This is a genomic window from Stenotrophomonas sp. GD03680 (assembly GCF_029844625.1).
GTDB lineage: Bacteria > Pseudomonadota > Gammaproteobacteria > Xanthomonadales > Xanthomonadaceae > Stenotrophomonas > Stenotrophomonas maltophilia_P.
Genome location: NZ_JAOCKC010000002.1, coordinates 56,991 through 114,661, shown reverse-complemented (window position 1 = coordinate 114,661; position 57,671 = coordinate 56,991). Strand labels below are relative to the sequence as shown.

The 57,671-nt window shown below is 60.2% G+C and carries 49 protein-coding genes and 2 pseudogenes (2 of these 51 cut by a window edge); 35 read left to right on the top strand and 16 right to left on the bottom strand.

Annotated features, from left to right (window positions below; genetic code table 11):
* The 7 genes from N5J29_RS02930 to N5J29_RS02900 form a co-directional block, all read left to right on the top strand.
* On the top strand, window positions 1-377 hold the 3' portion of the coding sequence (locus N5J29_RS02930; protein WP_164151911.1) for a DinB family protein. It extends 100 nt beyond the left edge of the window; only the last 377 of its 477 coding nucleotides appear in the window; the start codon falls outside the window, past its left edge; it ends in the stop codon at window positions 375-377.
* 40 nt (window positions 378-417) lie between these two features.
* Complete coding sequence (locus N5J29_RS02925; RefSeq protein WP_164151909.1) at window positions 418-1,311, top strand: dihydrodipicolinate synthase family protein; 894 nt, start codon at window positions 418-420, stop codon at window positions 1,309-1,311.
* Window positions 1,312-1,315: 4 nt separating this feature from the next.
* Window positions 1,316-2,512: an MFS transporter gene (locus tag N5J29_RS02920; RefSeq protein WP_164151907.1), complete on the top strand. Its 1,197-nt coding sequence runs from the start codon at window positions 1,316-1,318 to the stop codon at window positions 2,510-2,512.
* Between the two features lie 1,325 nt (window positions 2,513-3,837).
* A complete protein-coding gene (locus tag N5J29_RS02915; RefSeq protein ID WP_164151904.1) occupies window positions 3,838-4,020 on the top strand; it encodes a hypothetical protein in 183 nt (60 codons plus the stop codon).
* Window positions 4,021-4,254: 234 nt separating this feature from the next.
* The gene (locus N5J29_RS02910) at window positions 4,255-5,013 is read left to right on the top strand and encodes a DUF3944 domain-containing protein (protein WP_049460427.1); all 759 of its coding nucleotides are present in this window, start codon (window positions 4,255-4,257) and stop codon (window positions 5,011-5,013) included.
* Between the two features lie 761 nt (window positions 5,014-5,774).
* Window positions 5,775-6,311 (top strand): ImmA/IrrE family metallo-endopeptidase, encoded by a 537-nt coding sequence (locus N5J29_RS02905; protein ID WP_049459172.1) that lies wholly within the window; start codon window positions 5,775-5,777, stop codon window positions 6,309-6,311.
* A 65-nt stretch (window positions 6,312-6,376) separates the two neighbouring features.
* A complete protein-coding gene (locus N5J29_RS02900; protein WP_164150557.1) occupies window positions 6,377-7,627 on the top strand; it encodes a hypothetical protein in 1,251 nt (416 codons plus the stop codon).
* 23 nt (window positions 7,628-7,650) lie between these two features.
* Here the strand turns inward: N5J29_RS02900 and N5J29_RS02895 are convergent, their stop codons facing one another.
* Window positions 7,651-8,850 carry a hypothetical protein gene (locus tag N5J29_RS02895; protein ID WP_070490419.1) on the bottom strand — a complete coding sequence of 400 codons (1,200 nt, stop codon included), beginning with the start codon at window positions 8,848-8,850 and terminating at the stop codon, window positions 7,651-7,653.
* Between the two features lie 274 nt (window positions 8,851-9,124).
* Window positions 9,125-9,304 carry a hypothetical protein gene (locus N5J29_RS02890; protein WP_049459169.1) on the bottom strand — a complete coding sequence of 60 codons (180 nt, stop codon included), beginning with the start codon at window positions 9,302-9,304 and terminating at the stop codon, window positions 9,125-9,127.
* A gap of 264 nt (window positions 9,305-9,568) precedes the next feature.
* On the opposite strand from N5J29_RS02890, the gene N5J29_RS02885 reads away from it, so the two are divergent.
* A complete protein-coding gene (locus tag N5J29_RS02885; RefSeq protein ID WP_070490417.1) occupies window positions 9,569-9,976 on the top strand; it encodes a hypothetical protein in 408 nt (135 codons plus the stop codon).
* Between the two features lie 281 nt (window positions 9,977-10,257).
* On the opposite strand, the gene N5J29_RS02880 is transcribed toward N5J29_RS02885, so the two are convergent.
* Window positions 10,258-10,734 carry an NIF family HAD-type phosphatase gene (locus N5J29_RS02880; protein WP_070490415.1) on the bottom strand — a complete coding sequence of 159 codons (477 nt, stop codon included), beginning with the start codon at window positions 10,732-10,734 and terminating at the stop codon, window positions 10,258-10,260.
* An 881-nt stretch (window positions 10,735-11,615) separates the two neighbouring features.
* Between N5J29_RS02880 and N5J29_RS02875 the strand changes: the two genes are divergently transcribed.
* The 5 genes from N5J29_RS02875 (at window position 11,616) to N5J29_RS02855 (ending at window position 17,307) form a co-directional block, all read left to right on the top strand.
* Entirely contained in the window at window positions 11,616-13,574 is a 1,959-nt protein-coding gene (locus N5J29_RS02875; protein WP_164150553.1) for a hypothetical protein, read from the top strand.
* Window positions 13,575-14,102: 528 nt separating this feature from the next.
* On the top strand, window positions 14,103-15,029 hold the full coding sequence (locus tag N5J29_RS02870) for a hypothetical protein (RefSeq protein ID WP_070489743.1): 927 nt from the start codon (window positions 14,103-14,105) through the stop codon (window positions 15,027-15,029).
* A 14-nt stretch (window positions 15,030-15,043) separates the two neighbouring features.
* Window positions 15,044-15,895: a hypothetical protein gene (locus N5J29_RS02865; RefSeq protein WP_070489744.1), complete on the top strand. Its 852-nt coding sequence runs from the start codon at window positions 15,044-15,046 to the stop codon at window positions 15,893-15,895.
* Between the two features lie 57 nt (window positions 15,896-15,952).
* Window positions 15,953-16,294 (top strand): hypothetical protein, encoded by a 342-nt coding sequence (locus N5J29_RS02860; protein WP_070489746.1) that lies wholly within the window; start codon window positions 15,953-15,955, stop codon window positions 16,292-16,294.
* A 53-nt stretch (window positions 16,295-16,347) separates the two neighbouring features.
* Window positions 16,348-17,307, top strand: a complete 960-nt coding sequence (locus N5J29_RS02855) for an ATP-binding protein (RefSeq protein WP_070489748.1) — start codon at window positions 16,348-16,350, stop codon at window positions 17,305-17,307.
* 105 nt (window positions 17,308-17,412) lie between these two features.
* Here N5J29_RS02855 and N5J29_RS02850 read toward each other — a convergent pair whose 3' ends face one another.
* A complete protein-coding gene (locus N5J29_RS02850) occupies window positions 17,413-17,931 on the bottom strand; it encodes a hypothetical protein (RefSeq protein WP_164150552.1) in 519 nt (172 codons plus the stop codon).
* Window positions 17,932-18,177: 246 nt separating this feature from the next.
* On the opposite strand from N5J29_RS02850, the gene N5J29_RS02845 reads away from it, so the two are divergent.
* A complete protein-coding gene (locus tag N5J29_RS02845; protein WP_070489753.1) occupies window positions 18,178-19,458 on the top strand; it encodes a hypothetical protein in 1,281 nt (426 codons plus the stop codon).
* A 128-nt stretch (window positions 19,459-19,586) separates the two neighbouring features.
* The gene (locus tag N5J29_RS02840; protein WP_070489755.1) at window positions 19,587-20,390 is read left to right on the top strand and encodes a hypothetical protein; all 804 of its coding nucleotides are present in this window, start codon (window positions 19,587-19,589) and stop codon (window positions 20,388-20,390) included.
* Between the two features lie 2,553 nt (window positions 20,391-22,943).
* Here N5J29_RS02840 and N5J29_RS02835 read toward each other — a convergent pair.
* The 3 genes from N5J29_RS02835 to N5J29_RS02825 are packed head-to-tail and all read right to left on the bottom strand — an operon-like array spanning window position 22,944 to window position 26,296.
* Window positions 22,944-23,825: a TniB family NTP-binding protein gene (locus N5J29_RS02835; protein ID WP_070489760.1), complete on the bottom strand. Its 882-nt coding sequence runs from the start codon at window positions 23,823-23,825 to the stop codon at window positions 22,944-22,946.
* Entirely contained in the window at window positions 23,825-25,723 is a 1,899-nt protein-coding gene (locus N5J29_RS02830) for a Mu transposase C-terminal domain-containing protein (RefSeq protein WP_070489762.1), read from the bottom strand. Before N5J29_RS02830 ends, N5J29_RS02835 begins: the two co-directional genes overlap by 1 nt.
* A gap of 3 nt (window positions 25,724-25,726) precedes the next feature.
* Window positions 25,727-26,296: a heteromeric transposase endonuclease subunit TnsA gene (locus tag N5J29_RS02825; RefSeq protein ID WP_070489764.1), complete on the bottom strand. Its 570-nt coding sequence runs from the start codon at window positions 26,294-26,296 to the stop codon at window positions 25,727-25,729.
* Between the two features lie 236 nt (window positions 26,297-26,532).
* Between N5J29_RS02825 and N5J29_RS02820 the strand changes: the two are divergent.
* From N5J29_RS02820 to N5J29_RS02795, 6 genes and pseudogenes are all read left to right on the top strand, one after another.
* Window positions 26,533-26,721, top strand: a pseudogene (locus N5J29_RS02820) (ATP-binding protein); the annotation flags it as partial.
* A 480-nt stretch (window positions 26,722-27,201) separates the two neighbouring features.
* Window positions 27,202-28,293 (top strand): tyrosine-type recombinase/integrase, encoded by a 1,092-nt coding sequence (locus tag N5J29_RS02815; RefSeq protein ID WP_197599548.1) that lies wholly within the window; start codon window positions 27,202-27,204, stop codon window positions 28,291-28,293.
* Window positions 28,290-29,993, top strand: coding sequence for a hypothetical protein (locus N5J29_RS02810; RefSeq protein ID WP_164150546.1), 1,704 nt, complete (start codon window positions 28,290-28,292; stop codon window positions 29,991-29,993). The genes N5J29_RS02815 and N5J29_RS02810 overlap by 4 nt, the downstream gene beginning before the upstream one ends.
* Window positions 29,990-31,867, top strand: coding sequence for a hypothetical protein (locus tag N5J29_RS02805; RefSeq protein ID WP_021201946.1), 1,878 nt, complete (start codon window positions 29,990-29,992; stop codon window positions 31,865-31,867). The genes N5J29_RS02810 and N5J29_RS02805 overlap by 4 nt, the downstream gene beginning before the upstream one ends.
* Before the next feature lie 110 nt (window positions 31,868-31,977).
* Window positions 31,978-32,274, top strand: coding sequence for a hypothetical protein (locus N5J29_RS02800; protein ID WP_197622619.1), 297 nt, complete (start codon window positions 31,978-31,980; stop codon window positions 32,272-32,274).
* A 93-nt stretch (window positions 32,275-32,367) separates the two neighbouring features.
* Window positions 32,368-32,847, top strand: a pseudogene (locus N5J29_RS02795) (ATP-binding protein); the annotation flags it as partial.
* Between the two features lie 7 nt (window positions 32,848-32,854).
* Here N5J29_RS02795 and N5J29_RS02790 read toward each other — a convergent pair.
* Window positions 32,855-33,292 carry an NUDIX domain-containing protein gene (locus N5J29_RS02790; RefSeq protein ID WP_164150545.1) on the bottom strand — a complete coding sequence of 146 codons (438 nt, stop codon included), beginning with the start codon at window positions 33,290-33,292 and terminating at the stop codon, window positions 32,855-32,857.
* Between the two features lie 194 nt (window positions 33,293-33,486).
* On the opposite strand from N5J29_RS02790, the gene N5J29_RS02785 reads away from it, so the two are divergent.
* From N5J29_RS02785 to N5J29_RS02770, 4 genes are all read left to right on the top strand, one after another.
* Window positions 33,487-34,182 (top strand): response regulator transcription factor, encoded by a 696-nt coding sequence (locus N5J29_RS02785; RefSeq protein ID WP_053518144.1) that lies wholly within the window; start codon window positions 33,487-33,489, stop codon window positions 34,180-34,182.
* A gap of 87 nt (window positions 34,183-34,269) precedes the next feature.
* Entirely contained in the window at window positions 34,270-35,448 is a 1,179-nt protein-coding gene (locus tag N5J29_RS02780) for a HAMP domain-containing sensor histidine kinase (RefSeq protein WP_279924098.1), read from the top strand.
* Between the two features lie 60 nt (window positions 35,449-35,508).
* Window positions 35,509-35,928, top strand: coding sequence for a diacylglycerol kinase (locus N5J29_RS02775; protein ID WP_164150542.1), 420 nt, complete (start codon window positions 35,509-35,511; stop codon window positions 35,926-35,928).
* Between the two features lie 49 nt (window positions 35,929-35,977).
* Window positions 35,978-37,870, top strand: a complete 1,893-nt coding sequence (locus N5J29_RS02770; protein ID WP_164150540.1) for a phosphoethanolamine--lipid A transferase — start codon at window positions 35,978-35,980, stop codon at window positions 37,868-37,870.
* Between the two features lie 213 nt (window positions 37,871-38,083).
* Here the strand turns inward: N5J29_RS02770 and yidA are convergent, their stop codons facing one another.
* Window positions 38,084-38,917: a sugar-phosphatase gene (yidA, locus tag N5J29_RS02765; RefSeq protein WP_164150538.1), complete on the bottom strand. Its 834-nt coding sequence runs from the start codon at window positions 38,915-38,917 to the stop codon at window positions 38,084-38,086.
* A gap of 149 nt (window positions 38,918-39,066) precedes the next feature.
* Between yidA and N5J29_RS02760 the strand changes: the two genes are divergently transcribed.
* Complete coding sequence (locus tag N5J29_RS02760) at window positions 39,067-39,729, top strand: exopolysaccharide biosynthesis protein (protein ID WP_164150536.1); 663 nt, start codon at window positions 39,067-39,069, stop codon at window positions 39,727-39,729.
* A 130-nt stretch (window positions 39,730-39,859) separates the two neighbouring features.
* On the opposite strand, the gene N5J29_RS02755 is transcribed toward N5J29_RS02760, so the two are convergent.
* Together N5J29_RS02755 and N5J29_RS02750 are read right to left on the bottom strand one after the other, a co-directional pair.
* Window positions 39,860-41,170 carry a sorbosone dehydrogenase family protein gene (locus N5J29_RS02755; protein WP_164150534.1) on the bottom strand — a complete coding sequence of 437 codons (1,311 nt, stop codon included), beginning with the start codon at window positions 41,168-41,170 and terminating at the stop codon, window positions 39,860-39,862.
* Entirely contained in the window at window positions 41,163-41,603 is a 441-nt protein-coding gene (locus N5J29_RS02750) for a DUF2231 domain-containing protein (protein ID WP_053518153.1), read from the bottom strand. Before N5J29_RS02750 ends, N5J29_RS02755 begins: the two co-directional genes overlap by 8 nt.
* A 286-nt stretch (window positions 41,604-41,889) precedes the next feature.
* Here N5J29_RS02750 and N5J29_RS02745 point away from each other — a divergent pair, with 286 nt between their 5' ends.
* From N5J29_RS02745 to N5J29_RS02720, 6 genes are all read left to right on the top strand, one after another.
* Window positions 41,890-43,665 carry a S8 family serine peptidase gene (locus N5J29_RS02745; protein ID WP_065181491.1) on the top strand — a complete coding sequence of 592 codons (1,776 nt, stop codon included), beginning with the start codon at window positions 41,890-41,892 and terminating at the stop codon, window positions 43,663-43,665.
* Window positions 43,665-44,261, top strand: coding sequence for a DNA breaking-rejoining protein (locus N5J29_RS02740; protein WP_111187234.1), 597 nt, complete (start codon window positions 43,665-43,667; stop codon window positions 44,259-44,261). The genes N5J29_RS02745 and N5J29_RS02740 overlap by 1 nt, the downstream gene beginning before the upstream one ends.
* Window positions 44,262-44,441: 180 nt before the next feature.
* A complete protein-coding gene (locus N5J29_RS02735; protein ID WP_111187233.1) occupies window positions 44,442-45,266 on the top strand; it encodes an AraC family transcriptional regulator in 825 nt (274 codons plus the stop codon).
* Window positions 45,267-45,296: 30 nt separating this feature from the next.
* Complete coding sequence (locus N5J29_RS02730) at window positions 45,297-46,385, top strand: alpha/beta fold hydrolase (RefSeq protein ID WP_111187232.1); 1,089 nt, start codon at window positions 45,297-45,299, stop codon at window positions 46,383-46,385.
* A 90-nt stretch (window positions 46,386-46,475) separates the two neighbouring features.
* A complete protein-coding gene (locus N5J29_RS02725; RefSeq protein ID WP_111187231.1) occupies window positions 46,476-47,159 on the top strand; it encodes a VOC family protein in 684 nt (227 codons plus the stop codon).
* Window positions 47,160-47,218: 59 nt separating this feature from the next.
* On the top strand, window positions 47,219-47,836 hold the full coding sequence (locus tag N5J29_RS02720) for a YiiX/YebB-like N1pC/P60 family cysteine hydrolase (protein ID WP_111187230.1): 618 nt from the start codon (window positions 47,219-47,221) through the stop codon (window positions 47,834-47,836).
* Between the two features lie 52 nt (window positions 47,837-47,888).
* Here N5J29_RS02720 and N5J29_RS02715 read toward each other — a convergent pair whose 3' ends face one another.
* From N5J29_RS02715 to N5J29_RS02695, 5 genes are all read right to left on the bottom strand, one after another.
* Complete coding sequence (locus tag N5J29_RS02715) at window positions 47,889-48,062, bottom strand: hypothetical protein (RefSeq protein WP_279924092.1); 174 nt, start codon at window positions 48,060-48,062, stop codon at window positions 47,889-47,891.
* Between the two features lie 250 nt (window positions 48,063-48,312).
* Window positions 48,313-49,737, bottom strand: a complete 1,425-nt coding sequence (locus N5J29_RS02710; protein WP_180875604.1) for a TIGR00366 family protein — start codon at window positions 49,735-49,737, stop codon at window positions 48,313-48,315.
* Window positions 49,738-49,909: 172 nt separating this feature from the next.
* The gene (locus N5J29_RS02705) at window positions 49,910-51,142 is read right to left on the bottom strand and encodes an alginate lyase family protein (RefSeq protein WP_164150533.1); all 1,233 of its coding nucleotides are present in this window, start codon (window positions 51,140-51,142) and stop codon (window positions 49,910-49,912) included.
* Window positions 51,143-51,210: 68 nt separating this feature from the next.
* Window positions 51,211-52,104: a 4-hydroxybenzoate octaprenyltransferase gene (gene ubiA, locus N5J29_RS02700; RefSeq protein WP_053518165.1), complete on the bottom strand. Its 894-nt coding sequence runs from the start codon at window positions 52,102-52,104 to the stop codon at window positions 51,211-51,213.
* 107 nt (window positions 52,105-52,211) lie between these two features.
* Window positions 52,212-54,434, bottom strand: a complete 2,223-nt coding sequence (locus N5J29_RS02695) for a polysaccharide biosynthesis tyrosine autokinase (RefSeq protein WP_164150563.1) — start codon at window positions 54,432-54,434, stop codon at window positions 52,212-52,214.
* A 680-nt stretch (window positions 54,435-55,114) separates the two neighbouring features.
* Between N5J29_RS02695 and N5J29_RS02690 the strand changes: the two genes are divergently transcribed.
* The 3 genes in view from N5J29_RS02690 to N5J29_RS02680 are tightly spaced (at most 33 nt apart) and all read left to right on the top strand, a layout consistent with a single transcriptional unit that may run on beyond the window.
* Window positions 55,115-56,281 (top strand): nucleotide sugar dehydrogenase, encoded by a 1,167-nt coding sequence (locus N5J29_RS02690; RefSeq protein WP_111187228.1) that lies wholly within the window; start codon window positions 55,115-55,117, stop codon window positions 56,279-56,281.
* 32 nt (window positions 56,282-56,313) lie between these two features.
* Window positions 56,314-57,297: an NAD-dependent epimerase gene (locus tag N5J29_RS02685; protein ID WP_164150532.1), complete on the top strand. Its 984-nt coding sequence runs from the start codon at window positions 56,314-56,316 to the stop codon at window positions 57,295-57,297.
* A gap of 33 nt (window positions 57,298-57,330) precedes the next feature.
* Window positions 57,331-57,671 carry the beginning of a lipopolysaccharide biosynthesis protein gene (locus N5J29_RS02680; RefSeq protein ID WP_164150531.1) on the top strand. It continues 979 nt past the right edge of the window, so the window shows 341 of its 1,320 coding nt (coding positions 1-341); its start codon is at window positions 57,331-57,333; the stop codon falls past the right edge of the window.

The window sequence follows — 57,671 nt, the reverse complement described above, 5'->3', positions numbered from 1 at the left end:
AACGAGAGCTTCTGTACTGGCTTAACCACATCCACATCGTGGATCAGATCTTCTATTGCCATCTCATAGGTAAGGCACATGGATTCTCTTCCACGGTCAGTGATGAGGTTCCCGAAGCCAATGATCTGCGCGAATGCATGCTGGATCTGGATGAATCACTCATCGCCCTGAGCGAGCAGCTCAATTCACATGCAGCGGCAGCCTCCATCAGCTTCCGGTTCACCGATGGCGCAGACGGGAGGATGACGAGGAGCCAGATGCTGCTGCATCTAAGCACCCACGGGCTGTACCACCTCGCGGTTTCCGGCGCGCATCTGACCAAAAAGGGCATCGCCATCCCGCCGATGCTGCTGACCACAATGCTCCAGGCGTCATAAACGCCTTTGCTGCAAGCCCATACAACCTAAGGAGTAACTCATGTTCAGTGGCCTCAGTGCGTTCCCGCTTACACCATTTAAAGACGAGCGCGTCGACGTCGCGGCGTTCCGAGTGCTGGTCGATCGGCTTGTCACGGCCGGGGTGGATTCCCTAGGGGTGCTTGGCTCCACGGGAAGCTACGCCTATCTGGAAAAGGCGGAACGCAAAGCCATTCTGCGGGAAGCCATTGATCGTGCGGGCAGCGTGCCCGTGATCGCCGGTGTCGGCGCGCTGCGCACCGCCGATGTTTTGGAGCTGGCTTTGGACGCCGAGCAGGCTGGGGCTGCAGGACTTCTGCTCGCTCCTGTGTCCTACCAGCCGCTGCACGATGACGAAGTGTTCAGCATGTATGAAGCCGTCTGCAGCGCAGTGAACACCCCCATCTGCGTGTACGACAATCCCGGCACCACCCATTTCACGTTCTCAGATGCGTTGCATGGCCGGATCGCAGCGCTCCCCAACATCGCGTCCATCAAAATCCCGGGTGTTCCTGGCGTTCAGGCCGAAGCCGATGCACGCGTGGCCAGCCTGCGAGCCAAGGTCCCGCCCCACGTCACAATCGGTATCAGTGGTGACTCGGCGGCGGCCCGCGGACTGAATGCCGGTTGCGAAGTCTGGTACTCCGTCATCGGCGGCCTGTTCCCGGAAGTCGCCCTGCGAATCACCCGCCTATCCATAGCCGGTCGAGCCCAGGATGCGCAGGACTGCTCTGACCGGCTGCAACCGCTGTGGACACTGTTTGAAAAGCATGGCGGCAGCATCCGCGTGGTGGCAACCGCTGCGGCGCTTTTGGGGCTCTGCAGCGACGCAAATCTGCCTCGCCCGCTGCGAACACTGACTGGCGAAGATCGGGCTGAGCTGGCGGAAGTGCTCGCTGCAACGGGTCTGGCCTGAGTCCATGAACGGCAGCAGCACCTCTGACACACCCCGGTCGAACTGGGGGCTGGCCACCTACGTCGCAGCGGCGATCCTTGCCCGCTCGGCCGACGGTGGCGTGGTCGTGGCCGTCGTCCTGCTGGTCACGCTCTCCGGTGGCAGCGGTACCCTGGCCGGCGCCATGGCAGCATGCGTGACAGCACCGCATCTATTGGGCCCCTTCGTCGCCCGCCGTATCGACACTTCCGATGATCCGCGCCACTTCATCGCGGCGGCATGCGGCCTTTTCGCGCTGGTTTTCACCGTTGCGATTCTGGGATTCGGTCACCTTCCGCACGTGGTCGTAGGTGCGCTCCTGATGGTGGCCGGCGCCTGTGGTCCCTTGCTGACAGGTGGACTGAGCAGCCGTCTTCCGTACCTGACCCGTCCAGACCGCACCAGCCAGCGCCGTGCCCATGGCTGGGACGTTGCGACCTATGGCCTAGGAGGGACGATCGGCCCATCGGTCGTCGCCGGGCTGGCCGGCACCTTCGGTGCCGTATGGGGGGCCGCGGCCATTGCGGTTGCCGCTGCAGCGTCAACCGTGTTCACACTGATGTTGCCCAAGTCGCCACCCTCCCATGGAGGGGATCCACGACAGGTGCCAAGTGCGCTTCGCGTCTTCACGCTCATGGCGACCGACAGCCGCTTGCGGCGGACGGCCTACATGACCATGCTGGTGGCCTTCGGCGTGGCCGCCTTGCCGGTGGTCGCGGTCTATCTGGCGCCGGTGCTGGGCGTCTCTGCAGCCAGCGCGGCACTGCTGACCGCCGTGTATGGAATCGGAAACCTGGCCGGATCGGCTGGCGTCATGGTGCGGCCGATCCGGCTGACTCCCGACCAGGCCATGGCGTGGTACGCCGGATTCCTTGCCTTGGCGCTTGTGCTTGTTGTCGCCAGCGGAAACTTCCCCTTCGCCCTGGCAGCCTACTTCGTTGCAGGGTGCATCAACGCCTACTTCTTTGCCGCCACGCTGGCAGCGCGTACCGAATATGCACCCGCACAGGGCAAGGGCCAGGTGTACCTATGGGTTGGCGCGCTTAAGATCGCGGCGGGATCTGCCGGCACAGCGGTGGCGGGCATGGTGGTGACCGGCTCGACGTCGTTAGCGTTATGGATCGCGACCGCTGCGGTTGTGATCGCGCCTGTGGTGTCGCAGATTGATCGGCGGGCACCGTAGGCGAACAATTTGGAGTTGAGCAGCGATGCGTGTCCGCTTTCGACCACGAGCAAACACCGCCTTTTCAAGAATCAGTTCTGCTTCATCCGGCGTAGCTGACCCTCTGCAGCCATCGCCCCGAAATTGCTCGGAGCCTGCGCCATGCGACCCGGCGGCGGCACGATCTGGCAGTTGGCTGCCAGGCACAGTGAAATCCACACGAGACTCGATTAGCCTGGAGCGGATGTCGGGCGACACCCGCTAGAGCACGAGAACGCCCGTCGAGTCGCACTTCTCAACCAGTCGATGCACCTGTCCGATCAGCCGAGAAGGTGGCATCGGCTCCGCATCCGTCGGGACGTTGGCCAGCAGCACTCGGTGGCCGAGCAGATCAACCTCGGCCAGGTCAAACAGGCAGGCTATGAAGTGGGGCGGGGTGCGTGTCGAGAAACTGGGCCAATGATCGAACTCACCGACCCCGTCGGGCAGTAGTTTCTGGAGGTAGTGAGCAGTGCATCGAGGTCATTCATACGGGCAACCGTAACATCGAAATTTAACCGTACCACGTGCCGGTTACGGTCAAGTCTATCTGTTACAGTCCCGCGCATGAGCGCATTAAGGGCTCGCCTGGAGCTACTACAGCAGCCAACGATTGCCATTGAGGGGCTCTAAGCCATTTGTGGAAGTCCGGATCATGATGATTCCCCCCGAGACGTAATGCACTACTGGCAATCGGCGTCCGCTTTCGGCCAGAAGCGGACACGATGGCGTTTGCCATTCACCAGTAATTGATCGGACGAAGTTGAAATCAGCGGTACGCGTGAGTTGCGACGCTTCTGGCAAGTCTTCTCTCGCAAAGCACTACTGCGCCTGCCAAATACAGTCATATGCATGGTGGCTGCCCAAAAAGGAGCCTAGGCTCGGTTAGGTAATCGCTATAAGTCCCACTCCAACGGAAAAGCATGCTTCTCTCCTCCCAAAGAAAATCCTATGCAGAACAGGGGTTCTGCATAGGCATCGTGACCTGTGTTACTTACGGGCAAATCCTTGTACTTCTTCGATCCGGATGGAAATCAGATCGAACTCAAGGGGCCTTCGTGCTCCTCGATGCAGCCCCCCCTGCCCGGTGAGGGCTGCCACCACGCAGTCGCTGGACTGCAAGCAGTGAGGGGGCGAAACACACACCCCGAGGTCGGCGGGACGGCTAGAACCATCAAACATGGGTGCCGCTGAAAGGCTGCGAAGCGCCCCCTAAAGAAGCGCACGCAGCGGCCGATAGGTGACATGCGTGCGGGTGACTTGTGCCCGCAATGCTTCCATCAAGGATGAGACATAGGAGCAGGTCTATGGCAGTCAACGTCAAGGTCAAGTACCAGATCAAGATCAAGGGCCAATCGGTTCGCAACGTGGGGCCAACTGGCATCTTTGCACAGGCAAAAACGGAAAGCGCCGTCATGGAGGCCATCCGGAAGCGAGAGTACGCCGCGACCAAGCAGGTCGAGAGCATCGTTATTCTCAGTATTCAGTAGCCGGCTCACTGCGGCACTACCTGTCCACTTCGCAGATCAATTGCACCGCACATCTCTCTTCTGACCATGCACCACCGCTTGCATGGCTAGAGCAGATAACTGTCGCATGCATCCGCTACGGAACTATCGGATGAGTTCGCTCATCCGTTTGAATTCGCGATCGAGAGAGAAGCAAGCCCAGGTACGTCCAGCAGACATCGGCAGTCAGATTTCATAGCAAAGAAAGGGATTTACATGGCTTACCGCAGTGATCCTGACCTGGAGTTCCTGGGTCAGTTGGAGTCCGCAGATCTGAATGATCTCGTCTATTGCCTCACGCATGACAAGGATGGATCCCCCCGATTCACGGAGGAGCTGACCATGCATGCGCGATACAAGACGTACAACCCAGATCATCATCAGTACTGGGAGCAGATTGCAGCCGAAATTCAGTGCTTCGGGGCAAACACCTTCGCTACGATGTTCCGGGGTGGCAAGGGCGTTCAGTACAAGGAAGTGCTGATGGATGTATGCGATAAGATGAAGGTGAACTACACGAAAAACTCCAGCGTAGAGAAGATCGAGAGCAATCTTTTGATGAAGATCCTTACGGACGCACTGGAGAAGATGAGCCCCGAAGAACTGAGAGAACTGGCAGAGTCCACCGGCGTCAAGAACACCAATGGTGTCACGGCTGAAACCATGGTCGGCGTGTTCCAGGCGGTGTTCCGGCTGGGTGGCTTCAGGTCATACCAACTGACCGCGATCATAGTGAACGCCATCCTTAAAGCGCTCATTGGCCGCGGGCTTTCCTTCGCTGGCAACATCGCCCTCACCAGAACGATGGCATTGCTGACTGGACCGATTGGCTGGGTGATCACTGGGATCTGGACTGCAGTCGATGTTGCAGGCGCTGCGTACCGAGTCACTATCCCTTCGGTCATTCAAGTTGCCGCACTTCGCCAGAAGCATCTGTACGAACACCTCGCAGAAGAAGTTAGCTTCAGCAATTGATCTCGAACTTGGGGAGGCTTAGTCACTGGCCTCCCCATTTGGTCGCAAGTGTGGCGAGATGTCCGCAGGATTCGCCCCCCCCCCTCACCGCCAACGAACTGCGTGATCCACTGTATGCTCGCATGTAGCAAGTTGAAGCACCAACGGGAATGGGTATCAATCGCGCCAGCTTGTCGATTGCTGCAGTCATGGATCATTTGAGACGAATCCGGCTATTTCGATAGTCAACCTGAACTGTCATCCATTGCATTCTGTTGCCGTGGACTGATGCCGCCTCACCTAGCCCAATTGGGGCCGGCCCAGGATCGTTCGTGAAGATGAGTTGGGCAGGTACGACGGAGGGCAACCTCACTCGCTCCTTAGCCCAACTTGCCGGCCAGGGGATGGGCCAATTTGCGCATTTGACCCCTTTTTCACTCTTTGGCTACCCAGACGTTGAGGGGGAGGCAACTCCCTGAACGGAGCAACTCAAGGCGCACCCGTCCCAGACAGGGATCAGCCCTGACAAGAGTACGGCTCCACTCCGCACCCCCTCCGCTAGTGACACCAAATGCCCTTCACACAGCGTTTTTAGCACTGCTAGCAAAGTGGTTCCTGGGAAAGCACCCCCAAGGCGTTGCCATGCCAAGCCCACCCCACCTGCCCCTTCCCGCCCCCCCCTTCCCAGCAACTCTGGCCAATCGCAGGCGTTGCGACGCAGGGGTGTTGTACTTGTAAGGCAATACGTGGTGCTACAATTTTCTTTACAGACGGGGACGATCATGACGGTCACTTGGGACAAGCCGAAAGAACTGGGATGGGCACGTGTCGACGTTTCAGCCCTAGCTGCGGATGTTGCTACGAAGCTGGGCTTCGTCTTGGGCGGCCCCATTGAGCCGATCGTCGAGAGGATGGGTGGCCAGATCGTGTACGGCGAATTGGCCGAAGGCGATTTGGAGTCGGGTTCGATCTCCATCGAGCCTGGCAAGTTCACCATCAACATCCCGTTGAACACCAGTCCTCAGCGCGACAGGTTCACCATTGCCCACGAGCTTGGTCACTTTGTCCTGCACTACCTGCTGCAGAACAACAAGCGCGAAGCGGACAACAAGATCACGCACATGCGTGCGAGGCGCTTCGGCAGTGACAGAACTGAGCACGAAGCCAATTGGTTTGCTGCGTCCTTCCTGATGCCTAGCCAAGCATTCATAGATATCTACAAAGAACTGGATCAGGACATCGCGAAGGTGGCCGAGCGCTTCGGTGTGTCCGAGAGCGCAGCTGGCGTCAGAGCGCGATCGCTTAATCTGATCCCCTGATGGCAACCGAACGACTGGCTCCTGACTCAGTCCGCGAGTCACTTAGGCCGCGCCTGCGACTTTTCATGAGTGCAGACATTGTTGGGTCAACTGCTTTCAAGCAGCGATCCAGCCGTGATTCGGACTCCTGGTTTGGCGTTGTTCGGTCGTTCTACAGCAAGTCTCAAGGGTTCTTCGAGAAGAAGTGGGACGAGGCGTACAAGGCCCACCAGGCCTCACCCAGCATGTTGCCACTGAGCGCTGATCCGCCAGAGCTCTGGAAGACCATTGGCGACGAGGTCCTCTTCACTAAGGAGATCGAGCATCCCCATGAGGCGCTGATTTGCATGAGCGCCTGGATGGGCGTTCTCACTGAACTTCGTAGCATGCTCACCAAGTCGAAGTCACTCGACTTGAAGGCGTCTGCGTGGCTTGCGGATTTTCCCATTCGCAATAGGGAGATCTTCCTGCTCGCCCACGGGCACCGCGTTGTTACAGGCGCCCCCGGCCAACTGGCAGAAGCCAGAAAAGCTGAACTGGCCAAGCAAGGGGCCCAAGCTGTCGCTCCGTTCGACCCGGAACCACAGCCAGATGATGCACATCCACAGTTGACCTCAGCAGATGATCGTACTGCCGATCCGGCCGAGACGGACTCGGATTGGGAGAACGCAGAACTGTTCAAACTTTTCCGAGAAGGCCATTCCACGGTCAGTCGTGACTTCATTGGCCAGTCAATTGACACCGGGTTTCGCGTAAGCGCGGAGGCAACTTCTCGCAAGTTGACCCTCTCAGTTGAACTTGCGCACATGCTTAGCAAGGTATGTGTCGACTTGATCGCCGAACCCAGTCATATCCCGACTCTGGACTACAGGAACTTCAACTTCTACTTTGATGGTAGACAGCCTTTCAAGGGAGTCTTGGGCGGCATTCCGTATCCTGTGATCTGGCTCGACACGGAACCACGCCGAGCCATCTATCGTGCTGAAGACGCACTGATGTGTCGGCCGAAGGCCGAGCCGGTGCTTGTACATGGTTTTACCACGGCGCTGATCCGGGAATTTCCGACGCGCTTCTGCACGATGCTGGAGTTCTCAGGGAACAAACCTACAAAGTACGACCAATTCGAACTCACGATCCATCAGACGATCAGACGGATGGAGAGCGAGTTCTTGGAACGGGACAAGTTCATGGCAGCGCTTGCAGAGTCCAACGATACGATGGATTCAGGCACACGGACCAAGAACACTAACGTGGACCTGCTGCTCGACGAGACGCTTGCTGGCTCCCCGCCACCGCCACCGCCACTGCCGCCAGCGCCTCCCAGTACCCCAGTGTAGTGGGAGGGCCAGTAGGCTTTCGCTCACAAGCCCCTGGGGGGGCACCACGGCAGGCTGGAAGAGACGGGAGCAACTCCCCTCCATTTGTCGCGCAAGTCCAACATCTCTGGACAGGTCATCGGAGCTTCCTGGCGCTGACTGACATCGATGATAAGCCTCTGCGCTGTCGCGCTATCTCCTTGCTTCTTTGGGATGAACACGAACAAAAGCAGGAACGCCAAGCCACCCAACGCCAGCCGCTTCAGTTGCTTGAGCACGTTGTTGAACTTTGGCTCTCCATCCTTGATCCGATTCCACTCTGGCTTGAGAACCAAGTTGCCAAGCAAAGTCGCATCGGAGATGGCCTTCTTGATTTCATCGTATCTCTTCTCTTCACCAACTTCGTCGTACTCACCGAGAAGCTTTTCCACCAGCAATTCCAACTGGTCGACGAGAAGCACAGCGGCATCAGACATGCCGCGGTTCTGACTCGGCTTGTAGCTATCGAAGCTCCTACCTGCGCCGCCAATGCGCGTCTGATCAACCAAATGTTTCCAGACGCCAGCGGGCCTACTGCCCTCCAGCTCCACCTCCTTGAACTCACGCAAGCCTGAGGCCGTCTCGCCGAAGTTCAGGTGAAGGAGAATGGCGCGATGTGCCTTCCGAAGGCTGTGCCAGTGATCTGTCAGGTCCTTCTCGAGCTCAACGACCTGCTCCTCCGTTAGCAGCGGTTGCTTTGGCTTGGATGAGTCCTTGGTGGAACCTGCAGTGGGTGCCTCTGAGCCTCCAGCAGCATCAGTTCCAGCACCCTTCTCATCCTGCGCAGGAGCAGCGTCGACAGAGTCAGAACTCTGAATGCTCGCGGCCGCATCCGAGGTCGCACCCACAGCCCGCTGTGCGGCTGCATCTTCTACAGCGGCAATGTGTGAGCCACCAGGCTCGGCTGCAGTATTGGCGCCCTCGTCCGTAGTCGCCGCGGCAGAAGCTGCTTTAGCTGCTTTAGCTGCTTTAGCTGCTTCGGCCGCCGCCGCCCTCACGGTTTCGGCATGCTTGACCCGAATCCTGATACGGCCAGAGATCGTGTAGGCCTCCCCCAGCATTTCCGAGAGCGCCTCGCGAAGGCTATTGATCCAGTCCTTCCGAAAGTCAGAGATCTTGGACTCTTTGTCGGCGATCAGCTTGGTATAGGCGAGCACAGCTGCAATGAGCGCGGCTGCAAAAGCCACGATTTCACGTCCTTCCATGGATCTTCCTCAGAGGTCGTCGGCCTGGCCAGGCACAGGGGGGTAAGCTGACGATATCGGCCGGGCAGCGGGCGAACTTTACAACGTCGCCTTAAATCATTCATCAACTTCCGACTGTTTGCCTTCGGCATACCGCAACGCTGGCTTTGGGTGGCAAGCCACCTGAGGCGGATCCAGTCGGCCTTGATTGGCTCTTCCAGGCTTCAGCTTGGTTGGTATCCACAAAGTCTCAGTTGCCCGTGTTGCACAATGCCGGGCAGGAACTTTGCTGCCCCTACATCAGCGCGCAGATGACCAACGCGCCGGCACCAAGCGTCAACGCCAGGGCGATGGAGACCACAATAGTGACACCGAGCACAATGGTGACTGACAGCTGCTTGCTGAGGATGAAGTTGTTGCCGTTGAAGCAATTCTTGAAGATAGGCTGGAATCGACTTGATTTTTTGTTTGACATGACAGTTTCCTTATTTGATTGTCATGTCTATTTATTCAAGAGAAAAACTGGTGAGCCGATCGGGGCCAAGCGGTCCAGAATTCACTTAGAAGGGGGATCAGCCCCGTCATGAGACCCGCTTCCGATGGCTAAAGAGCACTAGCTACCGCAGCCAACCACCCCTATCGACGGGATCGAAGGAAGTCACGAGCAAAAGTTGCACATGTTTTGCGGTCACACTGTATGTATGCAACGCTATAGAGCTTCACACAAAGGAAGTGGGTCGTGACCGAGACGATGGTTGGGAAGAGGGAATTTCTGATTGAGTACTCCATGCTGACAGGCGCGTCGGCCCAGGACCTAGTGCAGGTCGCGATCATGTATGACCAGAGCCTTCCCGTTGCCCAGACCGCCTTGCGCTCTATGCCCAGTATCGGCTTCATGTCGAACTCAAAGAGGCTTGCTGCGTTCTTCTCAGTATGTCGTCACCTTGAGAACCTAGTCCTCAGAGGGCATTGCGATGCTACACAGGCGATCTTCAGCCTCGCTCTCCTGCGAAAGAGCTCGTCAGATTTCAGGAAGTGTATTGATCTGTTCGACTCCATGGCACCAAGGATCGGTCTCGTAGAGAGATCGTCCATGTCTCGAATTGCTCGAGGCTACTTGGCTAGTTTGGAGCGGGACCTGACCTGATGCTCAGGCGCGACGCGCTGGGGATCAATGCTTCAGATGGGTACTGGTACCTTCTGGTGAACTAATGAATTGCGCGGCCTGACCAAGCTGCCAAGACGATTGCGGCTGATGCGATCTCAGACCTCAACAACGAAGCTGGGATCGAGGTGCGGATTCTCCTAGCGACGACAACGCCTGCTCGACTACGCTTAAGGTTGGGAAGAACCGCGCCTAACGGATTGCGAACAACCGCAGGCGCGTCCGGCCACACTCGGGATGCAGATCGGAGATGACCAGTAGCCTCAGGACTGCGCATCCTCATGCCGGCCGGTCGGAAAAGACTCTAATGCCAGGCTCACCATTCTCTCCTCTAGGCGTCGCTTCGCAACCAGAAGACCTTCGTCCTCAGCCAGATAGGGAGAGTCAAACAATGGCACTTCGACCCACAGTGGCTCCTGGCCTGGATGGACATAGGCCGCGTGGTCGTCAAACAGCAGGGCCTCTCCCAGAGTTGGCGACACGTAGGTCAGATCCTTAGTTCGACCGCTCCAGGTCGTGTAAGCAAGTTGGGCGAACCAATCCGGCACTTTGCCTTCCGAGACCAATAACGCGGCAATCCGACGGAAACGCACTTCGTCCACTGTCGTAAACATGACAAGCTCATCGAACTGTCCCTGCGCGTACTCGAGGAACTCGTACAGTCCCGACCGCGGGATCTGACTGACAGCATTGGAGATCAGGGTGCCCTCCAGGTCGAGAGCCAGAATAGTTGGGCGCATGTGGTATTCCTCGATTTGGGCGTATCCACCCTACCCGTGGCCAGTCGCCCAGACTGAGACTAATTGTCTGGTCGGTCTCCCGAATGATGTTCCACCCGCCGCCCTCTGTCCACGTCGTGAGCCTACTGGTACGCCCCCTCCCAAAGCGTCCAGATACACTCAGTGAGTGCATTGCCGACTCAGCGGCTCCGCGTGAAGAGGTGACTTCGATCTCAGCGGCTTTTATGGCAAGCGCCTTACCCATCTGCTCTCAGAGCATTTCAATCTGATCCGGCCCTTCGCCTGCAGGAGCTAGGCGTCTAGCCGTCCTCCAGCTTCCAGATACTCACGGACCGCGGCCAGGTCCTCGACACTTCCACTGCACATGAGTGTCAGAGCTGGGGCACCGTTGAACAAACTTGCCTTATTGGGTCGACGGATCCAGCCATCAGCCTGTGTCCGGTTTGGAAAGATTGTGTGTAGCGCTCGATAGATGCCCAGAACGTAGCTAATCCTTTCGAGAGTCTCCTGCTGGAGTCCCTCGACAACCCCTGTCTGTGCCAATACAAGAACAACATCTTCGGGCTGGCCAAGAACTGCACACTGCTCAACTGTGCTCAGGGACCATGCGTTGGCGATCTGGCTGAATGATCGCAAGGCCGGCCCAGCAAGGGCAGGATCGATGCCTACAAGTCGCATGCTTATTCGCTCAGCCTGTGAAGTCACTGCGCACATGCTACCGCCGATTGGTTCGATCAGTTGCCCACACTGAAGGGACGACGCCCCCCCCCCCGATCGCTCGCTCTCATGAACGAGCGGCCATCCTGGCCATGAAGAACGAAAACTCAATTAACGAGACTGCGTGCCGCTAATGATGGAGATGCACCCCGTGTACTGGCCGCATGACTGATCTAACCGACTTCCCCGATGACCCCCGCGTGTACTTCATCCGTCACATCGACGGGTACACCCAGCCACACAAGGGAACGGAGTCCACGTCTGTCAGGTGCTATTTGGCGCCCATTCCACATGGGTGGGGGTCAGATCCATCCAAACTCGATGATCGTCAGATCGCGCGTCTGTTCTCCGACAAGAATCCTGAGGGTTTCATCAGCACCATCTTCGCGGGGTCACTAGCAACCTACGTTGCAGGGCAATGCTTCATCCGCGGAGAGGATGGAAGGGGCGTCTATGCCGGAATGCTGATTCCGAAGCAGCGAAGGCTGGGCAATGCCTTGGCCTTCGGCGAGGAGTCCAGGCTGTACAAGGAGTACGAGGAAGACCACGAGAGCGGGCTATTCCCGTCCACCAAAGTTGGAGAGCGCACCACGGGCGAGGCAGTTGTCGCACTTCCCCAATCCCAGTTGCACCTTCAGGACGCCCTGAGTTACGGCTCCAGAATCCTGGTGGCTAGGGACACGAGGAGCCATGACGAGCGAAATCAGGTTGAGTACATCATCCCCAGGACGGTGATCTTCCGGGCGTTCTACGCGTTCAATTCCACCATTGCAGACATCTTCACCGCAGGCCCTTGGAGTACCGTCAGGTCCAAGGCGATTTCCGAGCAGGAGTTCGCCGGACACGTTACCGGCATCGACGAGCAGAGCGGCTACTGGAAGATCGTGCTTGCGTTGGGTATGACGTTGGATGATGGCCCAATGATGGCCCTCTTCCGGTTTGATCACTATGCCGAGGCCCGGGCCAAGCGCATTCACGAGCCCATTCTGAGAGCCCAGTTGGACGCTGCCCTTTGGGGCGCCGAGGATTCGCATTGGTGCTCCAATGCCGAGATCCCGTTGAATCCATTCTTGGGACCTTACCAAGGCACCGTATCTGGCTACTTCTTGAACCGCCGCAAAGACGGCGGTTTCGCCGGCAGGACCTTCTTGGTGACAGCGATTCACCAGATGTCCTTCTCAAAGCGACTACCGGCAATCGCTACAATCTTGGTTAATGATGCCACCGAGGGTGAGAAGGTCATTCATACGGGAGGACCTAGGCCACACAACAATGGCAATAGGCCTCGATCGCCTCGTCCTAATGGCAAGCCGACCGTAGACACGCATGAAGCAACCGAGCGGAAGCCAGGGTTTGATATGCCCTCGATCTCCTTCGCTTTTCATCCGAAGCCAAAGATCATCCGCCTCAAAAAGGATCAGAGCTTCAAGTACAGTTCCAAGCGAAAGAAGGACAGTCAGGAGCCCACCACAGAGATTTCTGGCGGCCGAAAAGCCGGCAAGCAAGAGGATCTCAGCCACGCCCACAGTGCTCATGAAAAACGCGACGCATCGGAGTTGCTGACTGAACTGATGGCGATTCTGAAGATACTCAAGACGAAGGGGACCATTGCCGAGTACCAGGTCGTCGCCCCCGTTGACTCCGAGCAACGCGTCCAAGTTGGCGCCTACCCTTGTTGGAACTTCCTGGGCGAGGACGAACGCAAGGCAGTCCGCATTGGAAAAGCTGATTGGGGGACGCGATCTTGGATGTACCTTCAGAAGGCAGAGTCACACTACAGAGCCCTCGCTCGCACAGCATTTGTAATCAGACTGTTGCTGCCCAATGGCCTTGCAGGCCTATGGATTGAGGTCGAGAGAAGAAGCAAGAGAGACAAGAGCAATGAGTCCATTGCGTCAGCGTTTGTCGTTTCAGACGATCTCGCTATCCGAGCAGAGACGCAGGCTGCACTCAGCATCATCCGATCGGTTCAGGGTGTCTCGCTAGGCAAGGCATTTGAGAGGAAAGGACGCGTCTGCTACACCCACCCTCACTACATGGAGAAGCCAGGTAGCGAAAAGTGGAGCTTGGCGCCATTGGAGGCCTTCCTGAAATCCATAGGCAACGGTCAGCCCCAACCATAGCTTGGTCGCACCATGCACCAAAGCCGCCCCTTCCGCTAAGGCGCCTGCCCATCGATCACGACCATTGCCACCGGATGCATCAGGTAGATAAGAGCTTGCGTGGCCGATAGGGCCATGGCCCCAACGAGTCTGTCAGGCTTGATCGACTCAAAGGTCAGTTCACGGTCAGATCCGCCCGTCGATTAGCGCTAGGCCGCTCCGGATGAAGGCTCAAGAAGGCGCCCGAGATCATCCCAAATTATTGAATTTTCAATATTTTTCTCAAATCAGCCAAATTTTTTGGGCAGGCAAATGGCCCCTAACTGGGCCCAGGTCACAAATTGACACCCCGTTCCCGATGTCCGATACTGCCACCACTCGGCTCGAGTGATGCATCGCTCGCCGAGACTGACTGTCAGTGCACCGAATCGATCGATGCTGCACTGATGGAACTTTTATGGCGCCCAAGGGCCGGAAGAGTGCTGCTAGGTTCTCTCGTCCGGACGACGTCATCGAAGGTTGGAACTTAGCTTACAAAAATGAACGTTGATGTTGGAAAGGCCGTTACTTACTATGGGTAACGGCCTTTTCGTTTTGGCATCCAACAAGGAATTTGGTGTGGAAAGCGCAGCCATTTGGAAACCCCTCCTCCAGCAGATGCTGAGAGGTCAGCCTCCCGAACCTGCAGCTCGGCTCCTTCAGCGGTTGGCCAAGAGCCCCGAGGCCAAAGCACTTGGAGGCTTTGACTACAAGCAGATGGGCTTTCCGCGGTTCAAGAATTTCTTGGATGCCTGCTCCGACGTTCTGGATCAGCACATCAGCGCTCATGGCGACATGCTGGTCTCGCTCCGCGGAACCACAGTTGATGCCCGCTCGGAGGCAGTGCGTCCGGCTCCTTCTTCAATTCGAAGTGACGTCTGGATAGCATTCTCCAACCCCGATCCCAATCGCATCAGGTTCATCAATCGCACTACCGGCGAGGTCATGCACCACGTCTTGGCTGCCGGCGAAACGGTAGATGGCATCCGCCCGGGCCAGGACTGGGTTCAGATTGAACCGGTGGCTGCAGACGTCCAAGCCTCCTGGATGCGCGAGTTTGCAGCACAGACTGAGGGCGTCAATCCGGAGGACCATGCAGTACTCGGACAGTCGTACAGGACTTACGCCAGCGCCGTCTTCGCAAAGGAACTCGGCCCTCTAGGCAAGCAGTGGACCAAGTTCCGCACTGCAAAGATGGTCGAAGCGATTCAGAAGTGGTCAGCAAGGGTCAACATCGCCCTGGCAACACTCACCCCTGCGGCTACCAATCGTTCAGAGGCAACTGCGGTTGAAACACCCAAGCAGGAAGCAGTCACCTCTGGCCTGTCTGCCAGAGCGCGGGCGCTCAAGCTCATGGATGCCCTCACCGACGAAGAGATATCTAGCACTCTGGTACCGCTCATGGCTTCGATCATCATGGTGAAGGCACAGCGCTAGCAGGAGATCCAAGGATGGCAATCTTCGTAATCGGACTTCCAAGCAATCTCAGAGCACGCTTCATCGCGGAAGCCGCTCGTCAGGGGCAGAGGCCAGAACTCAGCTTGGTTGTGAAACAGCAGTACCGTTATGAATTCAGTCCTCCCAACGGTCAGTGCGTTGCGGACCTGAACAACTTTGCCATGCAGGAAGCCTGGCCTGACCTCACGGTCGTAGTTCTGCCATACGTAGCCCTCCCCGCGGAGATGAAGCCCGAACTTCAGGTGCTGGCCGATGAAGGCGTCAGGATCATTCGACCTGTTCGTGGCGAGAATGGCTGGCCTCTTCGACTTGTGGGCCAGGAGGCGGACGACGATTTCACTGGCGAGGTCTACAAGGCGCTGGTGGAGCAACTCGGCTGGGCGACTACCACAGCATCCCCCGCCGAGAAATTCCGCAGGTCAGCTCAGAAGTATGGCGACTATCAGATCCTGGGGGATGCCCTGGACAAGTGTGATGACATCCACCACACAAGACACCGATTTCTCAAGACCTCGGCGGAACTCTTGGAGAAGTTTTGCAAGAAGCGCGGTGCCGTCCAGATGGGACTGGCCAGTTACTTCGGTGATCGCGGCGTGGACCTTGCGACGACCGGTGGCGTCAAGACAACCATCTACCTAATGAAGTCGGATCGCATCATCGAGAAGAGGTCATCGAACATGCACCTCAAGGAAGGGGATGCGACAGCGCCAATTGCGTGCCCTCGCATCTACTTCCAGCATCTCGACCGCGATCAGCAGTTCCGTCTGTTCCTCCTCTACGTCGGGCCTCATCCGCCCAAGGATCTCATCCAGATCACGCGAAACGTCCAATGGGAGCATGGCTAACCTGTGCATTCAGGCTAGCCACCAACAGCCGACCGACCGGCAGCCAGGAGAAGGTACTTGCAAGGGAAAGATCTGAGAGATTTGCTTGAAGCACACCCTGATGCCAAACATCACCTGAGCGACGCAAATGACTACCTAGTCAGCTATCGCTTCGACACGGGAACTGAGGTCGCCTTCGACCCACGCACAGTCAAAAAGTGCTCCGTTTTCTTGGCTAAGAAGCCGCCTGCTGGGCTCTATCACCCCGATGACCTGGTCATCTACGAGGACGACGATGAGCCATCAAGCGCGCTGCGTCGAGTCTCCACCAAACTTGCATCCACTCGTCCCTTGTATCGTGTCAGATTGAAGGACCCCGACCTGGCCAAGGAACTCTTGGACTGGGCAAGGCTGGCCTAGCGGGCCCGCGATTGGACATAGCGCCACGTACAAGTGATCGGCCAGGAGAGAACATGGAACTGAGCTGGGTACAGTCATTGGTCGACAACCAAGTACAGGAATCACTGTATCTGGAGCTCAAGAGAGGCGATGCCCTCTCGCCTCAGAACAACAGTAAGACAGAGATGATCAAGGACGTCACTGCGCTCGCGCATGCCAGTGGTGGGCACCTGGTCTACGGGATTGAAGAAGAGCCGGTCAATGACATTCCGGCTGCAGTACGACTCCGCCCAGTCACTGACAAGAAGCTCAACAAGGACTGGGTGACCAAGGTCATTACCGACAACACTTCGCCAAGCCTCACTGATTTTGAGGTCTTCGAGTTCCCAGTGGACGGCGGCAGGGTCCTTGTCATCAAGGTAGAAGAGGCTTCCACCGCTCACCAGAATCTTCTGGACTACCGCTATCATCAGCGGGTAAACACGGTGTCCCGGTTCATGGCGGACTTCCAGATCCGCGACCTGATGTCTCGTCGCTCATCACCAAGTTGCGAAGTCCGGGTTCGTCTGGAACGCATTACCATCAATCGCGACAACCATGTCTACCGGCTGAGAGTCGAACTGCTGAACACCGGTATGGTTTCAATGGAGAAGTGGTGGATTTCCATTGATGTTCCTAAGGAATGCCTTGCTGGACTGACGTATCCACAATCGGAACTGCGAACCCACCCACGTTTCGGCAAAGTTGTGCGCGAAGTAGATAAGGGCGGCTTCGACTTCATCAGGTTCTCGTGGGGAGACCCCTTCTTCGATGGCGATCGCTACATTCTCCACCCAGGACAGTCACTGGATTTCGGGCCGAGCAACGACTCGCTCCACACTCAAGCCCCCCTCCCCCCCATAGTTGTCGAGTTCAATGACCGAATCTTTCGCAGCTTGGTACATCGAGCGCCGGAACTCCAGTGGACGCTGTACACCAACCACGGCCAGCCTGTCTCGGGTTCGGTGCCATTCGAGCAGTGGTGCAACTTCTGAGTGAAGGGCCCGGGTTCCTCACGGGTGGCATCCCGGAATACCTGTATGTGCGGCACGCAACAGATAGAGTGGCGTCCAGAGCAAGCGGAGCCAACTGCTCCAGTGTCAGATTAGACTGAGTGAACTACGATGACCACGGCAGAACTGTATGTGCCTGGTCACGTTGTCGCGCAGTCGGCCGTAGAGCAACTCAAGTTGGCACTCCGCGGTAGAAATTTCTGACTGCGCCAGACTGCGAAGATCGAATAACACGTATGCCTCTCTGGGATTCGGCTGCCGAGACCAAACCGCAATACTGTCTGCCAGCGACTGAGACTGCAGTTGCTGGAGTACGCCATCCCGCCAAAGTGCCGTGAATGTGACGGGTACCCCCTGAAGGGCGTTGCTCTGGCGCCCCGCGACTTGGTCCAGGCAGGACATGGCGGCGCATTCCAACCGCGAGCGGATGATCGGAGTCACACCAAGAGGATTACTACCGATCTCCGCATACAAGCGGACGCTACTGACCACCCGGACTGAGACCGTTTGTTGACACTTTTTCGCTTCAGCAATTGGGATCGAGAGCAACTGCTCCAGTACGTCCCCAGTCGTGGTTTCGGTAAGTTCCAGCAGTGCCAGGGCCATGACGTTCCTCCAGTTGCGGTGAGGTAGCGCTTCTTGCCACTCGGTGTCGGAATCGATAGCCGCCTGCATATCGCCAAATGAGTAAGTTCTGACATCCCTCAGTCGGCATGTCTACCCCCGTTTGAACACCCGAATCGTCAGAACCCGACTCTGGAAAGCCGCCGTACGGACGATCTACTCGGACTGGATTTTGGGCGGTTCCCATCATAGAGTTCTGCCAATTACAGGGGACGTAGTGAGACAGAGATGTCAGATGGTTCGATTTTCATAGCGAAGCTGGACGATAGAGCAATCATTGAGGCTGTTGAGAAGGTCCAGAAGGAGTTCCCGAATCAACTTGAGGTTCACTTCATCGGCCAGTTTGGAGAAGTGCATGGTGAGGAAATTGCGGCCTACCGGGAATCGGGCAGCCTCTCACTGATAAGGGTCAAACTTGACTTCACCGAATGCTCCTGGACGTGGTATCGACTTGGACCTCCTGACTCCAAGACTTACCCGCAGGCCGCCGAGTACGACAGAATTGAGTTTAGAGGCAACCAGTACAATGGCTTAACTCCACAGCAGAGACCGGTTGCTCTTGCCATCGATCGAACTCTTAAGCTAGCACTGCAGTTGCCATTGACCGAAATCGACCCATCCTCGCCATTGAGTCTGGCTACCGGTCGCGAGGTACTACAGGCGCTACAGACGGCGTCTCAGAGACTGCTCACAGAGACGGCGGAGCATCGGACCAAGCTGGAGATCGACTTCGCGGCCAGGGAAGCCGCGCGGGAGGAACGTTTCAGCCAAGTTCGTCAGCAGGATGAAGAGCGCCTCAGTCAGGAGCGAGAAGCCGCCCAGGTCGCCCATGCAGAGCGAGTAGCCGCCCTAGACCTTCGCGAAGGTGAGCTGGACTCGCTGAAGAAGACTCTGGACGATCGCAACAACACTCACGTTAGACGCGAGATCCGCTCCAGCCTCCTTGACCTTACTAAGGAGCGACTGCTGAATTTTCGCGTTTCACCTGAGACCCGAACCCAGTACATTCTGGTGCACGCGGTTTGCTCAGCGGGAATCCTGTTCTTGCTTGGACTCGCGGCGGTCACCGCCGTCAAGTTCGACAGTACTCTACCGCCAACTGCATTTGCGCTCTCTGCCGCGCGCTCCTTGCTGGCCGGTGCGGCTGCAATCGCCTTGGGTGCGTGGTACTTGAAGTGGTTGAATCGATGGCTTCAGAGGATCGCCGACGCCGAGTTCAAGTTGCAACAGTTCCGCTTGGACATTGAGAGAGCATCCTGGTTGACCGAGACGGTCTTGGAATGGAATCAAAGCTCTAAGGAGCCATTCCCAGAACTCTTGGCCAGTCGCCTATCTACTGGTCTGTTCCAATCGACAAAGGACGATGTCGAAGACCCGCAGACTCCGGCCAGCCAGCTTGCCGAGGCTCTGTTGGGGTCCGCTGCGTCGGCTCGGCTAAAGATCGGCGATCAGGAACTCTCACTGGATCGCAAAGGAATCCGCCAACTCGAGCGCCCGGATGCAAGGTAGTAGCCGGCCCAAACTTTGCGAGCGTGTCTCACTTGGGCTCAGCCCTGAACTGAATCGCTGTTTCGAACGGGATTGATAGACGGGGGCAGGACATCCTCCCCCTCCGCCTACTGCGCAGAGATCAACAGATGGACTCCTATGCCCCGCCGCTCATTTATCGCTGCTGCCTGTGTGGATCAACAGAGGCGCTCTCAGGAGAGCATAAAATCAAGGCATCGGCATTGCGATCAGTGTTTGGCGACCAGAAGGCAGTGATCGTTCGCGACGGAGGAGGGTTCCGGCACGCTCAGAGTTCGAGGTCAAAGGCCTATCACTTTCAAGCGCGAGTCTGCGTGCCATGTAACAGCGCTCGAACGCGGCCGGCAGACCTTGCCTTCGACGAGTTCCATGCCGTGGCATCCCACCTCGCCAGTCGTAGCCATGACCCAGCCGACGTCACGCATGACCCTCGATTCAGGGACGCCTCTGGGGAACTCTACTTAGACGTATTCAGATACTTCGCCAAGTTGATGTGCTGCCATCTCGCGGAGATGGGCGCGCCGTTCCAGGATGAGCTTGCGGCCTTCGCAATCGGTCTTAGTGATCGCAACATCGTGGAACTGAGAGTTGACCTGGATGAGGTATACAAACGCCTGCAGAACGAGCTTTCAGCGAAACCTTACGCTGCACATGGCGGGCTGATTGTCACTGGAGACAAGGATACCCTAGCCCCTACGTCATTCTATTCGACGCTAACAGTTGGGCCGGTACGCTACTGCTTCCGCGTCAGCTACAGCGAACAAGGTCAGGCGAACCTCATGCATGATCATCCGGAGTTCTATGACTGGTGCACCCGCAAGATCGCTGACCTCATCGCCAATCCATTGAGTGCAGATGCCCGGCAGCTGCTCGGCCTACCTCCGCATCCGGACGACCTGCCTCCAGAAGCATGAGCCGGCCGATCCAGGCTGGCTCTCGTGTCCTTCCAGAAAACAACTCTAGAACGCTCGCCTCGACCATTCGGCAACAACAGCCCTCAACTCCATTCTCACCTCGACGATTCCGTCTCTGGTGATCAAGTCTCCTACATCCGTCACCCCAGTCACTTGGCGACGTAGGGTGCGCAACTCAAATCCGTAAGCGAGGGCGATTGTCGCAGCCAGGTCCTCATCCGAGGCAGTGCCTGGAACGCGTACCCGCAGCAGTAGGTCCATCAGTGTCTGCGCATCCCGCCTAAGGCTTGCCTTCTTGGCGACCTTTGGGGGCATAGTCACAGCCCAGCCGTACCGCGCCCGAACGAATCCGACCCAGACGCTCAGGTTGGCGCGCGAGCCAGGTGCCGAATCCAGGTACCTCACTAGATGCTCCTGCGCAAAGGGGCCGCCGAGATCGGCGGCCTCACAGAACGCCTGTGCCGTCCTCAGATACTGGGCCTGGGTACGAGTTGGCTTACCTGCCAGCCATGTCCTGTAATCAGTCAGATACCTGGCCCAGGGTCTTGATGCACTCTCCTCCAGACCACGTTCTATCAGCGCGACGTCACGAGCTCGGGCACGAGCATTCTCGTCAATCTGGAACCCGTAGCGCTCACAGATGAAACGGGTCACGTTCAGATTGGCTCTCAGTTGCTTGGAGTCGAACAGACGGAGCAAATCGGCCGCCACTATCGGCTGATGGGTGCCAGCATCCAGGTCGATGGCACGAAAGAACGGTGCAGCTTGGACAGCTTTCCTGGGAAGTCCGCCAGTAGCAACGTTCCTCGCGAGCAGCCACTCGCCAAATGCGGTGTACAGGGAGGCAACCCACTCGCGCTCAATGGTTGCCGCGCTCAGCGCAACCTCTCGCCTGAGGCGTGCCGCGATCGAGCATGAATCACAGCGGGCCGATCCGGCGCCCTTAACCGTTGAACCACAGTCTGGACACATGTGCTCGGCTGGCTGGTCACCGCCACATCCGATACACAGTGGCCTGCCCTCTTCAGTGACCGAGACCACCTTCCTGTACTTCCGGCATCGCACGCAGGTGGCATGCGTGTGCTTGTTCAAACACGATGGGCAAGCCTTTAGGTTTTCCGGCAGGTGTGCAGCACCTGCCAGACGTTGACTTGGCCGCTTGCAGATAGGGCATTCAATCTCGGACGTGGTGTACGGGAAGCACGATGGGCACACGAAATGCTCATAGGTGATGGGTGATCCACCGTCGGGGCCAGGCGTGGTATCCCGGATGATGCGCGCCTCGGGCGCGGGCCGGTCACACCTGATACAGCGCCTCTGGTTACGAAGACAAGCATCACAGGATGGAGCTTGTGGCTCTGACGCGTGATGTACCACTGTCCCGCTGCATGTTGGGCAACTGCAACTCACGAATTGACTGCTATAGCACGTCCCGCAGTACTCGCTACCTTTGTACAGCTTATGGGCATTGATCATCGGGGCGTAACAGCCATCGCAAGTTCGGCGCCCCTGTTTATCTGTACTCATTGCTTCTTCCAATCATCTTGAACAACACATCTGCCCTCATCTCGCGCCATCCACTGACGCGCTTTCGCTGAGCCTCACCTGCGGACCTCAGCTCGGCCCGATTGGATATCGGCCCGCGATTCACGCGTCCCGCAGAAAGCTGCTCCGCTAACCGCTTTATCCAGGGGGGCATCTGTTGGCGAAAGCACCTCTGGGTCACTCCCATAGACTCAACCATCGCTACCAAGCCAGCGGGTCCAAGACCGAGCAGGTGCGAGAGCAACTCTATGTCCGCGTGACGATCCGGCACCCTGCGCAGTTCGATCCTCAGCCCCCGCTCTTGCCCCATCCCCATCGACCTGCAGACCGGCTTGAGTGATTGGAGAAGTACATCGCTCCCCCAAAGCACCTCAGCCCCGGAGCAGCAATGACCGTTGAACTCAACTTCGTTGCTGGGATCCATCAGGCATCTGAACAGGAATGACTGCAAGGGCAAAGCGCGCATTGCTGCCGTCGTGGAAGTAGTTAAGAAACGATTGCAGTACCAACATCTACGAAGATCGAATCCATGTCGATGGGGTTGAACCACCGCCCCGCAATAGGGGCATGCGTCCTGCAGAACCCTTTGGTGCAACGGGCAAACCGTCCAGAATGACAGTCGCCACTGGCGAAGATATGCTCCATTTTCCTCCAAGCACTCCGGGCAGAACGTTAGACCGTGTCTGAGGCGAGTCCGGTGATACACGCCCATGCTGTTGATCCAGTGGTACACCCCTTGGGGCGGATCGCAGGTGCGCCGTGTCACTGCATTCCATTCGCCAAGGGTGAGTCCATTGAGCATCTGTAGAGATCTTCCTGACGGATACGTCAGCCGCTCCAACAGGGCTTCGGAGGCGCAGACATCAACATCCCTGGTCCAGACCTGAAAGCCAGGCGCATGGAGCGCCATGAGCTTGTGAGACGAAATTCCGTAGTCGATTGCGATTCGAGCCAAGTAGCTGGAAAGCAGTTCGTCTGGCACATGCGGCGGCCAGACGATGCGCATGATCAGATCTCGGCTAGAGCGCTAGCATGAGAAGCGCTGTCTTGGGCGGCCCTGATAATCTCGATAGTGATCTTCTCTTCGCCAGACCTGATCGCCATGGCTGCTGCGCTACGAAGCAGAGTCACGGTCCCACCAATGGCCTCCCCGCCCGCGGAATGCAAGACCGGCGCCAGCGTCTCTCCCGCCAGCCCAGAGGGCTTGGCCAGGGGGAGCAGGCGCTCATAGGTGTTGAGGAAGTTCAGATACGGCAAGTCCATGGCCCACTTGGGCATGGACAAAGCACTGAATCGCGATCGCATTTGGGCATCGAAGGCCAAAGCATGAACCGCCGCCTCGGTGCCGGCAGCAACAATACTTAGATTCAGCTCATTGCTGAGCTTACGGATGCCTGCCAGAACATCCGACGTCCCCTTCCTGGCAAGAGCAACGTCATTGAATTCATCGATTGCGAGCACGCGAACCTTCAGTACGCGAAGGACGGAGACCACCATGGTGTACTTGGCACTGGCCGGGTCGCTTCTACGGTGAGTAGTCGCACAGCGAGTGAGCACCTCTGACCAGAGTTGGGATAGATCCGGCTGAGCAGGCATGTTGATCCGGAGCACCGGAAGGCTAGTGCCCCCGTCGCCCAGTTGTACGGCTGGATGGCGCAACTGGAACTGCCGGAGGAGTGCCGTCTTGCCATTGTCGCCTCGAGCCACAATCAGCCTGCACGGCGGCCGCTGTGTGGAGGGGTACACGATGAGTTGATCCAACTCATCCAGCACACTCATTGCCTTCGGGTAACCAATCCAACGATCTTTACGGGCAACTGCGATGCGTTCCTCGTTGGATGCGCCCATGTAAGCAGCGACCTGATCATGCAGATGGGGATAGCTACTCATCAGTTGATCTCTCCAATTTCAAGGACTTCGAGCGGCTGCGAGAAGATGTTGCGGTCAGGGGCCTTCGCTGCTGACTGGTGCGGCGGCGGCGTGGCTTGCGAGCTTTGCGCGGACTGGGACGCAATCGAACTAGGCTTTGCCTTGGGAGCTTTCGCCGCTTGGCGGCGAGCAGCCTTGGATTTGGCTTTTGACTCTTCGACCAACTTTCGATTGCTCTCAATGCTCTGGAAGATGCGTTCCTCGTCTACAGCATCCTTACCCTCAGCCTTGATTCGCTTCTTTGCTTCACGTAGTTCGCCGGCAGAGATCGCCGGATGAGCCACGTTTCGATAGGGAACAGCGATGTATCTTTCGGAATTTGGATCCAAGAAATAGATTTCGCTGATGTTTCGAGGATCTCTTGCGAAGATGAACTTGCGCTTCAGCTTCGGGTTGTCCTCATCCGTCGCCCCAATGTGGCGATCAAGAATTGGGTCATAGTAGAAGACATTCTCAATTCGCACGCCGTACCGCTGCACCGTGACTTGGAAGTAGGGAAGGAAGTCCATACGAACCCGGTCTGGATCTGCCGGCAGCATTCGACCCACACCAGGCTTCTCATCGCCCAGGATCGCGTCCTCCCAAACCTTGATGGGGGCTGCGTCGAGCTGACTGTGCACGCATTGGTGATAGTTGTTGACGATAAAGTTCACCAAGTAGTGCTCCACTTCCCTCAGGGTCAAGCTCGCCTCCTTCTCGGAGTCATAGTTGCCCTTCTCCTGGATGTTGGAGAATGTTGCCCCCGGCACTTTCTTCATTTCAGTGGCAACTACCCCCATATAGCGCTCAATGTGACCGCCATAGTTTGGCTTCTTGACCGGCCGCCACTGCATGATGATCTCGTTGGCCTCGCAGCCCCTGTTCACCGCCTTGCACTTGAACTCCCTAGCGTTGTCAGCATGCAGGGTTCCGATCTGGCCCCACACGGGCCAGTCTCCCTCTACACCCAGTTCGCGTAGATACTCGTTCTTCGTGTTCATCGCATGCGATATACACATCGCGACTGACGTTGCAGAGGGTGCGTCGAGGGTGACGTACAGACCAACAACGGCTCGGCTGAATACGTCAATGGCCAAAGTGAGGTATGGACGGCCGATGGGTTTGCGGTGCTCCTCGTCGACGACCATCACGTCCAACGGTGTGTGGTCGATCTGGACCACTGCCAGAGGAAAGTCAGCACCAGGGAAGGAACCTCGGATGGGCTCGTACTTGTCACGCGCCTTGTCTTTCTGGCCCCGGCGACGCAGTGCTGTAGCTGGCCGGATATCGGCGATGCGATTGCGAACAGTGTTGGGATGCGGCGGATCAATCTTGGCCACGCGGCAGCGGCGCATCACCTCATCCACGACCGACTTCGGGCTCGGCTTCTGTTTCTGGAGGTAGAAGTCCTCGATAACCGAGGCGATCACTAGCTCCTGGTCCGCCTGCAGAAAGCGTGTACCTCTATTCCGTCCGCGTCGAGTTGGGACCAGGGCCGCTACGTGCTGATGGTCGTGATAGAGCGCTAGCCACTTGTAAAGCGTGGAAGTGTTGACGCCGGCACTCAACGCCGCTGCGGCAACTGATGACCGGCTTCGGCGAGGATTGTCCAGCAGGGGCTTGATAGCTTCAAAACGCCGTTGCGCCACTGCCCATAGATCATCCGAGAAGTGGTGAACGGAGAAGTTAGGTGTCTCATCCCCATCTTCCACTTCCAGAACTCGGGACATAGTCTCGATTCGAAGCCTGGCAACCTTGTCGGTCTCGACGTCTTCGGCCAAGACACTGTTGATGTCCAAGGAACGGGTAATCCGGTACCGGCGCTGGCCAACCATGACCTCTACGCCAGGCGAGATGTTGATGAAGTTTGAGGAGACCATGTCTTACTCCACCAACTGAATCGGCATCCGCATGCTTAGCGGCTTGGTCAAATCGATATCGAACTCGCCCGCGGCTACCATCTGCCAAAGCGCTGGAATCGCTTGCGCTTGCTCTTCCTTCGGCCAATAGGCGGCTGCGAGCAGGCCTTGGGGTGTTGTGGGACCCACTGCGGTGGCGGTGTACCTCAACTGCGCTTGCCGCAGTAGAAGGGGTGCCAGATCCCGATAGCGCCTCAGGAACTTCACGTTTGCCAGGTAGGGCGTGCGGATATGCCGCTCAGTGACGATCTTGAACTGCCAATCCCGCAGGCGACAGTGGGCCACCGCCGCCTTGAAGCCCGGGCGCAGAGACACCCAATCAGCCCGCAGCTTATCGATCGGTTTGACCTCAAATACGACCGTTGGGAGAACATCTCGATCGTACTCCGCCATCACGTCGGGGGTGTAGCGACGCACTGAAGCCTCATGAATGTACGTAAGGGAGAAAGGCTGCTCCTTTACGGACATAACTGTCCGATCAAAGTCCAGGATGAGAAGCAAGTCGCGCTCCAGTGAGGACTCGAATCCGGCCATCCCGCCACCTTCCAAATTGACCTTCCCGGTAAGGGCGCGGTGGCTATTTTTCAATTTTCGAACGGGAGAATGGGTACGCAGTCTTCTCATTTGATGTGCCCTGCAATGCAGTCTCGTTATTTGATGTGTGCGGTCGCGCTCTCTGTTGTTGAGCATAGACGGGGTGCGCTTGAGTTTAGGGCGCTAACCGGCCCTTTTTCGCGATACGTGTCTATGATTTAGCTAGAAGTGACAGCGGCAATCCGCCCTGCCCCGGCGAGATATCACTGGCGCACCATGGGGTGCTGTTCCTGGACGAACTTCCCGAGTGGAACCGCAGCGCGCTGGAGACCCTGCGCGAGCCGCTGGAATCGGGCCACATCCGCATCGCCCGCGCTGCACGCAGCGTGATGTTTCCGGCGCGGTTCCAGCTGGTCGCGGCGATGATCCGGGTCTGTGCGATCGTTAGAAGTTCAGTACACTGAGATCATTGGGTTAGAACTATCAACGATGTGCAGGGTGTCCCCTGCCGGATCCCTGACTAGCAGCCGAAATGGTGTGGTCTTGATTGATCTTGGGCCTGCTCAGGCACAGCACGGGGAACGGCAGTGGAGCTTGGTGCGTTAGGTGAAACCTATGGCAACACTTGAGGTTCTGCTCGAGGGCCGCGCACCAATTTCCACGATCGTACTTGCGCATCCCGAAGTGCCGGCCTTCACTCATCCGGCTCGCCGGGAAGGTGGCCACGCCGACCGCGGGGCATGCCTAAGTGAAAAGTCATATCAAGAATAAGCAAATCAGCTACCTGATGGCGCCTCAGCAAACACTGAGCGCACTCGGAGCCAACCGGGAACTCGCTCGTGCACCTAATATGGGCCACCTCCGACTTCACGATTCGCGGGCAGCCTTACCCAGGCTTCCCCATCGTGCTCTATGACTCGATGGAGTCAGCCGTGGAGGTAAATCAATTCCTCCGACACTATCTTCTACGCGGAGTGATTGGTTCACGAGGGTCCTGGCCAAGCACAGGTCGAGCGCTCTATGACTACTTTGGCTTCCTCGAGGCTCATGACCTGCATTGGGCTGATGTAGACCGTGGCGAGGAGAAATCGCTCGTTGCCGCTTACCGGGACTATTGCCTGGAGCAAGTGAAGCTTGCCCGACGTACGGTTCGCCAGCGGCTGCACTACGTTTGCGACTTCTACGAGTACTCCCAGAAGCAGACCTGGATTGACCGACTTCCGTTTGGCATCGAAGATCGCACTGTCCGTCGCGAGAACGCAGGCTTCTTGGCGCACACCGATAAGTCTGGGAACACAATTAAGGTTCGCGATGTGATGCCTCGAAACCACAGGCAGTTGCCCAAATTCCTGACCCGAGAACAGGCTCACGCACTACTCGCATGCACTGAGAATCCGCATCACAGGATGATGACCCGGCTGGGACTCCAGACCGGCTTGCGTCGTGAGGAGATCGCTACGTTCCCGCTAGCCTATGTCTTCAACCCAGACGCCAGGCACGGTAGTGCGAGGAACGTCATGGTGGCCCTCGATCCCTCCGACGGAGAGGGCATGATGACCAAGGGCGGCAAGCCTCGAGATATTTGGATTTCGAGGCGTCTTATGAGCGATCTCTATCGCTACAGCGTCCTTGTCCGCGGCGAACTAGCGTCCCTGAGCGATAAGGCCCATCCCACACTCTTCCTGACGCAGGATGGTAGACCTTATGCGAATCATGGAAAGCACATCGAAGTCATCGTACGGAAGAACGGGCTGAAGGCAGGGTTCCGAACGCATCCGCACATGTTGCGGCACACCTACGCCACTCATATGCTTTTAGCTCTTCAGAGGGACAGAGCAGCACAAGCGGTAGAGCCGCTCGTGTTTGTTCAGCGCCAGCTTGGGCATGTCTCCATCGAGACAACCATGATCTACCTTCACCTTGTCAACTCCCTGGTCGATGATGCCGTCCTTGCTTACGACGAAGAGCTGAATGACCTGGTTGATACGCTCTCATGACAGGAAAGCGCAAGGTCCACATCAGGACTGATCTTCATCAGCCTCGGATAGCACAGCACCACGAAGGTGGTCTCCTGAAATCGGGCGATGATGACAGGAAGCCGCCTGCGGCGACGCTGGTGAACTTCGGTTTTAATGCCGTCGGTGCGCGGACCTACGACTTCGCCAGACACTACGCGGTGGGAATAGACGAAATCACCAGCGCCTGTCAGCGTCAAATAGAGCGCTTCCTGTGCAAGCAGGACGCAGAGTTAGAGGTAAGCACGATCGCCGGCTATGCACGCTCTGGGCTAGACACCTTTCTTCCCTACCTGGCTCTGCGCGCAGCCGCTCTCCGGCGCGCCTTGACCCTAGCCGACATAGATCGCGACGTGATAGATGGCTACCTCCGACATCTTGCGGATTCAGGTGCCACCCGCTCAGCGCAGAAGATGCGATACGACAAAACGAAGGCGGTGATCCAAGCGCTTGGTCGCCGCGGGCTTATCCATTTATTCGATGCAGGGACTGAGCGAACCTTTCCGGCGAACCCCTTTCCGAACAGTGCTAGACAGGTCAAGGGCGAGACGCCACTACTGCGAAAAGAGCGCCAAGCGTTCGCCGCGGCAGTTAGGACGGCAGTGATGCCGATCTTCCGGGAGGACGTAAGTGTTACTAGTGAACTGCTGTCATACGCACTTCTGATCATTGCACTCCACACTGGACGCAACACCACTCCTCTTCTTGAAATGGGTGCTGATTGCCTACGGCCCCACCCCAAAGAGAACACAGAGTTCCTCGTCCTCTGGAAGAGAAGGGGCTACAACTCCAGCAAAGTAGCACTTCGTGCAGATGGACAAGACGATCGCACGATTGAGTCAATGCCGGGCGTCAAGGTGCCTATCGTTCGCCTGATCCGGCGAGTGATAGAACTTTCCAAGCCCCTGCAGGCCGAAGCAGAAGCACATCATGCCGGTAGGATCTGGCTCTATCGCAGCCGCCAGCGAGGCAGAAGTGGGTATGTCACTGCGCTGAACGACTCCACGGTCTCCAACGCGATTCAGACCCTCGTCGCTGATGCGGGGCTAGTCGGCGCGGATGGAAAGCCACTGAGGATAAACGTCTCCCGCCTGCGGAAGACGTTCGCCAATCGCATCTTCGAGTTGCTTGATGGTGACCTAGGCAGCACTGCTGTCGCACTTGGCAGCACACCGAGGGTAGCCGGACGCAACTACATGAGGCCGGGAGAACGGTCCAGTCGCAACTGGCAGTTCATGGGCGAGGTGCTTACCCAAGAACTTCTCAGCCGAACGATCGGGGCGACTGAGCGGACGCCAACCGGCCGCTGCACCGACCCAAGCAATACCACGTATTCCTCCACGATAGCCGACGGCGCCGTGTGCTTTTCCTTTCTCGACTGCCTGCGCTGCCGCAACTATGTGGTGACTGGTGAGGATCTCTATCGACTCTTCAGCTTCTACTGGCGAGTTCTCCGTGAGCGGGATCGAATGGATGCCCGCATTTGGGAGAGACACTATGCCCACATTCCTCGACTTATAGAGCGTGATGTCATCGCGACGGGGTTACGGAGGAAGGTCTTCAAGCCGGCGGACGTCGATGCAGCTCGTGAGCGTGCTCGCCACGACCCTCACGCCTTCTGGAGGTTTGATTCTATTGCGTCACTTGACGATTTCCGCCAGCCATTGGAAGAGACTGCATGAACGCAACAGCGTTGCACCAGGTGGACTCAGATGTTCCATCTCAGACCTTCAGTTCCGTTTCACTGAACGCGCATGAGCGAGATCGCCTTGTCATTAGCTCGGCCAAGGTCAATGGCACCTTGGTCACCAGAAGCTTGTATGGGGATGGCACCTGGTTGCTGAATGGTGCCCCGCCCAACGTGGCGAAGGGCCATGCAAGGATTGACTTCTCAAGGGTGCCCGAGGAGTTTCGTGCCGCAGCCAAGGAGCTGATGTACCTGTACCATTTTCGTGGTCGAGAGGGGTCCGGTAAGGCCGCGGCCACCACGCTTGTGGGAGTGTTCGATCAGTCCGTGCAGTTCTTCCGCTATCTTGTGTCGATCAAGGTAGAGGCGCTCTGCGATGTCAGTCCAATGGTATGCGCTACGTATGTCGCCGCCTGCAAGGCAGAGCGTATAGTTCGCAAGGGTGACGGCAAGCCTCTGTCTGCGGAGGCCTTGGGAGGGCGGTTCTCTGCCGTCGAAGTTCTGTACGAGATGAGCTTGCTTACGAACGACCCGATGCCCTCGCACCCGTGGCCAGAAAGCTCGGCCAAGCATCTCGCAGGGCTCACCGGTTCGAGTAAGCGAAGCAAAACACCACTAATTCCTGACGATGTCTTCAGTGCATTGTTTCATGAGGCATGGTCGCTTGTTCAGAGAGGTTCTGCCCTACTTGACCTACGTGACACTCTTGAGGGATTTCCGGATACCTCAGTAGCCTTATCCAGCTCTGGTGCCAATCGAGCCAAGAACCGTCAGCTCAAATTGCTAGGCTGGGATAGAGGCGTTCGAAGCTTCGGAGTAGAGCTGAATAGGCTTCGCACGGCTTGCTACATTGTGGTCGCCAGCCTCTCTGGGTGTCGGAACCATGAGTTGGCGCATCTCCGGTCCTCGGCCTGCTACAGCACGCGAGGCGAAGAAGGTGAGGTCTATTGGTGGATGCGGGGGCGGAGCGATAAGACCGCAGTCGGCGACACCGAATGGATGATACCAACGGCTGCGGTGCAGGCACTAGCGGTCATGGACCGGTGGGCGATACCGCTACAGGAAGAGTTGGTGTTAGAAATCCAACGGATGACTGAGGCGAATCCACTTGATCCCGAAATTGCCGAGGCACAACGACATGTCGGCGCGGTGTTCATCGGCGCTGACAAAGATCGATCGGGCCGGGTACGGATACTGACCGACAGCGCGTGGAACATCGCTCTCACGTCTTTCGCACGGGGTATCGGTCTGAACTGGGTTCTTAGTACGCATCAGTTCCGTCGGAAGTTTGCCAACTACGCTGCACGCAGCCGTTTCGGTGACCTGCGGTATTTGCGCGAGCATTTCAAGCACTGGTCGCAGGACATGACCAATGATGCGTATGCACTCAATGAGTCGCAGGAGATTGAGTTGTATGGGGAGATCCTGGAAGAGCTAGCTGCGATCAAGCAAGGGGTTGCCGACCAATGGTTGAGTCCTGCTGAACCACTAGCCGGCGGCTATGGGGGCAGACTCACCTTCTGGCGGAGCCAGAACGAGAACATCGTTCTTTTCAAGGATCGGGCAACAATGGTCCGGTCAGTGGCGGAGAGCCATGCAATCCGTAGCAACGGGCACGCATGGTGTACTGCAGACGACAATCGGTGTATTGGAAACACTTTCGAGAAGACGCGCTGCAGTGGTTGTGACAATGCGGTCATTGGTAGCGTTCATGCTCATCTCTACCAGCGTCTCTATAGCGATCTCAAGGATGTCGCCAAGTGCGAAGACATTGGACAAGGTGGGCGATTGCGTGTACTTCGCGACCTTGAGCGCTGTCGCAACGTATTGCTTTCCCTGGGACACGATCCGGATGCTCACGCCCAATGACTACGAAACGAAAGCCCGGCGATGCCAGGCGCAAGGATCTTGAGCTTGCAGTCTCGCGAATTCAAAGGGGGCGAGCACGAACAGAAGCTAAGAAGCTCAGCATAACCTCCGTGGCGCATGAGGCTGGCGTCACCCCCGCTTTGATCCACAACCATTATCCAGACATCGCCGAAGCGATCCGCGAGGCCCAAGGCCGGTCGAGCCGGGCGCAGCGGGATGTGAAGCATGAGCAGTTGCTGGCCGAACGTGAGCGGAACCGGGCCCTCCGGGCAGAGAATCAGGCGCTTCGATCCCAGTTGGCTCGGTTGGCGTCCATCAATGAGGTCCTGCAGGCGGAGAACCGCGTCCTTGAAGCCAAGCAGCGCGATTCGAAGGTCGTCGATATCAGGCCCAAGGGCGCTACATAGCCGCTCCTGCGGGTCAGGAAACAGTTAGTTGCGGCAACCCATTGAAACAGCAGCGTAAAATCACTCATAACTGTTAGGACCCACCCGGAACACATGAACCCCTGCCCCTGCGGTTGGGCCGGCGACCGCAGCAACCGTTGCCTGTGCACCGATGAGCGAATTACCCGCTATCGCGCCCGAGTCTCCGGCCCGTTGCTGGACCGCATCGACCTGCACATCGCGGTGACGCGCATGGATGCGGTGGAGCTGCGCGAGAGCACGCCGCTGGGCGAGCCCAGTGATGCGGTGCGCGGGCGGGTGGAGGCTGCGCATGCGCGGCAGCAGATGCGCGGGGGACTCAATGCGCATCTGCCGCCCGCTGCGCTGCGCGCGTGCACGCGGTTGGGCGAGGCCGACCAGGATCTTCTGGAACACGCCATCGAGCGCCTGCAACTGTCAGCGCGCGCGATGCACCGCATTCTGCGCGTGGCACGCACGATTGCCGATCTGGCCGGGTGCGAGAACATCCAGACCGCACATCTGGCCGAGGCGATTGGCTATCGGCAGCTGGATCGGGGGAAGGCGAGCCAGTGATGCTGCGTCATGACCGCAACCGCTCCAGCAATGCCGGCAGCCATTCCGGCTTGAACACGCAGGCAGGCTGCTCTCTCATTTCCTCTGCGCGCCACCACTTCCAGTCCGTGATCGTGGCGTTCTCCTCTTCTGTCCACCCGTCACGTCGAATGGCTGGCTGTGCGGGAGCGTGAACCAGAAAATACGTCTCCAGCCATCGCGCGGGTGTCGAACGGGCGACCGCATAGACGGCGTCCCTTTCCTCAACGAGCCTGCCGATCTGCAGGTTCAGTCCGGTTTCTTCCCGGAGCTCGCGCCGCGCCGCGTCCAGATGGCTCTCGCCCGGCAGAAGTTCACCGCCCGGGGTCGCCCAGAAGGGCGCGTGGTGTTCGTCGTGGTACCGGAACAGCAGAAGCCTTCCGTCTTCATCGACGATCACCAGGCGTGCGGACCGCCTGGTATCCATGATTCCCTCCGTCTGTCGATGCCCGCTGGACCGCACACGATAGGCGAAAGCTCAAGAGATGAAAAAGAACATGCGCAGCTGCTTCATGCCGCAGTCATGGCGTGCGGGCCCTTGGCGGAACGGGCGACGAGGCTTGGCAAACGTCGGTGGATCGGCCAAAGTTCGGGCTTCATGTCTCCTCATGCGCGCGGCCCATGACACGCCTGCTCATCATTGAAGACAATCCCGAGCTGGTAGCCAATCTGTACGCGTTCCTGGAACCACTGGGCTACGTGCTGGACGATGCGCGGGACGGCGCCAGCGGGCTGCGCCGCGCGACGGAGAACGACTATGACGCCGTTCTGCTGGACCTGATGCTGCCCCGCCTCGATGGGATGACGCTGTGCCACAGGCTTCGGCAGGAGTTCCAGAACCCCATACCGATCCTGATGCTCACCGCGCGCGACCAGGTGGACGACCGGGTGCAGGGCCTTGCCCTGGGCGCGGATGATTACCTGGTCAAGCCGTTCTCACTGGCCGAGCTGGATGCCCGCATCAAGGCCCTGGTACGTCGAGCCCAGGGCCGGCAGGTGGACACGGTGATCGCGTGGCAGGAGCTGCAGGTGGATACGCGCTCGCCGCAGGCATGGCGGTGCGGCAAGGCGATCAGCCTTACGCCGACGGCCCACAAACTGCTCGTTTCACTGGTGCGGGCGGCGCCGGCCGTCGTGCGCAAGCAGGAGATGGAGTACCTGATCTGGGGTGACGAGCCGCCTGACAGTGGCGCGTTGCGAACGCATATCCACGAGTTGCGCCTGCAGGTGGATCGGCGCTTCGACTACCCGCTCATCGCAACGGTACACAGCGTAGGCTGGCGTCTTTCCAACCCCGCGCCCGGGCAACCGGAGTAGGTCATGCCGACAGGACCGACGGCGTGGACGTCGATCTATCAACGGATGTCGCTGCGGACGCGCATCACGGTGTCCTTCGTGCTGCTGATGGCCGGAGCCATGTGCTTCATCGCCGTGGTCGAGCTCGTCGACTATGACGAGGTACGCGCCTCGGCGGTCTCAAGGGCGCAGGATGGCGAGGTACGCAGGCTGGAGGATGCGATCCGCCTTGGATCACCACGCGTGGTCACGCATGACAGTCAGCTCTATGACGAGGAGAACGTGCCGACCGTGCTGCGCCAGTATGGTCCCGGTTACCACGGCGAGCCCGCACCCAACGAGTGGCACCTGCGGGTGTTCGACGTCGAGGGCAAGCGCTACTACCTGCTCCAGGACGGCGAGCACTATGCCTACCTTGAACACCTGATCAATGCCTTCGCCGCACTGGTCATCCTGACCTGCGTACTGTGCGCCTACTGGATCGGGCGACTGACGTCGGCCCACGTCATCGCTCCGATCACCCGACTTTCCGAGGCGGTGCAGCGCACATCCAAGCCGTTCCCGTACCAGGACGCGCGCGACGAAATCGGCGTTCTTGCGCGTGCCTTTGCCCAGCATAGCGATGAGCTGGAGCGGTTCCTGCACCGCGAGCGGTGCTTTGCCGGAGACGCCAGCCACGAGCTGCGTACGCCCTTGGCCATCATCGCTGGCGCGGCCGAGACACTGCTTCACCAGTTGCCGCCCAACAGCCATCTGCTGCCCAGCGCCGACCGCATCCTGCGGACCACACAGGAGATGCAGCGCCAGCTGACCTGCCTGCTGCTGCTCTCCAGATCCCCTGCGAGCCTTTCTCTGACCGACGTCCCGTTGCGTGCCATCGTCCAGGAGTGCATGGCACGCTGTGCACCCTGGCTCGCAGGGAAGCCCGTGACACTGCGGCTGGATGCACCAGAGGAGGTCACTGTGGTCACCCATGCGGAGCTGGCGCATTGCGTCGTGTGGAATCTGCTGCGCAACGCCTGCCAGTACACCGACAAGGGCGAGGTCCGCATCGCCCTGCGGGAGGGCGAGCTGGCCATCGCCGACACCGGTCCGGGCCTGCCCCCGACCATCGACCCTGCCCAGTTCAGCAGGTTCCTTCCCAGCGCACGCCAGGATGGCGAAGGGCTGGGGCTGTCCATCGTGCAGCGCGTGGTAGAGCACCTTGGGTGGCAGATGAAGGTGGAGACATCCGCTCAGGGGTGCCGATTCCTGCTTCACCTGTCCTCGCCGCAAGCGCGTGCCTGACACTTTGCTGACATTGCCAGCCACATTCTGGCCACCTTTTCATGGAGAGGCAGGTCAACAATGCAGCAGCAGCACGCACCGCAGGGTGACGGCAAGTACCGACACGGCAGAACCGGATTCCGACGCATCCTGCACACACTGATTCACTCACGCGACGGTTTCATCGCCACATTCCGCGGGGAGGCAGCATTCCGCCAGCTGCTTGTCCTGCACGGCCTGCTCATGACGATCGCCTGTGTGCTGGACATCAGCGCGGTGGAGCGTGCCGTGATGCTGGCCGTCAGCCTGCTGAGCCTCGTGGTTGAACTGCTCAACTCGGCCATCGAGGCGGTGGTCGATCGCATCTCGCTCGAGTACCACCCCCTGTCAAAGAACGCCAAGGACATGGGCAGCGCTGCGCAGACCGTGGTGCTTGTGATGGTCGCGCTGGTATGGGCGGTGATCCTGCTGGGTCCGCATCCGCAGCTGACAACTTCCTGATGAACGCGTCCAGATACTGCGCGCCTCTCTGGCTCCGCAGGATCTGCACGTGCGCGATTGCTTCACGTGGCATCGGCCACATCCGGTAACGCTTGTCTGGCTCTCGGCCGCGTTCTTCGCAACGGCGGGCAACATGGCCCTCTGGAAGAGCCTGTGGTCCATCGTGGAGATCCATGGCTTTCGCAGCGCACTGTTCATCGGCTCGTTGCCATTGCTGCTGTTCTGCCTGTTCAACCTCCTGCTGACACCCGTCGGGATGCTGCCCTTGCTGCGCAAGCCGCTTCTGGCGCTGCTGCTGATCGTCAGCAGCGCCGCCAGCTACTTCATGCTGCATTACGGCGTACTGATCGACAGAAGCATGGTGCAGAACGTGCTGGAGACCAATCAGGCCGAGATGGCTTCCTACTTCTCGCTCCCGCTGGTGCTGTCCGTCCTCCTGCTGGGCGTGCTGCCCTCATGCATCCTGCTGCTCATGCGGACGGGCAATCACGGCCGTCCGCTGCGATCCTCCCTGGTGTGGCTGGCAAACGTTCTTGCCACGATGATGGTGCTCGTCACCATTGCGTTGGGCTTCTACAAGGACTATTCATCGCTGCTGCGGAACAACCGCTATCTGAGGGAACAGGTACTGCCACTGAACATCGTGCGGCACACCTATGGCCATCTCGGCAGCAGCCACCGCGCCCGTCTCCAGCCGCTGCGCACCTTGGCCGACGACGCCGTGCGTGCACAGGGCCCCCGACCCCGGCTGGTGATCCTCGTCGTAGGGGAGACCGCCCGATCCCGGAATTTCCAGCTCAACGGCTACGACAGACCCACCAACCCGATGCTGTCGCGCAAGGACAACGTCATCAGCTTCCAGAGCGTATCGTCCTGTGGGACCGCCACCGCGATCTCCCTGCCGTGCATGTTCTCATCCATGCCGCGCACACGGTTCGATGCGGAGAGGGCCGCGTCGCAGGAGAACGTCCTCGACATCCTGAGGAAGACCGGTGTCGACGTGGTCTGGCGTGACAACAACAATGGCGGCTGCAAGGGCGTGTGTGCGCGGGTGCCGACGGATTACATGGGACAGTTGAAGGTCGACAGCCTGTGTACCAACGACGATGGCACGTGCCTTGACGAAATCCTCCTTCACGGGCTGTCATCGCGCATCGAAGCCATGCAGGGCGACGGCCTCGTCGTTCTGCACCCGCTGGGCAGCCATGGCCCCACCTACTTCCAGCGATACCCCGCAGACGCCCGTCTCTTCAGTCCAACCTGCGACAGCAACCAGATCCAGAAGTGCAGCAATGAAGCGCTGGTCAACACGTATGACAACACGCTTGTCTATACCGATCGCATGCTCGGCAGTGCGATCGACCTGCTGCAGTCCTACTCGGACGACCGCGATGTGGCCCTGATCTACGTTTCCGACCACGGTGAGTCACTCGGCGAGCACGGCCTGTACCTGCATGGAACGCCCTACCTCATCGCGCCACAGGAGCAGACCCAGGTGCCCATGATCATGTGGTTCTCCGCGCAGTTCGCCTCCCATGCAGAACTGGATCCTGCGTGCCTGCGCCGCGATGCGGCTACGCGGGTGTTCAGCCATGACAACCTGTTCCACTCACTGCTGGGCCTGTTCCAGGTCAGTACCACCGAGTATCACGCCGGGCTGGATGTCTTCGCCGGATGCCGCGGGCCATCAGCGGGGTCCGGTCCTCGCGCGATCGCCTGCCCCGCTGCGCGAGGCACCTCTGCCCCGGGCAGCGACGGCTGCCAGACGGCGACTGACGAGACCGTAGAGGTCCTGCAGTTCGGCCGAACGCTCGGCAGTGGTATTGCTGCCGAACATGACCCGCGCGAGCGCGACTTCCTGGGTGTCCGCAGGAAATCGCAGGCGGGTGCGGTAGACCGCCTGCAGAACCAGCCAGGCCCGCCGCAGGCCCCCGCCGGGTAGGGGGCGGACAAGACGCTCATAGACCTGCCAGAACTGATATTCGGCGTCGAGATCGACCCCGGGCACAGCGCAGGGCGCGGGTCGCGGGCATGCTCGGACGCCCGGACGGATCGGTGGTTGGGCGGAATCGGACTGGGCCATGCCAGGAAGCATGACGCGGCAACATTGTGTGAACCTTGCGTCGACGCAGGAGACGGCCTACCGCCCCGGACCCTACCGCAGCACGAAGCGCTCGATCGCGCGCGCCACGCCCTCGTCGGCATTGGTGGTGGTCTCGAAGCGCGCCACGGCCTTCACCGCATCGATCGCGTTGCCCATCGCCACGCTGGTGCCGGCGTACTGCAGCATGGTCAGGTCGTTCTCCTGATCGCCGATGGCCATGACGTTGGCACGGTCGATCCCCAGGTGCTCCGCCAGTTTCTGCAGGCTGGGGCCCTTGCCTGCACGATGATCGAACACCTCCAGGAAGAACGGTGCGCTCTTCAGCACCGCGAAACGCTCGGTCAGCTCACTGGGCAACCGCGCAATGGCCGCATCCAGTACCTCCGGCTCATCAATCATCATCAGCTTGATGAAGGACATGGTGGGATCCATGTCGGCCACTCGGCGGTACGACAGCGGCATGCGCGAGAGGTGCGAGTCGGCCACCGTGTAATGGCTGATGTCCTGGTTGGGCGTGTACATGCGCTGGCTGTCCAGCGCCTGGAAGTGCACGCCCAGTTCGCGCGCCACCTGCTCGCAGAACAGGAAATCGTCAAAGCTGAGCGGGTACTCGACCACCGTTTCACGCGTGCCGATGCGCTGCACCAGGCCGCCGTTGCAGGCGATGCAGTAGTCGTCGTTGCCATCGATGCCCAGTTCGTGCAGGAACGGCGCCAGGCCGGGGACCGGGCGGCCGCTGGTCAGCACGATGTGCACGCCCAGCGCGCGCGCCTCCGCGATAGCCTGCTTGGCGCGTGCGGTGAGCGCGTGGGTGGGATCCAGCAGGGTGCCATCCATGTCGATGGCGACCAGTTCGACGGTCGATTGCCTGCGGCCCATGTCCATTGCGTTCAACTCATGCGGGGCACGCCAGTTTACCCCCTCATGCCCGGTTCACCTCTTTGCCCACGTTGGCCGGGATACTCCCAGAGCCTGTGCGTCCCACACCGCAGGACGGCCCGTTGACCGCCCTTCCCTGGAGAAGCTTGCGACGCATGACCTACCGTGCCCCCGAAACCAACGACAGCGCCCCCTTGGCCCAGCAGATCGAGCAGATGATCGACGAGCTGCCCGGTGACCAGGTCAGCGTCGGCACCTTGCTCGGCGCGCTGGGCGATGAAGGCCTGCTGCTGATCGTGATCCTGCTCTCGGCCATCTTCATCATTCCGGTGTCGATTCCCGGGCTGAGTACCGTATTCGGTGCCTCGATCCTGCTGATCGGCCTGAGCCGGGTGCGCAACCGCCCGCTGTGGGTGCCCCAGAAGCTGGCCCGTCGCGAGATCGCCACCGACAAGCTGAAGGCCAACCTTGGCCGCGCACTGAAGTGGGTGCACCGCATGGAGCGCCTGTCGCGACCGATGCGGCTGGCGGTGATGGTGCGCTCGAAGAAGATGATGCGCCTGAACAACCTGGCCCTGATCGTGGCCACGCTGCTGCTGATGGCGCCGGCCGGGCCGATTCCCTTCAGCAACACGCTGCCGGCACTTGCCCTGATGTCCTTCGCCATCGGCTTCATCCAGCGTGATGGCGCGGCGGTGGCAGCCGGCTATGCCTTCCTGGTCGCCACGGTCGCGTACTTCGGCGTGCTGCTGGGCGGCGTCGGGTTTGCAGCGGAATCGGTGTTCAGCGGGTTCCGCAGCGGTACCACGGAACTGTAGAGCCGAGCCCACGCTCGGCTGCGCTTCGGCCCGTACGCGGAAACCCCGCGCTGCGCGCGTAAGCCGAGCATGGGCTCGGCTCTACCAAAGCCGGATCCAAAGCAGTCGAGCATGGCGCGACGCTACAGAGCTACCTGGCCGACACACGCCACACCACATCGCCGACGTCGTCGGCCACCAGGAGGGCGCCCTCGCTGTCGATGGCCATGCCCACCGGTGCGCCCCTCAATGTCTTCTCGTCCTCCGAGGCAAAGCCACTGACCACGGTCTGCGGACGTCCCGTCGGCCTGCCATCCTTGAATGGCACATACACCACTTCATAGCCGCTCAGCGGAGAGCGGTCCCAGCTGCCATGTTCGCCGATGAAGGCGCCGCCGTGGTACTTCGCCGGCAGTGCCTGGCCGGTATAGAACAGCAGCCCCAACGGTGCCACGTGCGAACCGATGGCGTAGTCCGGGCGGATCGCTTTGGCCACCAGATCCGGCCGCTGCGGCTGCACACGCTCGTCCACATGCTGGCCGTAGTAGCTGTACGGCCAGCCGTAGAAACCATGTTCCTGTACCGAGGTGAGATAGTCCGGCACCAGATCGGCGCCGATCTCGTCACGTTCGTTCACCACTGCCCACAGCCTGCCGGTGCTGGGTTCCCAGTCCAGGCCGGTGGGGTTGCGCAGGCCGGAGGCATAGATGCGGCTGCCGCTGGTCGCCACGTCCACCTCCAGCACCACCGCGCGCCGGTACTCGATGGCCAGGCCGTTTTCGGTGATGTTGCTGTTGGAGCCCACGCCCACGTACAGCTTGCTGCCATCGCGGCTGGCCAGCAGATCCTTGGTCCAGTGGTGGTTGACGGTGCTGGGGAGGTCGGTGAATTCGCTGCCCTTGTCGGACATGCGCGTTTCGCCGGGCACGTACTGGTACTTCATGATGTTGTCGGTGTTGGCGACGTACAGCGTGTCGCCGATCAGGGCGATGCCGAATGGCGAATGCAGGCCCTCGATGTAGACGTGCTGGGTCCATGTGGCAGTGCCGGGCGCGCGCCGCAGCAGCGTGACCCGGTTGCCTCCCTTGCCGGCCTTGCCCGAGCGCGCCTTCACCTTGCCGGCAATCCATTGCTTGGGGGTGGTGACCGGCTCGGTGCCCGGACCGTTGCCTTCCACCACCAGCACATCGCCATTGGGCAGGGTCAGCAGGCGGCGCGGGTGCTGCAGGTTGGCAGCGATGCGCTCGATCTTCAGTCCGTCGGCCACCGACGGCGCCTGCCCATCGGCCCAGCCCACCCCGCGCGGTACCTGCATGGGCGGCATCAGGTAGTTCTCCGGCGCCGGCAGCGGCGGATGCGCACCGGATTGTTCGCTGGGGTGATATTCGGCTTTGCCGGCACACGCCGACAGGATTGCGGCCAGGGCCAGCCCGCCTGCAGCAGGCACGATGCGATCAACCATGACGGCCTCCTTGCAGCACCGGCGGCTGCAGTGACAACAGGACATGGCCAAGACCGATCAGTGCAACGGTCAGCGCCGACAGGATCGTGCCGGGAACGGCCACCGCATACGCATCACGGCTGTGCACGAAGGCGTTCCAGATGGCCAGGGCGACCGCCACCAGATTGAGCAGGAAATCGAGGCGGTCGATGCGCGTAGCAGTGTTGCCCCGTCGCCAGACGGCGAACAGGTTGATCAGTCGCGGCACGATGGCGATGAGCAGGCCGAACGTGATCAGCCACGCCGCGGATTTGCCCCACATCACCTCGGCAGAGTTGAGGTAGATGGCATCGAAGATGAGGGCGCCGACGAAGAAGCCGAACGGGATCGGGTTCAACAGGCTGAACAGCGTCGTGCCAAGGCCACGATGGGCCTGGGCTAGCGGATTGACCATCGTCCTGCTCCATTGCGGGGAAGTGCACGGGCCTTGGTAACACAGTCGGTGGTGAAGGCGCGCGATGAGCCTTCGGTTCTGCGGCGAGGCCAGGCTCGGCCTTACAACAGGAATACGCAGTCGTCATTACCGCGAGACATAAGTGTTTGTGACGCAATCGGCACATCTGCAGATTGCTGCCGCGAAGAGGTAGGGGGTTCTCGGTTGTGTCGCGTTTGGCTCGTTGCGATGGGGCAATTCCGTCCCGCCGTCCTGCCAGGCCGATTCACAACAGAAGGATTCGTGTATGAAGCGACACACGCACCACTCCGCGCCACCGCGCTCCGCGCGGCTGGCCCTGGCCACTGCCCTGGTACTGGGCAGTTTGGCCGTGACCGCCCAGGCCCAGCAGGCCGATCCGCTGGCCGGCATCCAATGGCATCTGCTCAACACCGGGCAAGCGGTACAGGGCGACACGCGCCCGGTTGCCGGCAATGATCTGAACGTGGATGGGCTGTTCCGCAATGGCATCCGCGGCGAAGGAGTGATAATCGGCATCGTCGACGACGGCCTGCAGATCGCCCACCCGGACCTGGCCGCCAATGTGGCAGCCGTGGCGGGCAAGAACTTTGCCAACAACTCCAACAACCCCTCCCCCTCCGCTCCGGATGTGGACAATCACGGCACCATGGTCGGCGGCATTGCCGGCGCGGTGGGCGCCAACGGCGTGGGCGTGCGCGGCGTCGCCCCGGCGGCCACGCTGAAGGGCTTCAACGTACTGGCCTCCGATGCAAGCGGCAGCCAGACGGCCAACATCGAGTACTCGTGGTGGGACGGCGCCGAGGCCGCCGACGTGCAGGTGTTCAACAACAGCTGGGGCGCAGGCCCGGGCAACCCGAACCTGCCGTTCGCGTTCAGCGAGAACGATATCCGCGCGTACGAGCAGGCGCTGTCCGGCACGCGCGGCGGCAGCGGCGGCATCTACGTGAAGTCCGCCGGCAACAACTTCAACAACGCATCGATCAGCCAGACGCAGGATGTCTGCACCACCGACACCAAGAACCGCGGCACCGGCTGCGTGCCTGCCGGCCGCGACCCCCGCAACAATCTGTTCAATGTGATCACCGTGGGTGCGGTGCGCGCCGACGGCGTGCGTTCGTCCTATTCGTCCACCGGTGCCGCGCTGTGGGTGTCCGCATTCGGTGGCGAGTACGGCTGGCAGCGGCAGGTCGTCCCGGGCCAGCCTGCCGTCCGCTACGATCCGGCCATCGTCACCACCGATGTCACCGGCTGCGCGCAGGGCAGCAACAAGAACACGAGCCTGCGCAACACACTGGACGGCAATCAGTCCGCTGTCGACAGCACCTGCAATTACACCGCCAAGATGAACGGCACTTCGGCCTCGGCGCCGATGGTGTCGGGCGTCGCGGCGCTGGTGCTGGAAACCAATCCGAACCTGACGTACCGCGACGTGAAGTACATCCTGGCCACCACGGCGACCCGCAACCATCCCAACCAGCCTGCCGTGACACTCGCCGATGGACGCACGCTGGTGCCGGGCTGGACCGTCAACGCTGCAAACCGGGCCTACAGCAACTGGTACGGCTTCGGCGTGGTCAACGCGGCGCGCGCGGTGGAGGTCGCAGAGAACTTCCAGTCTCTGGGGCCGTTGGTGGACAGCGGATGGCGCAACACCACGCGCCGGGTCGCCATCGGCAACACCTCCGCTGCGGCAGCGCGGCTGACGGTGCAGCTGGCCAATGTCGCACGCAACGTCGAATCGGTGCAGCTGGGCTTTCGGGTGAATCACAGCAACACCCGCCAGCTGCAGTTCGTGCTGGTTTCACCCAGCGGTACGCGCAGCGTGGTGCAACCGGCGTTCACCTCGATCGGCTCCGGCCTGTCGGGTTCCGTGGCGATCCAGCGCAACTTCACCAGTTGGGACCTGCTGTCCAGCAACGCCTTCCTGGATGAGACCGGCAACGGCACCTGGACCCTGGAAGTGACCGACATGGGGCAGTCCGCGAACGCAGCGTCGCGCGGCAGCCTCGAATTCTTCAAGATCCGCGTTCTGGGGCACTGATGATGAAGACGACAATTCTGCTGACCACCCTCGCCGTCGCGGCGATCTCCTCTACCGCCTGGGCGCAGAGCTCGACCCAGGCCCCCACAGCCCGGAGCCTGTCTGCCGTGGACGCACAGGAACTGAAGGCCAGGGCCACGGGCCGCGCGTTCAACGTGGGCGCGACCCGCTTCCAGCTGGCGCCGTCGGCTACCGTGCAGCAGGCCAAGGGCGGTGAGTTCCGCATCACGCCCTCGACCGACGCACCGGCGCCCGCCACCGGTACCCGCAGCAAGCGCTCCTCCGACGCCAGCAGCACCGGTGCCGCTGCACGTCTGGATGCTGGTGCCGGCAAGTTCGCCGCCGCCGTTTCCAGCGACGGCGCGCCGGTGGTGGCCACCTCCCGGGTAAAGGTCTTCTTCACCGATGCGGCCTCCGCACAGCGCGCGGCAACGGCCACCGGCGGCACCGTGGTGAAGGTGTCCAAGGCCTCCGGCCGTGCGATCGTCGAGTACCCATCGGTGAACGCCGCACTGGACGCGACCACACGACTGCTGTCGACCGCCGGCATCCGCGCCGCCGAGCCCGACGTCGTGCAGTGGGAAGAAACCAAGTAAGGCGGTAAAGCGTTGTGTGGTATCCCCGGCGGGCCGGCTCTCCCGGCCGGCCGGGGACTTTGCCGGAGTCGACCGGCGGCCCGGTTCTCTCCCCATGTCAGCCATCCACTGCGCAAGAACTGCTAAGCGCAGCGGCAGCCGATCCGCTACTGTGCCGGACAGTGCAGCGGGGATGGCGGGATGAGCGCGGCAGGCAAGGCGTTGTGGTACATCGAAACCCATGCGGGCCGTCCGCTGGCGTTGGCCGATATCGCGGCTGCCGCTGGCCTGTCGCCCTTCCATCTGTCGCGTCTGTTCCACGCGCGCACCGGCACGTCGGTGATGCGCTACCTGCGCGGCCGCCGCTTGAGCATGGCGGCGCAGCGGCTGGCCGACGGTGCCGACGAAATCCTGCCGGTGGCGATGGACGCCGGTTATTCCACGCATGCCGCGTTCACCCGTGCCTTCTGCGAGCAGTTCGGGCAGACCCCTGAACGGGTGCGCGAGTCCGGCACTGCGGATCTGGACCTGGTGCAGGCGGCGCGCGTGGACGACATTCCCACCGCCTGCAGCGTGGCACCGCGCCTGCTCGACACGCCTTCGTTCCAGGTGGCCGGAATCGGCATGCGCCACACCCGCCACAGCAGTGGCGCCATCCCTGGCCAATGGGCGCAGCTCAACCGGGAGTGGCCCAAACCCGCACCGGTCAGTTTTGGTGTATGCCACGACAGCGATGACGACGGCGGATTCACCTACTTGGCCGCATTGCCCAGCGCCGCGCTGACCTCGATTCCAGCACATTGGCAGCGCCTGCAGATTCCCGCGCGCCGCTATCTGGTGGCCTGGCATGACGGCCACATCTCGTCCATCCGCGCCACCTGGTTCTGGTTGCTGGATCACTATCTGCCCACCTCCGGATTGAGTCTTGCCGCGGCGCCGGACCTGGAACGCTACGACGCCCGCTTCGACGAGCACAGCGGCAATGGCGGTGTGGAGATCTGGCTGCCCGTGGACCCCCACCCCTGATGAATGCAACACACTGAAAGGAGTCGTGCGATGCGCTTGATGCACCTGCTGCTGGGCCTGGTCCTGATTGCCCCCGCGTCGCTCGCCGGCGTCCCCGGCAGTGGCCTGGCCGGCGAACACCAGGCGGTGACCACCGTGGCCAGCGCTGCGGTACGCGACGCGCAGCAGCGCGATACGCTTCGCTACACCGTCTGGTATCCGGCTATGGCGGGCAGCAGCGAAGTGCCACTGCGTATCGGTCCGCCCGATGCACCGTTGTTCGTGGTGGGCCAGGCGGCGCCGGAGGCCGCCATTGCCGGTGGCCGCCTGCCGACCTTGCTGCTCTCGCATGGCAACGGCGGCAGCGCCCGCATGATGGGCTGGCTGGGCACCGCGTTGGCGCGCGCTGGTTATCTGGTGATCGCCGTCGACCATCCCGGCAACAACGGCGTGGATGAATTGACCCTGCAGGGCAGCATGCTGAGCTGGCTGCGTGCGGATGATCTGCGCGCCGCATTGGCCGCCGTGCAGGCCGATCCCAAGCTGGGGCCGCACGTGGATGCGCAGCGGATCGGTGTAATGGGCTTCTCGGCCGGAGGCTACACGGCCCTGCTGGCGGCGGGGGCGCGACCGGACCTGCGGCGGTTGCGTGATTTCTGCGAAGCCCATCCGGATGACGGTGTGTGCCAGCCCCAGAGCGAGGCGCCGTCGCACACCCTGGAGGCTCGCAAGGCCGCGGCGGCGGCGGCGGATCTGGCGCCGTGGATGGCCCACGCCGATGATGCCCGCCCGGTCCCGGGTGTGCGCGCCGTGTTCCTGATGGCACCGGCGATCATGCAGGCGTTCCCGCCCCAGCAGTTGCAGGCGCTGCGGCAACCGGTGTCGATCATCCAGGGCGCGGCGGACACGGTCGCTCCTGCAGCCACCAACGCGGAGGTCGCCAAGGCGTCCATCACGGAGGCGAGACTGGATGTCCTGCCCGGGGTCGGCCACTACGACTTCCTGTCCGAATGCACGCCGCTGGGCCAGCAGCGACTGCCCGCCCTGTGCAGCAGCCAGACGCCAAGAGCGCAGACGCATGCACGCACCGTGGCGGAGGCGCAGCGGTTCTTCGAGGCCGCCCTGAAGCCGCGACCATAGCGCTTCGCGACGCCCGGTTGCACGGATGAAGACGCCGCGCGAAGACCCGTGCCGCTACACTGTCAGCGCACGCATCGAGGCGGAGAGACCATGCGTCTGTTGCATCTCACCCTGCCGGTATCCGACGTCACCGGGGTGGCGGCCTATTTCCGCGATGTGTTGCAGCTGCCGGTCAGCGGCAACCGCATCCGCATCGGCTGGAGCACGATCGAGCTGCGGCTGGCCGATGACGTCGCGGTCGGCGGCGTGCACCTGGCCTTCAACGTGCCGGACAACCGTTTCGCGGCCGCCATGACCTGGCTGCGCGAGCGTACGCCGCTGCAGCGCAACCCGGCAGGACTGGACTACTTCGCGCTGGAAAGCAGCTGGCAATCGCAGTCTGTGTACTTCACCGGCCCGGATGGACTGATCCTGGAGCTGATCGGCCGGCGCCGGCTTCCGTGCAGTCCGCAGGAGGGCGCCTTCCATGGCAGTGAGATGACCTGCCTGAGCGAAGTCGGTCTGCCCAGCCACGATGTCGATTCGGTGCGCCTGCAGGCCGCCGGGCGCTTCGGCCTGCAACCGATCAGCGCGCCCTCGGCCCAGTTCGCACCGATGGGCGATGACGAAGGCCTGCTGATCGTCGTTGCCGCCGACCGGCGCTGGTTCCCCGAACAGAAGGACCTGCCCAACGCACGGGGATTGCAGGTGCTGATGGGAGATGTACCCGCGGGCGAGCTGCGGGATGCGGAATTGGGCTGGGAGGTACGCGCCGTACCGCATCGGCGGGGCTGAACGGGCCGTGTGCCGTGCAGGAACCTACAATGGCGCTCCCTCCCGTTGCCGGACCCTCCATGCGCCGCATCCTGCTGTTCTTCGCCCTGTTGTTGCCCGCTGCCGCGGCGACGGCCGTGGATCTCCAGGAGGGCGACCTGCTGTTCGTCACCGCAGGGCAAAGTGGCCTGAGCGCTGCCATCGATGACGCGACCGGTACGCAGGCTCATCCCGGTTTCGATCATGTGGGTCTGGTGGCCGCCACGACGCAGGGCTGGGAAGTGCTGCATGCGGACGAGAAGGGCTCGCGCCGGCAGACGTTGGCTACGTTCCAGCAGGAGGCGCGCGCCCGGCTGCGGCAGATCGTGGTCTACCGCCTGCGCGCACCGCACAACGCTGCCATCGGCGACGCCGTCGCCACCGCGCGTACCCTGCTTGGAAGGCCCTACAACGCCTCCTACGTGCCGAACGATGACAGCTACTACTGCTCGGACTTCATCGAACGTGCCTTCCGTGCCCACCATGTATTCGCGCTGCAGCCGATGAACTTCCGCAATCCGCAGACCGGGAAGATCGCCCGGCATTGGATCGACCTCTACCGCAGCATGGGCATGGACGTACCGCAGGGCGTACCGGGTACCAATCCCAACGACATGTCGGCGGCGCCCGTGCTGGAGCGGATCGGCACACTGGAATGAGAAGCCCCGCACAAGGCGGGGCTTCAGGCGATGCTGGACAGGGACGCGAGGGTCACTCTTCCTCGTCCTGCCCGCCCTGCTGCTGGTTGCGCTGGCCGCGCTGCTGCTGGTCCTGCTGCTGTTGCTGCTGCTGATCGCGACCGCGCCCCTGCTGATCCTGCTGATCCTGCTGATCCTGCTGCTTCTGGTTCTGCTGGTTCTGCTGGTTCTGATTGTGCTGGCCCATTGCGGTATCTCCAGTGCCACTCGCGGAATGCGGTGGTTGCGGCCATCGTCTGCAGCGGTGGGTTAACCATGCGTTGTGACGCAGCTACAGAAATGTGCATGCGCGTGAATGAACCGGCGTGACCCCTTGTGCCGCAAGCGGCCGAAGGATTCATTCGGGATCGGCATGTGCTCATGCCCGCAGAGGCTGTGGCCCATTCAGCGGCGCCCGCCCGGCCCGGCCGCGCAGCGGGCGCAGCGGGCGCAGCACCTCATGGCATCACAGGCGGCACGTAATCCAGCGTCATGCCCAGCAACCACAGCAGGCCCAGCACCAGCGGGATGTGCACCAGCAGCTGGATGAAGGTGAAGCCGACGATGTCGCGGGCTTTCAGGCCCAGCACGCCCAGCAGCGGCAGCATCCAGAACGGATTGATCAGGTTCGGCAGCGCTTCGGCGGCGTTGTACACCTGCACGGCCCAGCCCAGGTGCGCCTTCAGTTCGTTCGCCGCCTGCATCACGTACGGTGCTTCGATGATCCACTTGCCGCCGCCGGAGGGAACGAAGAAGCCCAGGACCGCCGAGTACACGCCCATCACCAGAGCGAACGTATCGGTGCTGGCGATGTGCACGAACAGACTGGACAGCCGGTGCGCCAGCGTCTGCCCATCGGCGCCGGCCGCGTGGGTGAGGATCATCGCGATGCCGCCATACAGCGGGAACTGGATCAGCACACCGGTCGTGCTGGGCACCGCCTTGGCCACCGCGTTGAGGAAGCTGCGCGGGCGCCAGTGCAGCAGCAGGCCGAGCGAGATGAACAGGAAGTTGTAGGTATTGAGGTTGGCGATCGCGGTCACCACCGGCTTGTTGGCGAACTCGTTGAACAGCCATCCGAAGGCCAGCAACGAGAGCAGCACGGTCAGCAGCGGGCTGTATTCGAGCCATTCGCCGGGGCGCGTGCGGCGCTGCAGCGGCTCAGGCTCGGCCTGCGCCGCACCGGGAAACGATTCAGCGGTGCGCGCACTGCCAGTCGCCGGCGCGGTCAACCAGGCAATCAGCAGTGACACCAGGATCAACGCCGCGGTCAGCACGATCGACTGCCACAGGAAGATGGTTTCAGTGAAGGGCAGTACGCCGGTGATCTCCACCAGCCCCGGCGGCATGCTGGCCGGGTTCGCCTGCAGCTGCGCAGCCGAAGAACTCAGGCCCATCGCCCAGACCGCGCCCAGGCCGAGGTAGGCGGAGGCACCTGCGGCGCGGTAGTCCATGCGCAGATCGGTCCGGCGCGCCAATGCACGCACCAGCAGACCGCCGAACACCAGCGAGAAGCCCCAGCTGAGCAGCGAAGCCAGCATGCTGACCAGGCCTACATAGACCACTGCACCGCGCCCCGTGCGCGGCACCCGCGCCAGCAGTTCGATGAAGCGCGCCACCACAGGCGCAGTGGCCACGGCATAACCGCCGATCACCACGAAGGCCATCTGCATGGTGAACGGAATCAGGCTCCAGAAGCCATCGCCAAAGGCACTGGCCGTGGTCTGCGGCGTGGAACCGAAGCCGATGGCTGCCAGGGCGACGATGACCACGCCCAGCACCGCGAACACGTAGGCATCAGGGAACCACTTTTCCGCCCAGGAGGCGGAGCGCAGCGCTGCGCGCGCCATCCAGCCATCCTGCACTGCTGCCGTCGAGGCCATCACCTACCCTCCCAGGTTCGATGGCTCGATTCTCGGCCTCGCGGCGGGGGCTGTCAGTCGCCTATTGGTCGTAGGAGGGCCGCCCTATCGTGCAGGAGGGCTCTGACATGATCCTGCCCATCATGGCCGCTCAGGACTAAAGCCACAGAAGGCTGGGATAATAGCGGAGGCATCAATCCTCTACAGAATCATTATTTTCAACCACTCGCGACCTGGCGGCGCGCACCTCGCTACCATGGGTCATTGATTCCCAAAGAAAGTGTTTTGTCCCTGCCGAGGGCGCCTCATCTCGCAACCATCGTTGAGTATTAGGCATGGGCAGACCCATGCGTCCGTGCAGTTGGGCGAAGCCAATTTCAAGCGTTCCATCAAGATTGGACTTCAACTTTCCTCCGCACAGCCAAGCAGGAACCTGCTGGCCTGATCCATATTCAGTAACAAATTCCAGCGCTGCACCAAGGCGTTCCCTGCCAGAGGCATATAGCGTACCGCCTTGGATACGATCTGTCTCAGCCGCATTCAAATATGCCGCCAAGCCGAATGCAGTGTGGCGCAGGTCACGGCACATTTCTTGAACCATTCCGGATTTGAATACCTTCTGGCCATACCACGCCTGCCGCACCGGCCGACCACAACCGGGCATCTGCCTTGGAATCGCACCATCACTGCGGAGATAGATATAAGCCGGAAGTTGCGCGTTCCAGTCTGCGACGGCACGCTGGTATATGTCTCGACGATCTGTGTAGACACCAATGGACATCCTGGCATCAATTGCACTGGCCTGCCAGTTTCCATTCATACAGGCACCCATGCGATCAATATCAGGAAGATATTGTGCGAGCAGCCAACCGCCGAAATAACGGGAGTCTTTTTCCAACCAACCGCTGCCGGAATACCTGATTATTTCTGCCGCACGTGTCCACAACTGTGCTGCCCATGCTGCCTGCAACGGAGCATTGCTACCTTGATGCCCTCCAGTCAAAGTCGCGGACCAAGCATCCATGATCCTGATCGCATTGCGAGCCCGCCGATTGTCTCGCTCGTAGATCCATAGCAACGCTTGGGTATATGCAGCTTGCGCATCACGAACCTCGGCCTTGCAGCCAATGTCCGGCTTGGAGTGCGGACCGCAGACTACTGCAGCCACCGGCGAAGGATCGTAATTGAGTGCAGAAAGAGGAGAAGCCTTCATATCGGAAAGCATCCTCAACTTCTCCGCGTCGCCTGCCATCAGTGACCTGCGCGTTGTCTCAAGGCCGGCGTGGTCATTAAGAATCCCTGGATGCCGGAATTCAGCTGCTACTGCTGATCCCGGGAGGGTGAGCAGGGCAATGCCGGGTATGAGCACCAGCACAGAAAACCGGCCCATGAAGCCATTCCAGAATGGAGAGAAATGTTCTTTCATGGCAAGTAGGTTACCGGACGATGTCTATGCCTCAGTGATCATGCAACGCTCGTCTCAGCGTAGCAAGCTCATCTCAATCCCAGATCCAGCGCGACACCGGCAAACAGCGCCGCGCCGACCCAGTTGTTGTGCAGGAATGCCTTGAAGCATGGCCCCCGCTCGCGGTTGCGGCAGATCCAGAATTCGTACATCACCAGCGCCGCAGCCACCGCCAGGCCGGCCAGGTACCAGCTCCCCAGGCCGGCGCGCACACCGACCAGCGCCATGGTCGCCAGGAACAGAGCGTAGAGCACCCCTTGTATCACCAGATCCAGATCCCCGAACAGGATCGCCGTGGAGCGCGAGCCCATCTTCAGGTCGTCCTCGCGGTCGACCATGGCGTACCAGGTGTCATACGCGGTCGACCAGAGGATGTTGCCGGCGTACAGCAGCCAGCCAAGCAGCGGCACTTCGCCCTGCACCGCGGCGAATGCCATGGGAATACCCCAGCCGAACGACATGCCCAGATAGACCTGCGGCAGGTGCGTATAGCGCTTCAGGTAGGGATAGCTGGCGGCGAGGAACACGCCGATGAAGCTCATGCCGATGGTCAGCCCGTTCAGGGTCAGCACCAGCCCGAATGCCACCAGCATCAGTACCGCGAACAGCACCAGCGCGGCACGGCCGCTGATCGCCCCCGTCGCCAACGGACGGGCCTTGGTGCGCTCCACATGCGGGTCGAGCCAGCGATCGGCGTAGTCATTGATGACACACCCCGCCGAGCGGGTCAGCCAGACACCTGCGGTGAACACGAACAGGGTCCACAGCGGCGGCATGCCGCCTGCCGCCAGCCACAGCGCCCACCAGGTGGGCCACAGCAGCAGCAACGTGCCGATCGGACGATCCGCGCGCATCAGACTCCAGTAATGCCGCCAGCGCGGCGTCGCCGGCGAATGCGGCGAAGTGAGGGGGGTATCGGCCATGGGGATAGGATACTCCTGCGCTGAAGGGACAGCGACGCGGGCCTGGAAAAGACGAAGCCCGATGCGCCTGCGCGCACCGGGCTCCGGTGTCCTGCCCCGCGAGAAGATCAAGCCTTGTCGTCAGACTTGTACTCGTAGTAGCCATAGCTGTAATAGCCCGTGGCGCGCTTCTCGACCGCATTGAAAATCGCACCCTTGATCTGCACGCCGTTCTGCTCGAAACGCTGCAGGGTCAGTTCGATTTCCTTGGCCTGATTCACGCCGAAACGGGTGACCAGCAGACTCGAGCCAGCGTGGGTGGCGACCAGCGCCGGGTCGGTCACCGCCAGGATCGGCGGCGTATCGACGATCACCAGATCGTACTTGCCTGACATGTCCTGAAGCAGCTGCGCAAAGCGCGGGTGCATAAGCAACTCGGCCGGGTTCGGCGGAATATCGCCGCGCACCATGTAGTGCATGTTGTCCAGACCAGCCACCGGATGAATCACGTCGTCGACGTTGAGCTTGCCGCCCAGCACGTCCGACAGGCCCTTCTGGTGAGACACACCCAGGATCTTGTGCAGGGTGCCCTTGCGCATGTCCGCGTCAATGACCAGCACGCGCTGGCCCGCTTGTGCGATCACGGCCGCCAAATTGGCAGAAACGAACGTCTTGCCAACGCCAGGGCGGGGACCCGAGATGGTCAGGATGTTGTTCTTCGCTTCCAACATGGCGAAGTGAAGGCTTGTACGCAGGCTGCGTAGTGCCTCCACGGTCGGATCAGCCGGCGCGGAGACGGCCAGCAGGTGCTGGCGGCCATCGGCGACCACGCGCGTGCCGTGCTTGCCCTTGCGCAGCTTGAGCAGGGTGTTGGACACACTGAGCGGAATGGCCGCATAGACCGGCAGGCCCAGGGCCTCGATGTCGGCCGGGTCTTCGATGCCCGGGTTCAACATGCGCTGGAGGAAGACGAATGCTGCTGAGAGAAAGGCGCCGAGCAGAGTCGCGATAAGCACGATCAACTTCTTCTGCGGCTTGACCGGGTTGGCGGTGTCCACCATCGCAGGATCAACAATCCGCACATTGCCGACAGCTCCGGCACGAGCAACATCCAATTGCTGCGACTGGTTCAACAATGCCGTGTACAGCTCATTGCTAACCTGAAGGTCACGCGTCAGGCGCAGCAGCTCTTGCTGGGTGTCCGGCAGCTGGCCGACCTGACGTTGGAAACCTGCCTTCCGTCCTTCCAGGTCACCAATCTGCTTCATGAGCGCGCGGTACGCTGGGTGCTCCCGGGTGAAGCTGCGATCCATTTCAGCTTGCTTCAGTCGCAGCTGTTGGATTGCCCCCTCCACCGCGACTTCCTGCTCCAACAATCCCTTGGTCTGCAAAGTGATATCAACGGCATTTGAGCGAGACTGATACGCGCTCATGGCCGCTTGCGCCTGCTCAACCTGACGCCTGATCGTAGGCAGCTGATCTCGCACGAACTGCAGCTGCGAAGCCGCCTCAGCGGAGCTGCGCTCGACGTTCTGGCGCACGTAAGCTTCCGCAACGTTCTGAACTACACCTTGCGCACGGATGGCATTCTGATCTTCGTATGTAAGCAGCAGAATTCCAGAATCCTTGCCCTGTTCGGTCGCCTTGATGCCTTCTTGCAGACGATTGACGACGTCCAGTCGGCGAAGCTTCAAAACGTCGAAACGCATCCCCGGGTTCGCACGGAGGCTCTCGACTTCGATGGAAATCCCATGTCCTTGGGCAAGCTCTCCCACCTTCCCGTGGAGCAGCTCGGTTCCGTCCGGGTCAAGCAGCCTGTACTGGCCAGAAGCCTCCAAGGCCTCCACGACAAAGCCAGCACCGACCATGGCTGGTGGAACCTGGAATCTATGGATCTTGAGCTCTTCACCTCCCCAACCATAGCTGGAGAGCCCCATCCAAGGGGCCGCAACCAGGTTTGGAGCATCAGGCTTGTAACGGCGTGCGATGAAGCCACCAATCAGCGGAAAGCGCGAAGCTTCGATCACCGTGTCAAGTTGAAGGCTATCGACTGCACTACCAATCACGGTACGAGAAGTCAGCAACGCGACTTCGGTAGTCGCCGCAGATGTGCCGCCGCCAAGCGCCCCGAGATCGGACAACCCCGGGATGGCCGGGGCCTTTGTCTCGACTTGCACCATTGCCTGCGCCTGAAAAACTGGAGGTGCCAACAGCGCGTAGGCGACACCTACAGCAAAGAACAGAGCTGTAGTTCCGAGGATCAGCCACTTCCGGTCGATGAGCACACCCACCAATTCGCGCAAGTCTATCTCGTCGTCCTTGACCACTCGGGATTCCGCTTTTCTCGTCATCGCATCCACTTTGTTTTTTGGAACAGCCATACCGGATGGCGCTGCTAGGCCAGCCAAGGCCCTGCTGCCGGCAAACTGTCGGCACCGCGCACTCTACTCTACGGCACTGACAGGCACCGCTGACCAATGCACCTCAGCCCAGCCTGACAGTCTAACGCATCGAGGGAACGGGAGGGCCAAAGGAACGAGAAGCACCCTCGCAAAAGACAGGCCACGATTCAAATGAATGAAATCCACTCTCGTTCAGGATTGAAAACGAGCCTCGAATTGCTAAGATGGAATCAGGGGGAAGCACGCATGCAAGACCCATACCAACTCTGGTACATAGCCAAGCCCCCCAGATAGAGCCCATGTTGACAGACACCCCTGAATGGGCCACCCCCTTCAACCTCGCCGGTCAGTCTCGGCCAGATGGCAGGCGTCTGCTCAGCCGCTGCTGCGCAAAGCCCTGGCAACGCGCGCATGGATACCGGATGAACTGGCAATTTCAGGTTGGCGGCATCGCCGGTCCCGTGTAGTAGCATCCCCTACGCCCTGCAAGGCTGGCCCCCACACGTCGGACTTGCGGCGCGGGCAATCGCCCACGCCTGCGCGATTGCAGGCACATCGTTCGCGAATCAGTAGCGTTCGATCTTTCGCTCAGAACCAGTCTTGTGCGCTGTACCAAAAGGATTTTGCGAATGAAAATTGCCGTGGCCGGAACGGGTTATGTTGGCCTCTCCAATGCAGTTCTGCTGGCCCAGAACCACGAAGTGGTCGCCTTGGATATTGACGCGAAGCGAGTTGCGCTCATCAATCATCGCAAGGCTCCAATCGAGGACAGGGAAATCGAAGATTTTCTGGCCCACAAGTCCCTGCAGCTCAGTGCCACGCTGGATCCTCGCGAGGCCTATGCGGGAGCTTCGTTTGTAATCATTGCAACGCCAACCGACTACGATCCCCAATCGAACTATTTCAACACAAGCTCGGTCGAGTCGGTGATCCGCGATGTTGTGTCGATCAATCCCGATGCCGTGATGATCATCAAATCTACCGTGCCGGTCGGATGTACCGCGGAGCTTCGCGAGCGTTTTGGCACGGAGAACATTATATTCTCGCCTGAATTTCTGCGTGAAGGGCGTGCTCTTTACGACAACCTGCACCCGAGCCGGATCATTGTCGGCGAGCGCTCCAAGCGCGCGGAAACATTCGCCGAGCTCCTGAAGGAAGGCGCTGTCAGCAAGGATTCTCCCGTCCTGTTCACTGACTCCACCGAAGCTGAAGCCATAAAACTCTTCGCCAACACCTACTTGGCGATGCGTGTGGCCTACTTCAATGAGTTGGACACCTATGCCTGTACCCACGGTCTGGATACGCGCCAGATCATCGACGGCGTGAGCCTGGATCCGCGCATCGGCTCACACTACAACAACCCTTCCTTCGGTTACGGGGGCTACTGCCTGCCCAAGGATACCAAGCAGTTGCTGGCCAACTATAGCGACGTGCCGCAGAACTTGATCCACGCTATTGTGGAATCAAATCGCACGCGCAAGGACTTCATCGCCGATACCATCATCGCAGGCAAGCCGAAGGTCGTGGGCGTCTATCGCTTGGTAATGAAGTCCGGTTCGGATAACTTCCGCGCCTCGGCCATCCAAGGCGTGATGAAGCGCATCAAGGCCAAGGGCATCGAAGTGATTGTCTATGAGCCGGTGCTCGACGCATCCGACTTCTACCGATCGCGCGTAGTGAACGACCTCGCTGCATTTAAAGCGGAGGCCGACATAATCGTGGCGAACCGTTTGTCCGACGAGTTGCGCGATGTGGCCGGCAAGGTCTACACCCGCGACCTGTTCGGCTCCGACTGATAATAACTTCCGGCCCTCACGGTAAGTCCTGCATGAAAATTCTTGTCACCGGTGCAGCCGGCTTCATCGGCTTTCATTCCTCGATGCGGCTGCTCGATAGCGGTCACGAAATCGTAGGCATCGACAACCTTAACGATTACTACGACGTGCGCCTGAAGGAAGCGCGCCTGGCGCAGCTCGACGGGCGTCACGCTTTCTCCTTCATTCGCCTGGATCTGTCCGATCGCGAAGGCATGGCCGCACTGTTCAACGACCACAGCTTTGACGCGGTGCTGCATCTGGGTGCACAGGCTGGCGTCCGATATTCCATCGATAATCCGTTCGCCTATGTGGACAGCAACCTGACCGGTACTTTGACCGTGCTTGAAGGCTGCCGCCGCCACGGCGTGAAGCACTTGGTCTACGCGTCTTCGTCATCGGTATATGGTGCAAACACCAAGCAACCATTCTCGACTGAAGATCGCGTCGATGCGCCGATCTCTCTGTACGCAGCGACCAAGAGGGCCGACGAGCTGATGTGCCAGACGTACGCGCACTTGTATCGTTTCCCGATTACCGGCCTCCGCTTCTTCACGGTCTACGGGCCTTGGGGTCGCCCGGACATGGCGTATTTCAAGTTTGCCAATGCTATCACCAGCGGCAGTTCCATCGATGTGTACAACCATGGTGACATGAAGCGCGACTTCACCTACATCGACGATATCGTCGATGGCATACAGACGCTGGTTGAAGGCGCTCCCTTGCCGGCCGACGATGAAACACCGCACCGCGTCTACAATCTTGGGAACAACAACCCGGAACAGTTGCTGGAAATGATCTCGCTGCTGGAGGCAGCACTGGGCCGTCAAGCACGGAAGAACTTGCTGCCCATGCAGCCGGGTGACGTGCTAGCCACTTATGCCGATATACGGCATAGCACCCAGGACTTCAGCTTCGTACCAAAGACCGATCTGGCTACCGGCCTGAAGCGATTTGCCGCATGGTATCGCCAGTTCTACCCAGAGCGCACCTCGTAAGACCGGGGCCCGCTCATGCAATCAGCAATCACCATGAAATTCTCACGGATACGCCAACGGCTTTTCGGCGGTGAATCTGGCGGCGTCGTGCGTGGAATGCTGACGCTGGCGCTTGGCACGGGGACGGCACGACTAGTCAGTATTGCGACCATCCCGCTGCTGACCCGCATCTACAGCCCGGACGACTACGGGGTGTTGGCGGTCTATAGCGCATTGGTGGCAGTGATTGCCCCCATGTTGACACTCCGCTACGTGCTCGCCGTGCCACTGCCCCGTTCCGATCGCATGGCAGCCAACCTGATGGTGCTGTCGGGCCTGTTGATGTTGATCATGGCTGCGCTGATAGCGCTGCTGTTCTGGGCCTTCGGCGACAT

Coding starts and splice junctions, on each gene's coding strand:
- N5J29_RS02925 (WP_164151909.1), top strand. CDS start 418: ATGTTCAGTGGCCTCAGTGCGTTCCCGCTTACACCATTTAAAGACGAG.
- N5J29_RS02920 (WP_164151907.1), top strand. CDS start 1,316: ATGAACGGCAGCAGCACCTCTGACACACCCCGGTCGAACTGGGGGCTG.
- N5J29_RS02915 (WP_164151904.1), top strand. CDS start 3,838: ATGGCAGTCAACGTCAAGGTCAAGTACCAGATCAAGATCAAGGGCCAA.
- N5J29_RS02910 (WP_049460427.1), top strand. CDS start 4,255: ATGGCTTACCGCAGTGATCCTGACCTGGAGTTCCTGGGTCAGTTGGAG.
- N5J29_RS02905 (WP_049459172.1), top strand. CDS start 5,775: ATGACGGTCACTTGGGACAAGCCGAAAGAACTGGGATGGGCACGTGTC.
- N5J29_RS02900 (WP_164150557.1), top strand. CDS start 6,377: ATGAGTGCAGACATTGTTGGGTCAACTGCTTTCAAGCAGCGATCCAGC.
- N5J29_RS02895 (WP_070490419.1), bottom strand. CDS start 8,850: ATGGAAGGACGTGAAATCGTGGCTTTTGCAGCCGCGCTCATTGCAGCT.
- N5J29_RS02890 (WP_049459169.1), bottom strand. CDS start 9,304: ATGTCAAACAAAAAATCAAGTCGATTCCAGCCTATCTTCAAGAATTGC.
- N5J29_RS02880 (WP_070490415.1), bottom strand. CDS start 10,734: ATGCGCCCAACTATTCTGGCTCTCGACCTGGAGGGCACCCTGATCTCC.
- N5J29_RS02875 (WP_164150553.1), top strand. CDS start 11,616: ATGACTGATCTAACCGACTTCCCCGATGACCCCCGCGTGTACTTCATC.
- N5J29_RS02870 (WP_070489743.1), top strand. CDS start 14,103: ATGTTGGAAAGGCCGTTACTTACTATGGGTAACGGCCTTTTCGTTTTG.
- N5J29_RS02865 (WP_070489744.1), top strand. CDS start 15,044: ATGGCAATCTTCGTAATCGGACTTCCAAGCAATCTCAGAGCACGCTTC.
- N5J29_RS02855 (WP_070489748.1), top strand. CDS start 16,348: ATGGAACTGAGCTGGGTACAGTCATTGGTCGACAACCAAGTACAGGAA.
- N5J29_RS02850 (WP_164150552.1), bottom strand. CDS start 17,931: ATGGCCCTGGCACTGCTGGAACTTACCGAAACCACGACTGGGGACGTA.
- N5J29_RS02845 (WP_070489753.1), top strand. CDS start 18,178: ATGTCAGATGGTTCGATTTTCATAGCGAAGCTGGACGATAGAGCAATC.
- N5J29_RS02840 (WP_070489755.1), top strand. CDS start 19,587: ATGGACTCCTATGCCCCGCCGCTCATTTATCGCTGCTGCCTGTGTGGA.
- N5J29_RS02835 (WP_070489760.1), bottom strand. CDS start 23,825: ATGAGTAGCTATCCCCATCTGCATGATCAGGTCGCTGCTTACATGGGC.
- N5J29_RS02830 (WP_070489762.1), bottom strand. CDS start 25,723: ATGGTCTCCTCAAACTTCATCAACATCTCGCCTGGCGTAGAGGTCATG.
- N5J29_RS02825 (WP_070489764.1), bottom strand. CDS start 26,296: ATGGCCGGATTCGAGTCCTCACTGGAGCGCGACTTGCTTCTCATCCTG.
- N5J29_RS02810 (WP_164150546.1), top strand. CDS start 28,290: ATGACAGGAAAGCGCAAGGTCCACATCAGGACTGATCTTCATCAGCCT.
- N5J29_RS02805 (WP_021201946.1), top strand. CDS start 29,990: ATGAACGCAACAGCGTTGCACCAGGTGGACTCAGATGTTCCATCTCAG.
- N5J29_RS02790 (WP_164150545.1), bottom strand. CDS start 33,292: ATGGATACCAGGCGGTCCGCACGCCTGGTGATCGTCGATGAAGACGGA.
- N5J29_RS02785 (WP_053518144.1), top strand. CDS start 33,487: ATGACACGCCTGCTCATCATTGAAGACAATCCCGAGCTGGTAGCCAAT.
- N5J29_RS02780 (WP_279924098.1), top strand. CDS start 34,270: ATGGCCGGAGCCATGTGCTTCATCGCCGTGGTCGAGCTCGTCGACTAT.
- N5J29_RS02775 (WP_164150542.1), top strand. CDS start 35,509: ATGCAGCAGCAGCACGCACCGCAGGGTGACGGCAAGTACCGACACGGC.
- yidA (WP_164150538.1), bottom strand. CDS start 38,917: ATGGACATGGGCCGCAGGCAATCGACCGTCGAACTGGTCGCCATCGAC.
- N5J29_RS02760 (WP_164150536.1), top strand. CDS start 39,067: ATGACCTACCGTGCCCCCGAAACCAACGACAGCGCCCCCTTGGCCCAG.
- N5J29_RS02755 (WP_164150534.1), bottom strand. CDS start 41,170: ATGGTTGATCGCATCGTGCCTGCTGCAGGCGGGCTGGCCCTGGCCGCA.
- N5J29_RS02750 (WP_053518153.1), bottom strand. CDS start 41,603: ATGGTCAATCCGCTAGCCCAGGCCCATCGTGGCCTTGGCACGACGCTG.
- N5J29_RS02745 (WP_065181491.1), top strand. CDS start 41,890: ATGAAGCGACACACGCACCACTCCGCGCCACCGCGCTCCGCGCGGCTG.
- N5J29_RS02740 (WP_111187234.1), top strand. CDS start 43,665: ATGATGAAGACGACAATTCTGCTGACCACCCTCGCCGTCGCGGCGATC.
- N5J29_RS02735 (WP_111187233.1), top strand. CDS start 44,442: ATGAGCGCGGCAGGCAAGGCGTTGTGGTACATCGAAACCCATGCGGGC.
- N5J29_RS02730 (WP_111187232.1), top strand. CDS start 45,297: ATGCGCTTGATGCACCTGCTGCTGGGCCTGGTCCTGATTGCCCCCGCG.
- N5J29_RS02725 (WP_111187231.1), top strand. CDS start 46,476: ATGCGTCTGTTGCATCTCACCCTGCCGGTATCCGACGTCACCGGGGTG.
- N5J29_RS02720 (WP_111187230.1), top strand. CDS start 47,219: ATGCGCCGCATCCTGCTGTTCTTCGCCCTGTTGTTGCCCGCTGCCGCG.
- N5J29_RS02715 (WP_279924092.1), bottom strand. CDS start 48,062: ATGGGCCAGCACAATCAGAACCAGCAGAACCAGCAGAACCAGAAGCAG.
- N5J29_RS02710 (WP_180875604.1), bottom strand. CDS start 49,737: ATGGCCTCGACGGCAGCAGTGCAGGATGGCTGGATGGCGCGCGCAGCG.
- N5J29_RS02705 (WP_164150533.1), bottom strand. CDS start 51,142: ATGAAAGAACATTTCTCTCCATTCTGGAATGGCTTCATGGGCCGGTTT.
- ubiA (WP_053518165.1), bottom strand. CDS start 52,104: ATGGCCGATACCCCCCTCACTTCGCCGCATTCGCCGGCGACGCCGCGC.
- N5J29_RS02695 (WP_164150563.1), bottom strand. CDS start 54,434: ATGACGAGAAAAGCGGAATCCCGAGTGGTCAAGGACGACGAGATAGAC.
- N5J29_RS02690 (WP_111187228.1), top strand. CDS start 55,115: ATGAAAATTGCCGTGGCCGGAACGGGTTATGTTGGCCTCTCCAATGCA.
- N5J29_RS02685 (WP_164150532.1), top strand. CDS start 56,314: ATGAAAATTCTTGTCACCGGTGCAGCCGGCTTCATCGGCTTTCATTCC.